The 56,438-nt window shown below is 63.9% G+C and carries 58 protein-coding genes (2 of these 58 cut by a window edge); 31 read left to right on the top strand and 27 right to left on the bottom strand.

Going from position 1 to position 56,438, the window contains the following annotated elements; all coding sequences use genetic code 11:
• The 3 genes in view from LB543_RS16090 to LB543_RS16080 are tightly spaced (at most 39 nt apart) and all read left to right on the top strand, a layout consistent with a single transcriptional unit that may run on beyond the window.
• Positions 1–662, top strand: the 3' portion of a protein-coding gene (locus tag LB543_RS16090; RefSeq protein ID WP_224614740.1) for a branched-chain amino acid ABC transporter permease. It extends 406 nt beyond the left edge of the window; only the last 662 of its 1,068 coding nucleotides appear in the window; its start codon lies off the left edge, out of view; it ends in the stop codon at positions 660–662.
• Positions 663–664: 2 nt separating this feature from the next.
• Positions 665–1,450 (top strand): coniferyl-alcohol dehydrogenase, encoded by a 786-nt coding sequence (locus tag LB543_RS16085; RefSeq protein ID WP_224614773.1) that lies wholly within the window; start codon positions 665–667, stop codon positions 1,448–1,450.
• Positions 1,451–1,489: 39 nt separating this feature from the next.
• Positions 1,490–2,935, top strand: coding sequence for an aldehyde dehydrogenase (locus LB543_RS16080; RefSeq protein WP_224614739.1), 1,446 nt, complete (start codon positions 1,490–1,492; stop codon positions 2,933–2,935).
• Positions 2,936–2,968: 33 nt separating this feature from the next.
• Here the strand turns inward: LB543_RS16080 and LB543_RS16075 are convergent, their stop codons facing one another.
• Entirely contained in the window at positions 2,969–3,898 is a 930-nt protein-coding gene (locus LB543_RS16075) for an aldose 1-epimerase (RefSeq protein WP_224614738.1), read from the bottom strand.
• Positions 3,899–3,959: 61 nt separating this feature from the next.
• Between LB543_RS16075 and LB543_RS16070 the strand changes: the two genes are divergently transcribed.
• From LB543_RS16070 to LB543_RS16035, 8 genes are all read left to right on the top strand, one after another.
• Entirely contained in the window at positions 3,960–4,736 is a 777-nt protein-coding gene (locus LB543_RS16070; RefSeq protein ID WP_224614737.1) for a FadR/GntR family transcriptional regulator, read from the top strand.
• An 11-nt stretch (positions 4,737–4,747) separates the two neighbouring features.
• Positions 4,748–6,475 (top strand): IlvD/Edd family dehydratase, encoded by a 1,728-nt coding sequence (locus tag LB543_RS16065; protein ID WP_224614736.1) that lies wholly within the window; start codon positions 4,748–4,750, stop codon positions 6,473–6,475.
• 11 nt (positions 6,476–6,486) lie between these two features.
• Entirely contained in the window at positions 6,487–7,266 is a 780-nt protein-coding gene (locus tag LB543_RS16060; RefSeq protein WP_224614735.1) for an SDR family NAD(P)-dependent oxidoreductase, read from the top strand.
• Between the two features lie 32 nt (positions 7,267–7,298).
• On the top strand, positions 7,299–8,297 hold the full coding sequence (araD1, locus tag LB543_RS16055; RefSeq protein ID WP_224614734.1) for an AraD1 family protein: 999 nt from the start codon (positions 7,299–7,301) through the stop codon (positions 8,295–8,297).
• Between the two features lie 53 nt (positions 8,298–8,350).
• On the top strand, positions 8,351–9,376 hold the full coding sequence (locus LB543_RS16050) for an ABC transporter substrate-binding protein (protein WP_224614733.1): 1,026 nt from the start codon (positions 8,351–8,353) through the stop codon (positions 9,374–9,376).
• 76 nt (positions 9,377–9,452) lie between these two features.
• Entirely contained in the window at positions 9,453–10,556 is a 1,104-nt protein-coding gene (locus tag LB543_RS16045; protein ID WP_224614732.1) for an ABC transporter ATP-binding protein, read from the top strand.
• Positions 10,553–11,425 (top strand): ABC transporter permease, encoded by an 873-nt coding sequence (locus LB543_RS16040; protein ID WP_224614731.1) that lies wholly within the window; start codon positions 10,553–10,555, stop codon positions 11,423–11,425. Before LB543_RS16045 ends, LB543_RS16040 begins: the two co-directional genes overlap by 4 nt.
• Positions 11,422–12,222, top strand: a complete 801-nt coding sequence (locus LB543_RS16035) for an ABC transporter permease (protein WP_140757744.1) — start codon at positions 11,422–11,424, stop codon at positions 12,220–12,222. Before LB543_RS16040 ends, LB543_RS16035 begins: the two co-directional genes overlap by 4 nt.
• A 2-nt stretch (positions 12,223–12,224) precedes the next feature.
• Here the strand turns inward: LB543_RS16035 and LB543_RS16030 are convergent, their stop codons facing one another.
• The 7 genes from LB543_RS16030 to LB543_RS16000 form a co-directional block, all read right to left on the bottom strand.
• Positions 12,225–13,619 (bottom strand): FAD-binding oxidoreductase, encoded by a 1,395-nt coding sequence (locus tag LB543_RS16030; protein ID WP_224614730.1) that lies wholly within the window; start codon positions 13,617–13,619, stop codon positions 12,225–12,227.
• A gap of 210 nt (positions 13,620–13,829) precedes the next feature.
• Positions 13,830–15,089 (bottom strand): ABC transporter substrate-binding protein, encoded by a 1,260-nt coding sequence (locus tag LB543_RS16025; protein WP_140757746.1) that lies wholly within the window; start codon positions 15,087–15,089, stop codon positions 13,830–13,832.
• A gap of 47 nt (positions 15,090–15,136) precedes the next feature.
• The gene (locus LB543_RS16020) at positions 15,137–15,568 is read right to left on the bottom strand and encodes a hypothetical protein (RefSeq protein ID WP_224614729.1); all 432 of its coding nucleotides are present in this window, start codon (positions 15,566–15,568) and stop codon (positions 15,137–15,139) included.
• Positions 15,565–16,620 carry an aldo/keto reductase gene (locus LB543_RS16015; RefSeq protein ID WP_224614728.1) on the bottom strand — a complete coding sequence of 352 codons (1,056 nt, stop codon included), beginning with the start codon at positions 16,618–16,620 and terminating at the stop codon, positions 15,565–15,567. The genes LB543_RS16020 and LB543_RS16015 overlap by 4 nt, the downstream gene beginning before the upstream one ends.
• Positions 16,617–16,970 (bottom strand): TIGR04076 family protein, encoded by a 354-nt coding sequence (locus LB543_RS16010; RefSeq protein ID WP_224589794.1) that lies wholly within the window; start codon positions 16,968–16,970, stop codon positions 16,617–16,619. Before LB543_RS16010 ends, LB543_RS16015 begins: the two co-directional genes overlap by 4 nt.
• Positions 16,963–17,454, bottom strand: a complete 492-nt coding sequence (locus LB543_RS16005; protein WP_224614727.1) for a DUF3830 family protein — start codon at positions 17,452–17,454, stop codon at positions 16,963–16,965. The genes LB543_RS16010 and LB543_RS16005 overlap by 8 nt, the downstream gene beginning before the upstream one ends.
• Entirely contained in the window at positions 17,451–18,185 is a 735-nt protein-coding gene (locus tag LB543_RS16000; RefSeq protein ID WP_140807955.1) for a GntR family transcriptional regulator, read from the bottom strand. The genes LB543_RS16005 and LB543_RS16000 overlap by 4 nt, the downstream gene beginning before the upstream one ends.
• 127 nt (positions 18,186–18,312) lie before the next feature.
• On the opposite strand from LB543_RS16000, the gene LB543_RS15995 reads away from it, so the two are divergent.
• From LB543_RS15995 to LB543_RS15975, 5 genes are read left to right on the top strand one after another with little or no spacing between them, the layout of a single operon-like run.
• Positions 18,313–19,113, top strand: coding sequence for an ABC transporter ATP-binding protein (locus LB543_RS15995; protein ID WP_224614726.1), 801 nt, complete (start codon positions 18,313–18,315; stop codon positions 19,111–19,113).
• Positions 19,110–19,877, top strand: a complete 768-nt coding sequence (locus tag LB543_RS15990) for an ABC transporter ATP-binding protein (protein ID WP_224614725.1) — start codon at positions 19,110–19,112, stop codon at positions 19,875–19,877. Before LB543_RS15995 ends, LB543_RS15990 begins: the two co-directional genes overlap by 4 nt.
• Positions 19,874–20,782 carry a branched-chain amino acid ABC transporter permease gene (locus LB543_RS15985; RefSeq protein WP_224614724.1) on the top strand — a complete coding sequence of 303 codons (909 nt, stop codon included), beginning with the start codon at positions 19,874–19,876 and terminating at the stop codon, positions 20,780–20,782. The genes LB543_RS15990 and LB543_RS15985 overlap by 4 nt, the downstream gene beginning before the upstream one ends.
• Entirely contained in the window at positions 20,779–21,762 is a 984-nt protein-coding gene (locus tag LB543_RS15980) for a branched-chain amino acid ABC transporter permease (RefSeq protein WP_224614723.1), read from the top strand. The genes LB543_RS15985 and LB543_RS15980 overlap by 4 nt, the downstream gene beginning before the upstream one ends.
• A complete protein-coding gene (locus LB543_RS15975) occupies positions 21,759–23,063 on the top strand; it encodes an NAD(P)/FAD-dependent oxidoreductase (RefSeq protein WP_224614722.1) in 1,305 nt (434 codons plus the stop codon). Before LB543_RS15980 ends, LB543_RS15975 begins: the two co-directional genes overlap by 4 nt.
• A gap of 16 nt (positions 23,064–23,079) precedes the next feature.
• On the opposite strand, the gene LB543_RS15970 is transcribed toward LB543_RS15975, so the two are convergent.
• From LB543_RS15970 to LB543_RS15955, 4 genes are read right to left on the bottom strand one after another with little or no spacing between them, the layout of a single operon-like run.
• Positions 23,080–23,736: a GntR family transcriptional regulator gene (locus LB543_RS15970; protein ID WP_224589802.1), complete on the bottom strand. Its 657-nt coding sequence runs from the start codon at positions 23,734–23,736 to the stop codon at positions 23,080–23,082.
• Between the two features lie 13 nt (positions 23,737–23,749).
• Complete coding sequence (locus LB543_RS15965; RefSeq protein WP_224614721.1) at positions 23,750–25,048, bottom strand: aspartate aminotransferase family protein; 1,299 nt, start codon at positions 25,046–25,048, stop codon at positions 23,750–23,752.
• Entirely contained in the window at positions 25,049–26,107 is a 1,059-nt protein-coding gene (locus tag LB543_RS15960) for a phosphotransferase (RefSeq protein ID WP_224614720.1), read from the bottom strand.
• Entirely contained in the window at positions 26,104–27,405 is a 1,302-nt protein-coding gene (locus LB543_RS15955; RefSeq protein WP_224614772.1) for an ArgE/DapE family deacylase, read from the bottom strand. Before LB543_RS15955 ends, LB543_RS15960 begins: the two co-directional genes overlap by 4 nt.
• Positions 27,406–27,583: 178 nt before the next feature.
• On the opposite strand from LB543_RS15955, the gene LB543_RS15950 reads away from it, so the two are divergent.
• On the top strand, positions 27,584–28,231 hold the full coding sequence (locus LB543_RS15950) for a GNAT family N-acetyltransferase (RefSeq protein ID WP_224614719.1): 648 nt from the start codon (positions 27,584–27,586) through the stop codon (positions 28,229–28,231).
• 70 nt (positions 28,232–28,301) lie between these two features.
• Here LB543_RS15950 and LB543_RS15945 read toward each other — a convergent pair whose 3' ends face one another.
• Both LB543_RS15945 and LB543_RS15940 read right to left on the bottom strand, forming a co-directional pair.
• Positions 28,302–29,948: an acetolactate synthase large subunit gene (locus LB543_RS15945; RefSeq protein WP_224614718.1), complete on the bottom strand. Its 1,647-nt coding sequence runs from the start codon at positions 29,946–29,948 to the stop codon at positions 28,302–28,304.
• A gap of 66 nt (positions 29,949–30,014) precedes the next feature.
• A complete protein-coding gene (locus LB543_RS15940; RefSeq protein ID WP_224614717.1) occupies positions 30,015–30,944 on the bottom strand; it encodes a LysR family transcriptional regulator in 930 nt (309 codons plus the stop codon).
• Between the two features lie 102 nt (positions 30,945–31,046).
• On the opposite strand from LB543_RS15940, the gene LB543_RS15935 reads away from it, so the two are divergent.
• From LB543_RS15935 to LB543_RS15910, 6 genes are all read left to right on the top strand, one after another.
• Positions 31,047–32,036, top strand: a complete 990-nt coding sequence (locus LB543_RS15935; protein WP_224614716.1) for a zinc-dependent alcohol dehydrogenase family protein — start codon at positions 31,047–31,049, stop codon at positions 32,034–32,036.
• A 182-nt stretch (positions 32,037–32,218) separates the two neighbouring features.
• Positions 32,219–32,518 (top strand): zf-TFIIB domain-containing protein, encoded by a 300-nt coding sequence (locus tag LB543_RS15930; RefSeq protein ID WP_181178436.1) that lies wholly within the window; start codon positions 32,219–32,221, stop codon positions 32,516–32,518.
• Positions 32,519–32,590: 72 nt separating this feature from the next.
• Entirely contained in the window at positions 32,591–33,583 is a 993-nt protein-coding gene (locus LB543_RS15925) for a Tim44 domain-containing protein (protein ID WP_224614715.1), read from the top strand.
• 360 nt (positions 33,584–33,943) lie between these two features.
• A complete protein-coding gene (locus LB543_RS15920; protein ID WP_224614714.1) occupies positions 33,944–34,495 on the top strand; it encodes a MaoC family dehydratase in 552 nt (183 codons plus the stop codon).
• Positions 34,496–34,497: 2 nt separating this feature from the next.
• Positions 34,498–35,658: a CaiB/BaiF CoA transferase family protein gene (locus LB543_RS15915; RefSeq protein ID WP_224614713.1), complete on the top strand. Its 1,161-nt coding sequence runs from the start codon at positions 34,498–34,500 to the stop codon at positions 35,656–35,658.
• A 32-nt stretch (positions 35,659–35,690) separates the two neighbouring features.
• Positions 35,691–36,818 carry an extracellular solute-binding protein gene (locus LB543_RS15910; protein ID WP_224614771.1) on the top strand — a complete coding sequence of 376 codons (1,128 nt, stop codon included), beginning with the start codon at positions 35,691–35,693 and terminating at the stop codon, positions 36,816–36,818.
• A gap of 18 nt (positions 36,819–36,836) precedes the next feature.
• Here LB543_RS15910 and LB543_RS15905 read toward each other — a convergent pair whose 3' ends face one another.
• Positions 36,837–37,676, bottom strand: coding sequence for an amidohydrolase family protein (locus tag LB543_RS15905; protein ID WP_224614712.1), 840 nt, complete (start codon positions 37,674–37,676; stop codon positions 36,837–36,839).
• 65 nt (positions 37,677–37,741) lie between these two features.
• Complete coding sequence (locus LB543_RS15900) at positions 37,742–38,527, bottom strand: IclR family transcriptional regulator (protein ID WP_224614711.1); 786 nt, start codon at positions 38,525–38,527, stop codon at positions 37,742–37,744.
• Between the two features lie 168 nt (positions 38,528–38,695).
• Here LB543_RS15900 and LB543_RS15895 point away from each other — a divergent pair, with 168 nt between their 5' ends.
• The 8 genes from LB543_RS15895 to LB543_RS15860 all read left to right on the top strand — a co-directional run bounded on the left by LB543_RS15895 (position 38,696) and on the right by LB543_RS15860 (position 46,012).
• Positions 38,696–40,015, top strand: a complete 1,320-nt coding sequence (locus LB543_RS15895; RefSeq protein WP_224614710.1) for an ABC transporter substrate-binding protein — start codon at positions 38,696–38,698, stop codon at positions 40,013–40,015.
• Between the two features lie 123 nt (positions 40,016–40,138).
• Positions 40,139–41,035, top strand: a complete 897-nt coding sequence (locus LB543_RS15890; RefSeq protein WP_140757771.1) for a carbohydrate ABC transporter permease — start codon at positions 40,139–40,141, stop codon at positions 41,033–41,035.
• Between the two features lie 32 nt (positions 41,036–41,067).
• Positions 41,068–41,934, top strand: coding sequence for a carbohydrate ABC transporter permease (locus LB543_RS15885; protein WP_140757772.1), 867 nt, complete (start codon positions 41,068–41,070; stop codon positions 41,932–41,934).
• A 4-nt stretch (positions 41,935–41,938) separates the two neighbouring features.
• Positions 41,939–43,036 carry an ABC transporter ATP-binding protein gene (locus tag LB543_RS15880; RefSeq protein ID WP_224614709.1) on the top strand — a complete coding sequence of 366 codons (1,098 nt, stop codon included), beginning with the start codon at positions 41,939–41,941 and terminating at the stop codon, positions 43,034–43,036.
• Positions 43,037–43,041: 5 nt separating this feature from the next.
• Positions 43,042–44,154 carry a mandelate racemase/muconate lactonizing enzyme family protein gene (locus LB543_RS15875; RefSeq protein WP_224614708.1) on the top strand — a complete coding sequence of 371 codons (1,113 nt, stop codon included), beginning with the start codon at positions 43,042–43,044 and terminating at the stop codon, positions 44,152–44,154.
• A 10-nt stretch (positions 44,155–44,164) separates the two neighbouring features.
• A complete protein-coding gene (locus LB543_RS15870) occupies positions 44,165–44,494 on the top strand; it encodes an L-rhamnose mutarotase (protein WP_140757815.1) in 330 nt (109 codons plus the stop codon).
• Positions 44,487–45,560, top strand: a complete 1,074-nt coding sequence (locus LB543_RS15865; protein WP_224614707.1) for a Gfo/Idh/MocA family protein — start codon at positions 44,487–44,489, stop codon at positions 45,558–45,560. Before LB543_RS15870 ends, LB543_RS15865 begins: the two co-directional genes overlap by 8 nt.
• A complete protein-coding gene (locus LB543_RS15860; protein ID WP_224614770.1) occupies positions 45,557–46,012 on the top strand; it encodes a MaoC/PaaZ C-terminal domain-containing protein in 456 nt (151 codons plus the stop codon). The genes LB543_RS15865 and LB543_RS15860 overlap by 4 nt, the downstream gene beginning before the upstream one ends.
• Before the next feature lie 174 nt (positions 46,013–46,186).
• Here the strand turns inward: LB543_RS15860 and LB543_RS15855 are convergent, their stop codons facing one another.
• The 11 genes from LB543_RS15855 to LB543_RS15805 form a co-directional block, all read right to left on the bottom strand.
• Complete coding sequence (locus LB543_RS15855) at positions 46,187–46,774, bottom strand: GntR family transcriptional regulator (RefSeq protein WP_411908763.1); 588 nt, start codon at positions 46,772–46,774, stop codon at positions 46,187–46,189.
• A 254-nt stretch (positions 46,775–47,028) separates the two neighbouring features.
• Positions 47,029–48,030: a N(2)-acetyl-L-2,4-diaminobutanoate deacetylase DoeB gene (doeB, locus tag LB543_RS15850; protein ID WP_140757777.1), complete on the bottom strand. Its 1,002-nt coding sequence runs from the start codon at positions 48,028–48,030 to the stop codon at positions 47,029–47,031.
• Positions 48,031–48,035: 5 nt separating this feature from the next.
• Positions 48,036–49,214 carry an ectoine hydrolase DoeA gene (gene doeA, locus LB543_RS15845; protein ID WP_224614706.1) on the bottom strand — a complete coding sequence of 393 codons (1,179 nt, stop codon included), beginning with the start codon at positions 49,212–49,214 and terminating at the stop codon, positions 48,036–48,038.
• Positions 49,215–49,350: 136 nt separating this feature from the next.
• The gene (gene eutC, locus LB543_RS15840) at positions 49,351–50,343 is read right to left on the bottom strand and encodes an ectoine utilization protein EutC (RefSeq protein WP_224614705.1); all 993 of its coding nucleotides are present in this window, start codon (positions 50,341–50,343) and stop codon (positions 49,351–49,353) included.
• Positions 50,340–51,332, bottom strand: coding sequence for a hydroxyectoine utilization dehydratase EutB (eutB, locus tag LB543_RS15835; RefSeq protein WP_140757780.1), 993 nt, complete (start codon positions 51,330–51,332; stop codon positions 50,340–50,342). The genes eutC and eutB overlap by 4 nt, the downstream gene beginning before the upstream one ends.
• 5 nt (positions 51,333–51,337) lie before the next feature.
• Positions 51,338–52,117: an ectoine utilization protein EutA gene (eutA, locus tag LB543_RS15830; protein ID WP_224614768.1), complete on the bottom strand. Its 780-nt coding sequence runs from the start codon at positions 52,115–52,117 to the stop codon at positions 51,338–51,340.
• A gap of 3 nt (positions 52,118–52,120) precedes the next feature.
• Positions 52,121–52,780: an ectoine/hydroxyectoine ABC transporter permease subunit EhuD gene (ehuD, locus tag LB543_RS15825; protein ID WP_224614704.1), complete on the bottom strand. Its 660-nt coding sequence runs from the start codon at positions 52,778–52,780 to the stop codon at positions 52,121–52,123.
• A gap of 34 nt (positions 52,781–52,814) precedes the next feature.
• Complete coding sequence (ehuC, locus tag LB543_RS15820; protein WP_140757782.1) at positions 52,815–53,474, bottom strand: ectoine/hydroxyectoine ABC transporter permease subunit EhuC; 660 nt, start codon at positions 53,472–53,474, stop codon at positions 52,815–52,817.
• A 166-nt stretch (positions 53,475–53,640) separates the two neighbouring features.
• Positions 53,641–54,492, bottom strand: coding sequence for an ectoine/hydroxyectoine ABC transporter substrate-binding protein EhuB (gene ehuB / locus LB543_RS15815; protein WP_140757783.1), 852 nt, complete (start codon positions 54,490–54,492; stop codon positions 53,641–53,643).
• Between the two features lie 69 nt (positions 54,493–54,561).
• Positions 54,562–55,353, bottom strand: a complete 792-nt coding sequence (ehuA, locus tag LB543_RS15810; RefSeq protein WP_027145205.1) for an ectoine/hydroxyectoine ABC transporter ATP-binding protein EhuA — start codon at positions 55,351–55,353, stop codon at positions 54,562–54,564.
• Between the two features lie 181 nt (positions 55,354–55,534).
• Positions 55,535–56,438 carry the 3' portion of a PLP-dependent aminotransferase family protein gene (locus LB543_RS15805; protein ID WP_224614703.1) on the bottom strand. Its footprint extends 482 nt past the window's final position, so 904 of the gene's 1,386 nt are visible here — the last part of the coding sequence; the start codon falls outside the window, past its right edge; its stop codon occupies positions 55,535–55,537.

Below are 56,438 nucleotides of genomic sequence, written 5' to 3'. Positions count from 1 at the left end.
ATCTGCTGGTCAATCTCGACCGGCTGGTGCAAGGCGAAACCGGCACGTCGCTGATCTCGCTCAATGTCTACGATGCCTCGATAAGGCGGGTGACGATCTACTGGCTGGCGCTGGCCTCGATGACGACGCTGCTCGCTGTCCTCTTCGGCCTGCTGCGCGGCAGCACCGGCGCCGCCATCCGCGCGATCCGCGATAACGAAGATGCCGCCGCCTCGGTTGGCGTGCGCGTCACCGGCACCAAGCGTCTGCTGTTCGTGCTTGCCGCCTTCGGCATCGGCATCGCCGGCGCGCTGTGGCTGGCGACGTCCATCACCTTCCAGCCGAAGACCTACTTCAATGTGCAATGGACCGCCTACATGATCTTCATGGTGCTGGTCGGCGGCATCGGCACTTTCGAAGGCGCCATTCTCGGCGCTGTGGTGTTCTTCCTCATCGAGACATGGTTCGGCGGCGCCGGCGTCTGGTACCTCGTCGGCCTCGGCGCCACTGCCGTGCTGTTCTCGCTGTTCCTGCCGCGCGGCCTTTGGGGGACGATCGAGGAGCGCTTCGGGCTGCGCCTGCTGCCGGTCGGCTACCGCGTCAAGCTTCCCGGAAATCCGGCCGCGCCAGCCGACGACGCGCCCGCGGCGCGGCAAACCACACCGCATCAGGAGAAGGCATGACCATGCTTTTCGGCAAGACCATCCTCATCACCGGCGTCGCCTCCGGCATCGGTGCGCGCACGGCGGAACTCGCCGGCCAGCTTGGTGCCGATGTGATCGGCGTCGATGTGCGTGAGCCGGCCGCACCGATAGGCAGTTTCGTCAAGGCCGACATCTCGTCGAAGGCGGGCGTCGATGAGCTCATCACGCGCCTGCCAAAACGCATCGACGCGCTCTGCAATGTCGCCGGCCTCTCCGGCAACACCGGCGCGGCATCGACGCTGGCCGTCAACTTCTTCGGTCTCAGGGCACTCTCGGAAGGGCTTGCGCCAAGACTTCGCGAAGGCGGCGCCATCGTCAACGTCGCTTCGATCGCCGGCTATGGCTGGCGCGCCAATCTCAACCGCGCCGCCTCGATGGTCGCCATCGAGGGTTTCCCCGATGTCGCCAAAGTGGTCGCCGACCACGCCGTGAAGAACGAGGAAGGCTATCCCGTTTCCAAGGAGCTGCTGCTCTTGTGGACCTTCCGCGCTGCGCATCAGGATCTGTTCAAGCGCCGAGGCATCCGAGTCAATGCGGTCAGCCCCGGCCCGGTCGAGACGCCGATCCTGAAACAATTCCGCACCGTGCTTGGCGACGCCCGCGTCGACAGCGACATCGCCCGGGTCGGACGTGCCGGCACATCGGGTGACATCGCGCCGGTCGTGCTGTTCCTGTGCTCGGATGGCGCACGCTGGGTCAACGGCGCCAATGTGCCGGTTGACGGTGGCCTCGAAGCATCGATCAATGCCGAAGTGCTCGGCTTCTAAAACCATCAAGGCGCTCGGGATGGAGCGAAGGAGACAGCCATGGATATCGGACTTCTGATCGACGGCGACAAAAGGGATGCGTCCGGTTCGGCCTCCTACGACCGCATCGACCCGTTCACCGGCAAACTGGCGACGCGTGCCGCCGCGGCGAGCGTGGCCGACGCCAATGCCGCGGTCGAAGCCGCGGCTGCCGCCTTCCCGGCATGGTCGAAGACCGGTCCCGGCGAACGCCGCGCCTTGCTGTCAAAGGCAGCCGACGTGATGGCCTCCAAGGTCGGCGAATTCACCAAGCTGATGATGGAAGAGACCGGCGCCACCGGACCCTGGGCTGGTTTCAACGTCATGCTGGCGGCCAACATGCTGCGCGAGGCCGCCGCCATGACGACGCAGATTTCAGGTGAGATCATCCCCTCCGACAAGCCGGGCACGCTCGCCATGGCGATCCGCCAGCCGGCCGGTGTGTGCCTCGGCATCGCGCCATGGAATGCGCCGGTCATCCTCGGCACGCGCGCCGTGGCCATGCCGATCGCCTGCGGCAACACCGTCGTGCTGAAGGCCTCCGAAATGTGCCCGGGCACGCACCGGCTGATCGGCCAGGTGCTGGTCGAAGCCGGCCTGCCCAAGGGCGTCATCAATGTCGTCACCAATGATCCCAGGGATGCCGCTGCAATCGTCGAGACGCTGGTCGCGCATTCCTCGGTCAAGCGTGTCAATTTCACCGGCTCGACCAAGGTCGGCCGGATCATCGCCGAGCTCGCCGGCCGGCATCTGAAACCGGCGCTGCTTGAACTCGGCGGCAAGGCGCCGCTCCTGGTGCTGGACGATGCCGACATCGACGCCGCGGTGAACGCGGCCACCTTCGGCGCCTTCATGCATCAGGGCCAGATCTGCATGTCGACAGAGCGGCTGGTCGTCGATGAAAAGATCGCCGATGAATTCGTCGCCAAGCTCGCCGCCCGTGCGTCCCAGCTCCCAGCCGGCGACCCGCGGGGTCATGTCGTGCTCGGCTCGCTGATCAGCAGCCAGGCGGCCGACAAGATGGAGGAACTCGTCGCCGATGCGGTGGCCAAAGGCGCGAAGCTCGTCGCCGGCGGCAAGCGCACGGGCACCGTGGTCGAGGCGACACTTCTCGATCACGTCACGCCGGCTATGCGTGTCTATGCCGAGGAATCGTTCGGACCGGTCAAGCCGGTGATCCGGGTGAAGGGCGAGGACGAGGCGGTGCTGGTCGCCAACGACACCGAATACGGCCTGTCGTCAGCGGTGTTCAGCCGCGACATCAAACGTGCCATGGCGGTCGCCGCCCGCATACAGGCAGGCATCTGCCATATCAACGGACCGACGGTCGGAGATGAAGCACAGATGCCGTTTGGCGGCGTCAAGGGCTCCGGCTATGGCCGTTTCGGCGGCAAGGCCTCTATCGCCGAATTCACCGATTTGCGCTGGGTGACGATCGAGGATCCGGGCCAGCACTATCCGTTCTGAACCAGCTTCGCTTCGGACGACTGGCAGCGAAGGTCAAATGACCAGCGACGGCGTGAAACGAACGCTGGCGGATTGCTTCTGGCCAGGCGCCAGTACGATGCCGCCGGCGTCGATCTCCTCGTCGCCCATCCGGTTGAAGGCATCGGTGATGTTGCTGACCGGCTCGGCGCAAAAGAACGGCTCGCCCGGCGGCGTGTAGAGGACGAGGAAATCGAGCGGCGCCTCGGCCTCGATGTCCAGCTGCCGTCCGTATTCGGGCCAAGAAATCCGGGCTTGGCGCGCCCATCCGGTGAAGACCGTGTCGAAGTCCACCTCCGACACGTCAAAGCCGATGGATGGATCGGCCCCAACGGGTGGCGGGACATGCCGGGTGGGCAGGATCTCCGTATCGGTTTCCCACATGCCTGATACCCGTGCCTGGACATGCGTCCACGGTGTCGACGGGAAATAGGGATGGAGGACGAAGCCAGCCGGCATCGGCGCGTCCGACAGGTTGCGCACCGCAATGGTCATGCAAAGCCTGCCTTCGGCCAGAGAGATCTCCTGCTCGGCTTCATAGCTCCACGGCCAGGAATCGGCGGCGTGGCGATAGCGCAGGACGATCGTGCTCGCTTCATGGCTCACGACCGTCCACGGACGACGCCAGCCATGGCCGTGCTCATGATGTGGATCGTCCGGCCCTGTCGGCAGTTGAATGGAACGCCCCGCGAATTCGAAGCGGCCATCCCTGATGCGGTTGGAATAGGGCACGAGCGGGAAGCAAGCCATGGCACCGGCATCGCGACGGCTGATCGCTGCTGGGCCGGCCGGGCGTAGCCAATCCACGGCCGAACCATCCCGCCACCATCGATACGAGGCCAGCGCTCCACCAGCGGCGGGCGCAATTTCGACCGTCGCGACGCCGTCACTGATCGAGACCAGCTCCGTGCGTTGCGCGGCAACGGCGGCGGAATTCTTTGCCATCGGCGCTCCCCAATCCCTTGACTCCAATTGCCACGGCTATAAGACATATCATATGAATAGTATGAAGAATAGAAAATCGTTCAGCACCGCGCGCACGTCACGGGTTGCCGTGGCGGTTTCCAGCGGTTCCACCGCGCTGCACGCGACCGTCGTCGAGCAGATCGGCCTGCGCATCGTGCAAGGTGACTTCGTGCCCGGCGAGGCCCTGCCCAATGCCGACGATTCCAGCGAGATGCTGGGGGTCAGCCGCACGGTGCTGCGCGAGGCGATCAAGGTGCTGGCCGGCAAGGGGCTGGTCGAATCGCGGCCGAAGACCGGCACACGGGTGCGTCCGCGCGCCGATTGGAATTTCCTCGATCCGGACGTGCTGTCATGGCGCTACGCCGGCGGTGTCAGCGCCGAGGATGTGCGGGCGCTGTTCGAATTGCGCCGGGCCATCGAACCGATGTCGGCGGCCCTTGCCGCCCAGCGCGCCACGCCGGCGCAGATCGCCGAGATCCATGCGGCACTGGCCGAAATGGAAGCAGTCAGCGATGACGGCGACCGCTTCGCCCAGCCCGATTTGGTGTTCCACCAGACCATCCTGCGCATGACCGGCAACGAGCTGATCGGTTCGCTGGCGGCACTGGTCGAAACCGCGTTGGTGATGAGCTTTCGCCTCTCCAACGACAATCCCGAGGGCCAGCGCCACTCCTTGCCGCTGCACCGGGAAGTCGCCGAGAAGATCGCCGCCGGTGATGCAGCGGGCGCGCAAAAGGCACTGCTGGTGCTCATCGACAATGCCGAGGACGACGTTCGCCGCAGCGTCGAGAACCGCAACAAACGCCGCAACGGCTGAGGCCAGCAATCGTGACAGAGACCAAACGCAAACTGCGGTCCGAAGCCTGGTTCGGCGGTGAAGGCAAGAACGCCTTCATGCACCGCAGCTGGATGAAGAACCAGGGCATTCCGGCAGATGCTTTCGACGGCCGCCCGGTGATCGGCATCTGCAACACCTGGTCGGAACTGACCCCGTGCAATGCGCATCTGCGGGCACTGGCAGACCACGTCAAGCGTGGCGTCTACGAAGCCGGCGGCCTGCCGCTGGAATTCCCCGTGATGTCACTTGGCGAAAGCAACATGCGCCCCACCGCCATGCTGTTCCGCAACCTGGCCAGCATGGATGTCGAGGAATCCATCCGCGGCAACCCGATCGACGGCGTCATCCTGCTGGTCGGCTGCGACAAGACCACGCCGGCGCTGCTGATGGGGGCTGCCTCCTGCAACTTGCCGACCATCGCCGTCTCCGGCGGACCCATGCTCAACGGCAAGTTCCGTGGACAGGATATCGGCTCGGGCACGCATGTCTGGAAATTCGCCGAGGAGGTCAAGGCCGGCCGCATGCCGATCGCCGACTTCCTCGCCGCCGAACAAGGCCAGAGCCGGTCGGCGGGCAGCTGCATGACGATGGGCACCGCTTCGACCATGGCCAGCATGGTGGAAGCGCTCGGCATCGGCATGCCGGACAATGCCGCGATCCCGGCGGTGGATTCGCGCCGGGGCGTGCTTGCCCAGCTGGCTGGACGGCAGATCGTCGATCTTGTCCGCCGCGACGTGACGATTTCGCAGATCCTGACCAAGCAAGCCTTCGAGAATGCCATCCGCGTCAATGGCGCGATCGGCGGCTCGACCAACGCGGTGCTGCATCTGATCGCCATCGCCAACCGGGTCGGTGTCGATCTCGGCCTCGATGACTGGGACCGCCTTGGCCGCGACGTACCAACCATTGTCGACCTGATGCCGTCGGGCCGGTTCCTGATGGAAGATTTCTACTATGCCGGGGGGCTAGCTGCGGTCATGGCGTCGCTTGATGAAGTGGGGCTTCTTCATCGCGACGCCATGACCGTCAGCGCCAAGACCATCGGTGAACTGATCGACGGCGCGCCCAACTACAACAGCGAGGTCATCAGGCCGCTGAGCGAGCCCTTGACCAAGGAAGGCGGCATTTCGATCCTGCGCGGCAATCTGGCGCCCAACGGCGCGGTCATCAAGCCGTCGGCGGCAACGCCCGAGCTGATGCAGCATCGCGGCAAGGCCGTCGTGTTCGAGAACATCGAGCATTACTACGCCCGCATCGACGATCCGGAGCTGGATATCGATGCTTCCTCGGTGATGGTGCTGAAGAACTGCGGGCCACGCGGTTATCCCGGGATGGCCGAGGTCGGCAACATGCCGCTGCCGGCCAAGCTGCTCAGAGAAGGCGTCTCCGACATGGTGCGCATTTCGGACGCGCGCATGAGCGGCACCGCCTACGGCACGGTGGTGCTGCATGTGGCGCCCGAGGCCGCGGCTGGCGGCACGCTCGCCCTGGTGCGTGACGGCGATCTCATCGAACTCGACGTCGCCGGCCGCCGGCTGGAGCTTTTGGTCTCGGACGAGGAACTGGCGATCCGCCGCCGCGACTGGAAGCCGCCGACGCCGCCGCAAGGCGGCTACCAGAGCCTCTATGTCGAGCGCGTGCTGCAGGCCGACAAGGGCTGCGACTTCGACTTTCTCGTCGGCCGGCGCGATGCCGGCATACCCCGGCATTCCCACTAGAGAGGCGCGCGATGACGGATCAGATCGGCAGCTACGCGACCTACCCCAGCCTCCAGGGCCGCAGCGTGTTCATAACCGGTGGCGGCAGCGGCATCGGCGAGAGCCTGGTGCGCCATTTCTGCACGCAAGGCAGCCGCGTCGCCTTCGTCGATCTGGCCGAAGAGCCTTCACGGCGCCTGGTCGATGCGATCGCGGCCGAAGGGCATCCCGCCCCGCTGTTCGTTCCCTGCGACCTGCGCAATGTCGAAGATCTGCAGGCGGCGACCGTGGAGGCGATGCGGCACAACGGTCCGATCCAGGTGCTGTGCAACAATGCCGGCAACGACGACCGCCATCAGACCAAGGACGTGACGGTGGCCTATTGGGACGACCGCATGGCGGTCAATCTGCGCCACCAGTTCTTCGCGGCCCAGGCGGTGCGCCCTCAGATGAGCGCGCATGGCGGCGGCTCGATCATCAATTTTGGTTCCATCACCTGGATGGTCGGCGATCCCGATTGTCCCGCCTATGTCACCGCGAAAGCCGCTGTCTATGGCATGACGCGGGCGCTGGCCCGCGAACTCGGCCCCGAGCGCATCCGCGTCAACTGCATGGTGCCTGGCTGGGTGATGACAGAGCGCCAGATGCGGCTGTGGCTGAACCCGGCTGGCGAACGCCAGATCGCGGAGCGGCAGTGCCTGCCCGACCGGCTGCAGCCATCCGACATAGCGCGCATGGCGCTGTTCCTGGCCGCCGACGACAGCCGCATGTGCACGAGCCAGCAGTTCATCGTCGATGCGGGCTGGGTGTGACCGATACAGCCTCAAGGGAAGAAGGGTATTTCATGCGTCTTGTTCAGTACACAACGCTCGATGGCGGCAGGCGGGTCGGTAGCGTTTCCGATGACGGCAATCGCCTGCATCCGCTCGACAAGACCGGCACCGTGCTGGAACTCGCCGAGGCGGCAATCGCGCAGGGCGTGTCCATCGCGGCGCTGGTCGAGAAGCGAACGGGTGCGGCCACTATCGACTATGGCGAACTGTTGCGCGATGGCCGCGTGCTTGCTCCCGTCGACCATCCGGAACCGGCGCGCTTCCTGGTCACCGGTACCGGCCTCACCCACACCGGAAGTGCCGCCGCCCGCGACAAGATGCATGTGCTGACCCATGGCGAGGACGCCGAGGAATCGGATTCGCTGAAGATCTTCCGCATGGGCCTGGAAGGCGGCAAGCCCGGTGCCGGCAAGATCGGAATCCAGCCCGAGTGGTTCTTCAAGGGTGTAGGCACCTGTGTCGTGCCACCCGGCGCCGATCTGCCCATGCCGGCCTTCGCACGCGCCGGCGCAGAAGAGGCCGAGATCGTCGGGCTTTACCTCAATGGGCCGGATGGTCGCCCCTATCGCATCGGCTACGCGCTGGGCAACGAATATTCCGACCATGTGACGGAGGCCGAGAACTACCTCTATCTCGCTCACTCGAAACTCCGTTCCTGCTCAATCGGACCCGAGATTTTGATCGGCGACCTGCCCGACGAAGTGCGCGGCCATTCCCGTATCCTGCGCGACGGCACTGTCATCTGGGAACAGGAATTCCTGTCCGGCGAGGCGCACATGTCGCACTCGATCGCCAATCTCGAACATTTCCATTTCCGCTATCCGATGCACCGCAGGGCGGGCGACCTGCACGCCTATTTCTTCGGCGCGGCTGTGATGAGCTACGCCTCCGGCGTCAAGACGGCTTCCGGCGACGAGTATGAAATCCAGGCACAGACATTCGGCAAGCCGCTGCGCAACCGGATGGTGTCGGTGCCGGACGAGGGACTGGTCGCCGTCATCCAGCTGTGATGGCAAAAGCCCCGGAAATTGCGGTCCACCAGAACGACAATGGGAGATTGAAAATGGGACTGAAGAAAGCGTTTTTGAGACTAGCGACGATCGGGCTCGGTATCGGCCTGATGACATCGGCGGCGCTCGCCGCGAGCCTGCGCGTGCTGGCCTGGGACGGTTACGCCGACCCGGACTGGGTGAAGGACTTCACCGCCGCCACCGGCATCGGCGTCGATGTCGTCTTCATCGGCAGCGATGACGAGATCTGGGCCAAGATCAAGGGCAGCGAAGGGCAGGACTTCGATGTCTTCGCGGTCAACACCGCCCAGCTGCAGCGCTACATCAAGGCCGATCTGGTATCGCCGATCGACATCACGAAGCTGCCGAACCAGAAGGATGTGCTGCCGCGCTTCCGCGATCTGTCCCAGGTCAGCGGCGACACCAAGGACGGCAAGGTCTACGGCATTCCGTTCTGCTTCGATTCCATCGGGCTGATCTACGACACCGACAAGGTCAAGCCGGCGCCGACCTCGATGTCGGTCCTGTGGGATCCGGCCTACAAGGGCAAGATCCTCGCCTACGACAATGGCGAGCACAATTTCTCGTTCACCGCGCTGACGCTCGGCTACAAGGACCCGTTCAACCTCAATGAGGAGCAGATGGCGGCGGTCAAGGCCAAGCTGGTCGAACTCAAGCGCAATGTGCTGAGCTTCTACACCACCGCCGACGAGGCCCAGCAAATCTACCAGAACAATGACATTGCGCTGATCTGGGCCAATTACGGCCAGCAGCAGGTCAAGGCGCTGCAGAAAATCGGCGCCCATGTCGCCTACGTCAACCCGAGCGAAGGCGCGCTTGCCTGGCTCGACAACTGGGTGATCTCCAAGGGCGTCCGCGACAATGCGGCGGCCGAGAAGTGGATCGACTTCATGCTGAGCAAGAAGATCGGCGGCGAGCTTTCCGAGCGCACCGGCTTCGGCAACACCGTGGTCGAGTCGGGCAGCGCCGGCGGCAACGACAAGCTGGTCTGGCTCAACAATGTCGAGGACCCGCTCAAGCGTTCGGACATGTGGAACGAGGTCAAGGCGACGCCCTGATCCCTTCCGCGCCTGACCTCGAAGGACCCGGCGGTCCGGACGTTCCGGACCGCCGAAGCGTATGCGAGAATATTCCATGAGCCAGAACACCGACCTCTTGACGCTGCGGTCCGTCTCGAAATCCTACGGCACGGTTCCCGTGCTGCACGACATCGACCTGTCGATCCGGGACGGTGAGTTCCTCACCGTTCTTGGACCGTCAGGCTCGGGCAAGACCACGGTCCTGCGGCTGATCGGCGGGCTGGAGCCGTTGAGCTCGGGCGAAATCCGGCTGGACGGCCAGGACATCAGCCGCATGCCGATCAACCGGCGGCCGTTCAACACCGTGTTCCAGGACTATGCGCTGTTCCCACATATGACCGTTTCCGGCAATGTCGGCTATGGGCTTTCGGTGCGCCATCTCAAGCGCAAGGAGATCGCGCGCCGTGTCGGAGAAGCCCTCGAACTTGTGCAGCTCGGGCGTTTCGCCGAGCGCTTCCCGGCGCAGCTTTCGGGCGGCCAGCGCCAGCGCGTCGCGCTCGCCCGGGCGCTGATCTGCCAGCCGCGCCTGATCCTGCTCGACGAGCCGCTCGCCGCGCTCGATCTGGAATTGCGCCGGCAGATGCAGGAGTTCCTGAAATCCATCCAGCGCGAGATCAAGACCACCTTCCTGTTCGTCACTCACGACCAGGAAGAAGCCATCGGCATGGCCGATCGGATCTGCGTCATGCAGGCCGGCCATATCCGCCAGCTCGGCACGCCGCACGAACTCTACTACAAGCCGAACTGCGAGTTCGTGGCGCGCTTCTTCGGCGAGAACAATCTGGTGGCCGGAAAGCTCGGTCCCGTGCAGGGCGAGCAACGGTCGATCGAGACCGCGCTTGGCCGCATGGTCTGCTCGATCGGCGACCAGCCGCATCTGAAGGAAGCCCCTGAGGGCGCCAGCGCCTTCGCGGCATTCCGTCCCGAGGCCTTGCACCTTGCGCCTGACACGGAGGGCGGCAATCGCTTTTCCGGCACCATCGCCGATCTGGCCTTTGCCGGTTCGTCGACAGTCGCCACTATCATGGCGGGGGCGGATAACGCCGCGCAGCGCCTCCGGTTGCGCATGCCGAGCCGGATCGACGGCAGCGCGCTCAAGTCAGGCGAGACGGTCTCGCTTTACTTTGCGCCGCATGAAGGCCATCTGGTGCTGGCATGAGCGCAGCCGGCTCGACACACTCTGCGGAAAGGCGCCTGTCGCCGCTGGTCACAATGCTGGCCTTTGCCCTGCCGGTGATCTTCGTCCTCGTGCCGCTGGCGATCTTCCTGGTCTACAGCTTCTTCAGCGTCGACCAGGGCACGATCGTCTATGCGCCGACGCTCGGCAACTATGTCAGATTCTTCACCGATCCGATCTTTCTGCCGGTGTTCTGGAACACCATCGTGCTGTGCGTGTCGGTGGCGGTCATCTGCATCCTGCTCGCCTATCCCGCCGCCTATTTCCTGACGACACTGAAAGGGCGGTGGCGCTATGCCCTGCTGATGCTGCTCCTGGTGCCACTGCTGATGAGCTACGTCATCAAGATCTATGCCATCCGCAGCATCCTCGGCCTCAACGGCTTCCTCAACAAGGCACTGGTGGCGCTCGGCATCCTGGATCAGCCGTCGACGCTTTTCGTCTTCAACATGAACGCCATCCTTTTGACGCTGAGCCTGCTTCTGATCCCGTTTGCCATCCTGCCGATCTTCCTGTCGCTGGAGCGGATCCCGCAGACCTTGCTGCGCGCCTCGGACGATCTTGGCGCCAGCAGCCTGCAGACGTTCCTGTGCATTACCTTGCCGCTCAGCCTGCCCGGCGTCGCCTCGGCGGCGAGCTTCGTCTTTGTGCTGGCGATCGGCGATTTCCTGACGCCGCAGATGGTCGGCGGGATCAGCGGCTTCACCTTCGGCCGCATCCTCTACAGCCAGTTCGGCACGGCCTATAACTGGCCGTTCGGCGCGGCGCTGTCGGTGGCGCTGGCGATGGTGGTGATCGCCGCCATTCTCGTCGGCGAACGGTTCGGGCGCAGCCGGGGGACATCGGTATGAGTGCGCTGCCCCGGCCGTCCACCATCTTCCTGGCCGCGATCACGGCGCTGGTCGCTGTATTGCTCTACAGCCCGCTGTTCGTGCCGATCGTCTCGTCGTTCTTCAGCATTGCGCATGGCGATGTCGACTGGTCGTCGCCCACCCTCTCGACCTATCGGGCGCTGGCCGGGAACCATGACATCCTGGCCGCCTTGCGTACGACGCTCATCGTTGGGCTCTGCACCGTCGTGCTCTCGGTGGTCAGCGGAACGCTGCTGGCGCTCTACTATCACGGCCGCCGCTCGGGACGTTCGATCCTGCAGTTCATCATCTTCCTGCCATTCCTGATGCCGCCGATCATCAGCGGCCTGGCGCTGCTGATCTTCTTCCGCGAGATCGGGCTCGAACGCTCGCTGCTGACGGTCGTCATCGGGCATACGGTGTTCGTGCTGGCGATCGTCTATCGCACCGTGCTGATGCGGCTGCAGTCGATGAGCCGCACGCTGGTCGAAGCATCCTACGATCTCGGCGCAACGGGCTGGCAGACCTTCTGGCGCATCATCCTGCCGAACCTGTCGAGCGCCATGGTCGGCGGCGCCATCCTGGCCTTCGCGCTGTCGTTCGACGAGACGATGATCACCATCCTCGTCACCGGCACGCAAAGCACGCTGCCAGTCAGGCTGTGGGCGATGATGCGGCTTGGCTTTTCGCCCGACATCAACGCGCTGGTGGCGCTGATCCTGATGTTCACCGTGCTGCTGTGCGTGCTCGCCGCCCGTTTTCTGATCCCGAGGCAAATGGCGACGGAACGGAATTGAGTTTAAGCCAATGGGCTGAGGTCGAAGACGCGACCTGGGTTGAGGATGTTGTTCGGATCGAGCGCGGCCTTCAGTCGCCGCATGGTGGCAATTTCGGCGTCGCTGCGCACCAGATGCAGCCAGTGCTTCTTGTCGAGGCCGATGCCGTGCTCGGCCGACACGCCGCCTCCGGCGGCCGCCACACCGCGATAGATGATGCCGTAGGCCGCCGCCGGATCCTCGGTCAGAACCTGATAGTGCAGGTTGCCGTCGCCGAGATGGCCGAAGACATAGATGCCGGCCCCGGGATCGACGGCATGAATGGCGGCGTCCGCTTCTTGCAGGAAAGTTGCCATACGAGCCAACGGGATGCTGATGTCGACGCTGATCAGACCTTTCATCGAAAACAGGACGCGGTTGGCGTCTTCGCGCACATCCCAGAGCGCGCGGAATTCGCGCGGCGATTGCGAGACGACCACATCGTCGGCGACGCCGTCCTCGACCGCCTGCATCAGAACCTCGGCGAAGCGCTCACCGTCGCTGTCGGGCTCGCTGCCCTGGATTTCGGCCAGCACATAGACGGGTGATCCAACCGGCAACGGCGCCGGCATGGCCATGCTGGCGACCATGGCATCATAGAGCGGCGCGAAGTTGACCTCATAGGCTGACAACAACGGGCCGAGCCTGTGCCGCAACAGCGCAAGCAAGGCTATCGCCGCATCGAGAGAAGGCAGCGCGCAGAAGGCGTTCACTTCGGAAGCAGGCTTCGGATGCAGTTTGAGCGCGGCGCGGGTGACGACGCCAAGTGTCCCTTCCGCGCCAATGAAGAGCTGGCCGAGGTCGTAGCCGGAATTGTCCTTTGGCAGGCCCTTGAGCGACGTCAGCACGCTGCCATCGGCGAGCACGGCCTCCAAGCCCAGCACCTGCGCCCGGTACATGCCGTAGCGCAGCACGCGGATGCCACCGGCATTGGTGGCGATGTTGCCGCCCACCGTGGCGGAACCCCGCGCGCCGATGTCGACGCCGAACATCAGCCCGGCGCCGTCGGCGGCCTCCTGCACCGCCTGTAGCGTGGCGCCGGCTTCGGCGACGATGGTGGCGGCCTGCCGATCCGGCGCGCCAAGGCCGGTCATGCGCTCCAGCGACAGCACGATCTCGCCCGGCTGGACGCGCGCGCCACCGGCCAGTCCGGTGCGTCCGCCCTGGATGACAACCGGCTGGCGAAGAGCGTCGCATGCGGCGAGTGCTGCCGCGACACCATCGGTGTCGCGCGGGCGCAGCACGGCTTCGGGAAGCGTGCCGAACTTGCCGTCGGGATCATCGCGGTAGCGCTGGTCGACGTCGGAGCCGGCGAGCACGCCGCCCACGCCCAGCCTGTCGCCAAGAGCGGACAGAAGTCGCGTCGTTTCAGGCGACATCCGGCTCAGGCGCCTGCGTGACAAGGCGCATCGTCAGCATCCAACAACCGGATGGCCCGATGAGTATTCTTGTCCAACACGCTCGCCATCCCTGAATTGCAGCCGGCCGATCCTATTCGTGATCGCATGCAGTGCAAGCGATATCGGCTGCCCATGCGATGCTGGCATCAATCGCGAGAGCCGAGATTGATGCCGGAAGGGCCGCGCAGTTTACTGAAGCTTGGCCTGCAGCGCGTTGACGTCGTCGGTGGTCATTTCACCATCGGTGGTCACCTTGCCGTCGACGATCTTCCACAGCCGGAACGGGCCGGTAATGTCGCCAAACTTGTCGAAGGCGACCGGACCGATGACGCCTTCATAGCGGATCGGCTTGCCATCCTTGATCAGGCCGAGCGCCTTGGCGAATTCTTCCTTGCCGGCATAGATCGGCGTGCCGGCCGGGTCGACCGCCTTGTACATGGCGTCCTTGATCTTGGCCGGATCCTCGGAGCCGGCAATCGCGATGGCGAGCCCGACAATGGCGCCGGCATCATAGGAGCGGTCGGCCGCCGGGTTCGACGGTTCGATGCCGGAGAACGCCTTGTAGTTCTTGGTGAAATACTCCGTCGATGCGGTCGGGCTGGTGCCGGACGACGTGCCATAGGCGTCCTTCAGATAATCGGCGCCGACCGACTCGATGAAATCAGGGCTGTTCATGCCGTCATTGAGCAGGAATTTCTGCACGCCGCCCTGCGAAATCCAGGTGCGGGCGATGGTCGCGCCGTCGACGGGCGTGCTGACTAGGTAAAGCCCATCCGGCTCGCCGGCCATCGCCGCGGTGACTTCCGAGGCATAGCTCGATTGCTTCTCGTTGTAGGGCGTGTCGGAGACGATGGTGCCGCCGAGCGCTTTGTAGGCACGCGAGAATTCGGCCACCATGTTGACGCCGAAGTCGTTGTTGACGTGGATGATCGCCAGCTTCTTGAAGCCCTTGTCGACGGCGTATTTGGCAGCGGCCACGCCCTGCAGCGCGTCCGAGGTGATGGTGCGGAAGAAGATGCCGTTGGTCTTGCCGTCGCGGCCGAGTGTCGTCAGCGTCGGCGAAGACGATGCCGGCGAGACCTGGACGATCTTGGCCGGCGCGGTGACAGAGGTCAGGATCGGAATCGACACCGAGGAAATGATGCCACCGATGATGACAGGCACTTTCTTGACCTGAACCAGCTGGGTGGCGGCGTCGACCGCGATGTTGCCCTGGCTCTGGCTGTCGCGCGTGTCGGTGACGAGATCGCAGCCGCGCACCCCGCCGGCTTCGTTGATGTCGCGGAACGCCATCTCGACCGACTTGGCGCCGGCCTGGCCGTATTCACCGGCCGGGCCGGTCAGTTCCATGACGAGGCCGACCGTGATCTTGCAGTCGGCGGCCTGGGCAGCACTGGCAATCGTGACGAGAGCAAGAGCGGTGGTGAGTTGGAGTATCGTCTTTCTCATTGTTGTTCCCCTTGAGTTACACGAACTGATTTGACGTCTGGAAAGTCTCAGTGTTCCGGCACCTGCAGCCAGGTTTCATGCAGATGCCGCCATTGGACGCCGTTGGGCGCCGATGAACTGGTGGTGAAAACCGCGCTCGACTGGCGACGGCTGTGCTTGCCCGCGCGCAGCTGCGCCTCGACATAGAGGACGACGATCGTATCGCCATCCTGCCATCCGGGCTTGATGTCCTCGATCGAGATAGCAAAGCCGTCGTCGCAGGTGGCCCGGCTGGAGCGGACATGGTCGATCACGGCATCGCGATCGAGGGTCTGGCCGCCTGGTGCGATCATGGTCAAGCCTTCGCCCATGACGGCTTCGAAGCGGCCGAAATCCAGGTGGTCAGCGCGTTCGGCAACAAACCAGTCGACGAAGAAGCGGTGCAGGTCGACGACCTCGGCGCTGGCCTGCGAAAACAGCTTGTCGCTCGTGGTTTTCATATCCGGCCCGCGTTGAGATTGTAGTGCATGATCGAGCCGTGGCGGCCGTGCCGGTCGCGCTCCAGCGTGTAGACGTCTCCCTCAAGGCGGTTGCCCCGCGCTACGGCGGCGGCAATCCGCGCACGGTCATCGGCGTCGAGTACGACATCCATGATTTTGGCGTTGGCCAGCGCATGCGCCTGGTTGCGGGCACCGACGATGACCGCCGCCACTCGCGGCTGCTCCAGCACCCAGGCGCTGGCGATGGTGGCGATGTCGACGGCGTGGCGGTCGCCGACCGCCTTCAATTCGCGAAGCAGTTGCTGGAACAGGTCCCAGCCGCCGAAATCGTCGATGATCAGCTTGTATTTGACCAGCGAGCGGTTTTCGAGCGGCATGGCGGGTTCGGCCACGCCGAGCCATTTATCGCTGAGGAAGCCGCCGGCCACCGAGCCGTAGCAGAGGAAGCTCACGTCGTTTTCCTCTGCAAGTGCGGCGAGACTGTGCGCCGGGCGCTGATCGAGCACCGAATATTGCAGTTGCTGGCTGACCAGCGTGATGCCGGCTGCCAGGATTTCGGCAAGCCGGGGCGTGTCGAAATTGGTGGTGCCGAGATTGCGCAGCTTGCCCTCGAGCCGAAGCTCGTCGAGCCAACCCATCGCCTCGACATAACGCGGCTGCGCATAGTCCCACCAGTGGAACTGCACGAGGTCGAGCCGCTCGGTCTTCAGCCTGAGCAGCGACTGGTCGACGATGCCCCTGATGTAGTCGCGGCTGATCGTAGCGAGCCGTTCAAGGTCGGGCACCAGTTTGGTGTGCACCTTCATTTTGGCCGCTGCATCGAGGCCGCGCTCATTGGCCAGCCGCAGGCGCGCGGCGCCGATCAGCTCCTCGACGCCCGTGTAGATATCGGCGCAGTCATAGGTCCAGATGCCGGCATCGAAGGTGGCGATCAGATCGGCCACCGCCTGGCTGCGATCGATGGCGCCATGGCCGCCGGCGAGTTGCCAGCCACCGCGTATGACGCGCGAGATGGTGTAGCCAGGACTGAGCTCGAAGGCCTTGGCGGTCATGTCAGGTCATTCTCCTTCGGCAGCGGCACGGCCGTGGTTTCGGCATGGCTGAACCGCCGCTTGCCGGTCCTGACGATCCTCAACCGGCTGGCGCAGTTGGGATCGGGGCAGGCGATCTCGGCGTCCGAGGTCATCCAGTCATTCGGGTGGCTCGGGCGCTGCTTTGCCGCCAGCAGCGGCAGCACGGCGGCAAGCGAATAGATCGAGAAGCCCTGCCCCGCCGGCATCGACAGCATCTCGCCCTTGAGCTCGAAATAATCGCCGGCCTTGGCGCCGCAATAGATCGGCTTGCCGTCGGGAATGACCGCCTCGACGCGGAGATCGAAGAGCTCGAAACTGTCGTCAGCCATTTGAGGTCTCCACCAGGCTGAAGGTGATGTCGCAGGCGCCGTTGCGGCGGATGATGCCGCAGGCAGCCGCGAATTGATCGCGCTCCTCGGGCTCCACCTGCGCCACAACGCTTCCGGCCAGCCAGCCGATCGGGAACAGCAGCCGCGCGCCCTGCCCGTAGAACAGGCCGATGTCGAAGATGGCATTGGGATTGCCGCCCCACATGCGCGGCGGCACGTAGGACAATACGATATCGCCCGGCTGCGGCGTCAGCGTCGCGTTCTCGGCCGGCAACGGTTGGGCATAGGCCTGCCCCTCGAGATCGACGGCGGGAACCGGACAGGAAATCTCAGGTCCCGTCCACATGGCGTGAATGGCGGGGACGACACGTGGCATGGCGAGATAGGCTGTGAGAAAGGCGCCGTTTTCCGGTGCCTTCCCTGGCAGCAACAGCGCCGTGACGGAAAGCTTCGAGCGCGACTCGCTGATCTTGATGGAGGTCATGTCTGGTCTCTCGCGGCGGCGGATTGCAGCTTGCTGCGCAGGAAGGTGAAGGGCCGGCTGATGTCGGCGGCAAGCGCTTCACGTGCCGCCCGCGCGTCCTGTGTGGCCAGCGCCTCGACGATGCGCCGGTGATACTGGGCGGTGTCGACCTCGCCGGCTTCCGAGAAGGCGTAGATGGCGACGCGGATGCAAGGACCTGATTGCAGCCACAGGCTCTCGATCATCGGGATCAGCACGGCCGAGCCGCAGGAGCGATAGATCTCGAAGTGAAAGCTCTGGTTGAGCGTCACTTCGCGATCGACATCCTTCTTGTGTTTCAGCGCCCGCATCTCGTCCCATTCACCGAGAATGGTTTCGATGGTGGCTATCTGGCGCGACCCCATGCGGGCGGCGGCCAGCGCGATCGCCTCGCCCTCGATCAGGATGCGGGCCCGCAAGAGATCGTCGAGGCGTTCCAGCGTGATTGGCGGCACCCGCACCGAACGGTTAGGCAGCGCCTCCAACGCCTTTTCCGTGATCAGCCGGCCAAGCGCCTCGCGCACCGGCATGGTCGAGGTGACCAGCGCGTCGGCCAGACCGCGGATGGTCAGCACCTGGCTCGGCTCGAACAGACCGCCGATCAGCGCGCGACGCAGCTCGGAATAGACGCGATCCTGCACCGTCTCACGGCCGACCGGCGCGAGCTGGGCCGCGATCGCCTCGTTGTTCTTTTCGATGGCAGCCTTTTGCATGGAATTCCGTTCTCGGCGGGTTTTCGGCTTGCGGAGGAAATTAAAGCCGAATAGCGTGATCAAAGCAAGTGTGATCACAAATCAAAAATCAGGAGGCGGCGATGATCGTCTTCGACCAGAGGGATTGATGAGCGAGGCAGCGGAAAGGCAGGGGAAGGAGACCCGTGCGCCGGTTCTGACGGCACGCAACGTCGTCAGGCGGTTCGGCGGCCTTGTCGCCGTCAACGATGTCTCGTTCGATGTCAAAGCGGGCGAAATCCTTGGCCTGATCGGGCCGAACGGCGCCGGCAAGACGACGATGTTCGACCTGCTCGCCGGCAGCATCCTGCCCACCAGTGGCGATATCCTTCTCAACGGCGTGCGAGTCTCCGGCGAAGCCGCTCATCTGCGTATCGGTCGAGGTCTCGGCCGCACCTTCCAGATCCCGCGCCCGCTGCCCAATCTGACGCTGATCGAAAACATCATGCTGGCGGCACAGGGCCAGGCCGGCGAAAGGCTGCTCGCCAACTTCGTCACGCCGTGGCGGGTGGCGGCACAGGAAAAAGCCGCCAGGACAAAGGCACTCGAACTGCTGGAACTCGTCACCCTCGCTCATCTGGCCCACGAGCCGGCGCGCGTGCTGTCTGGTGGCCAGCGCAAGCTGCTCGAACTTGCGCGCGTCATGATGGCCGACCCCGCGATCATCCTGCTCGACGAACCCGCGGCCGGCGTCAACGCGACGCTGCTCGAAGTCATCATCGACCGCATCCGCGACATCAATGCGCGTGGCATCACCTTCCTGCTGATCGAGCACAACATCGACATGGTGACACGGCTCTGCCACCGCGTCCTTGTCATGGCGAGCGGCCAGTTGCTCAGCGAAGGCACGGCGGAAGAAGTCGCCCGCGATCCACGCGTCATCGAGGCCTATCTCGGAGGCAGCGCGTGAGCCAGACCGTCCTCGATGTCCGCAATCTCGAAGCGGGTTATGAACCTGGCGTACCGATCGTGCGCGGCGCCTCGATCACGGTCAGAAAAGGTGAAATCGTCGTCGTCCTCGGCCCTAACGGCGCCGGCAAGTCGAGCTTCATCAAGGCGATCGCCGGCCTCGTGCCGATCACCGGCGGTTCAGTGTTCCTGGACGGCAAGGATATCACCGCCGCGCCGGCCCACACCATGGTGCGGCTTGGCCTCGCCTTCGTGCCGCAGACCGAGAACATCTTTCCGCTGATGTCGGTCGAGGACAATCTTAGGGTTGCCTGCGGCATCCTCGAGCGGCGCGACATCCCGGCCCGCATCGAGGAGATGTATGCCGCCTTCCCCGATCTCGTCCGCCAACGCCGCACCGCCGCCGGCAATCTTTCGGGCGGCCAGCGGCAGATGCTCGCGGTCGCGCGGGCGCTGATCATCCATCCCAAGGTGCTGGTGCTGGACGAACCGTCGGCCGGCCTGTCGCCAAAGTTCGTCTCGATGGTTTTCGAGATGCTGGCCGGCATCCGCAAGTCCGGAGTCACCATCCTTTTGGTCGAGCAGAACGCCAAGGCTGCACTTGCCATCGGCGACCGCGCCTATGTGCTGGTCGAGGGCAAGGACCGGCACGAGGGCATTGCCTCCGAACTGTGGAACGACCCGGTCGTGGCCGAACTCTATCTCGGCCAGCGCCCGCTCAGCGAGGAGAAAACGGGGCACGCAGGGAAGGGAGGCGCGGCATGAGCCTGCAATTTATCGTCGACGGATTGCTCACGGGCTCGATGATCGGCCTCGGCGCCATCGGCGTGACGCTTACCTATTCGATCCTGCGTTTCTCCAACTTCGCCCATGGCGACTTCATGGCCTGGGGCACCTATGCGACGCTGACCATGGTCAGTGCCATCGGCGCGATATTCGGCAAGGTGACGCCGATCGGGCCGCTGTCCTTCGGCTGGCCGCTCCTTGTTGCCTTGGTCGTCGGCATGGCATTCACCGCTTTGCTGGCGCTGCTGCTCGACAAGGTGTTGTTCTCGCGGCTGCGCTCGCAAGGCCAGGCGATCATCGTCGTAATGGCGAGTTTCGGCGCCTCGATGGCGCTACGCAGCCTGCTCGAATTCACCTTCACCTCGCGGCCGACCTATTTCAGCCGGGCGATCCAGATCGCCATGCCGGTCGGCTTCGGCATCCGCATCACGCCCGACCAGATCGCCCTGTTGCTGCTGACCTCTATACTCGTGCTCGGCGTGCATCTGTTGATGACACGCACTCAAGTCGGCCGCTCGATGCAGGCCTTGAGCCAGAACGCGGCACTGGCCCGCATCGTCGGCATCGACGTCGCCAGCGTGGTGCGGGTGACCTGGATCATCGGCGGCGCGCTCGCCTGCGTGGCTGGCGTGATGATCGGCATCCTGGTGCAGATCCGCCCGTTCATGGGCTTCGACATGCTGCTGCCCATGTTCGCCGCCGCCATTTTGGGCGGCATCGGCAGCATCCCGGGGGCGGTGCTCGGCGGCCTGATCATCGGTCTCGCCGAAGCCGGCGCGGTGCAACTGATTGGCGCCGAGTGGCGTGCCGCCGTCTCCTTCATCATCCTCATGGCGGTACTGTTCGTGCGGCCGATCGGCCTTTTCGGAGTTCGGGAAAGATGATCGATCTCATCGGCTACGGCGCGTTCTTCCTGACCACGGCGCTCATTTTCTCGCTGGTCACGCTCGGGCTCAACCTGCAATGGGGCCTGACCGGCCTGTTCAATGTCGGCCTCGCCGGTTTTGTTGCCATCGGCGCCTACACCTCGGCACTGCTGACGACACCGGACGACCCCGCGCGGCTTGGCGGCTTCGGCCTGCCCATCCTCGCCGGCTGGGCGGGCGCCATGGTCGTTGGCGGTATTGCCGCGGCACTTACCGGCATGGCGACGCTGCGTCTTAGATCCGACTATCTGGCGATCACCACCTTCGGCGTGGCCGTCGTCGTACAACTGGTCGCGCTCAACGCACAGAAGCTGACCGGCGGACCATTCGGCATCGGCTTCATCCCGCGTCCCTTTGGCGGCCTTGCGGAGACGCCGCTGCTGTTCAACCTGTCGAACCTTGCCATTGTTTGCGCTGTGACGCTGATTGCCTATCTCGCCTTGGAACACCTGTCGCGAAGCCCGTGGGGCCGCGTGCTGAAGGCGCTGCGTGAGGACGAGCGGGCGGCGATTTCACTCGGCAAGAGCGCACGCTTCTACCGTGTCCAGGCGTTTGCCGTCGGCGGCGCCATCATGGCGCTGGCCGGCGCGCTGCAGGCGCATTTCACCGGCTTCATCGCTCCGGACAATTACCTACCGATCCTCACCTTTCAGGTCTGGGTGATGCTGATCGTCGGGGGCTCGGGCAGCAATCTCGGCGCCGTCATCGGCAGCATACTGGTCTGGGCGATCTGGGCAGGGTCGGGCACGCTGACCAGCGTGCTGTTTGCGCCCGAGCAGCAGGCGCGCGCCGCCTCGCTGCAGATCGTCGCCATCGGTGTCATGCTTTGCGTCATCCTTCTGGTCAGGCCGAACGGGTTGTTCGGTGACAGGCCGCGGCGGCCGCGCTTTGGCAAGCGCAGGCGGATCGCTACGGACAAAAGCAGTTCCGGCTCATGAATGCCCCGATCCGGCAGGGTGCGAATGGCACTTCGCTCTGGCACGCGGTCAGCCGCGATCGCCGGGAACGGCCGACGCTGCAAGGCAGGCTCGATGTCGATCTGGCCATCGTCGGCGGTGGATTTTCCGGTCTGTCGACCGCGCTGCACGCCGCGGAAAAAGGCATTTCGGTCGCCGTTCTCGAAGCCGAAATCATCGCCTGGGGCGCGACCGGCAGGAACGCGGGTTTCGTCGTGCCGAACTTCGCCAAGATGGACCCCGATAGCATCCTCGCGCATCTCGGCCCCGAACGCGGCGAAAGGCTGATCGATTTCGCCGCCGGCAGTGCCGACCTCGTCTTCGGCCTGATCCGGCGACACGGCATCGACTGCGACGCGGTGCAGACCGGATGGATCCAGCCGGCGCACTCGCCCGCCGCGCTGGAGAAGGTCAAATCACGCGCGGGACAGTGGGCGCGGCGTGGCCGGCCTGTCGTCACCCTGGATCGACGAGAGGTCGAAGCGTTGACCGGCGCGCGCGGCTATGTCGGTGGCTGGATGGATCGTTCCGGCGGCGTGCTCAATCCGGTCGCCTACGCACGCGGACTGGCCGATGCGGCGGAAAAGGCCGGCGCGCAAATTTTCGAGCGGACACGTGTCACGTCGGTCGATCGCATAGCCGATGGCTGGGCGCTGAAAACGCCATCGGGCTCGGTGCGCGCGGCCAGGGTGCTGATCGCCACCAACGCCTATGGCGGGTCGCTCAATCCTTTGCTGCAGCGGACTTATTTTCCGCTCAAGGTTTTCCAGATCGCGACCGCGCCGCTACCGCTCGAAATCCGCACGCGTTTGCTGCCTGGCGGACAAGGCGTCGGCGATACCAGGCGCAATCTCTTCACCTTTCGCTTCGACGCCGATAACCGGTTGATCAGCGGCGGCATGCATATTCTCGGCGCCGGCGCCGATACGCGCGTGCCGCAAACAATCTGGCGGCGGCTTGCCAGCCACCTCGACCTGCCTGATTTGCCGCCGCTTGCCTACAGCTGGTCGGGGATGGCGGCGGTCGAACCGGATTTCCTGCCGCACCTCCTGGACCTCGGCCCGGGCCTGATCGCCGCTCGCGCCTGCAATGGACGCGGCATCGCCATGACCACGGCGATGGGCAAGGTGCTGGCCGACTGGGCCGCTGGAGCCGAAGCACGCGATTTGCCGCTGCCCTTTGCACCGCCAGCGCCAATCCCATTCCATGCCCTGTTGCGGCACGCACCCAACATGCTGCTCGGCTGGAGCATTCTGCGTGACCGGATGGACCACGCGGCATAGACCCACCGCCGTGCGATCAGCGCGCCGTGCGAAGATTCTCGGAGAGAATAGCGGCCGCCGCGGCGATGTCCTGCTCGAGGGAAGCTCGAACGGCTGGACCGTTGCGTTGTTCCAGCGCGGCGACGATCCTTCGGTGCGCGTCATTGGACTGCGGAATATAGCGATCAGCCCGCATCAGGAGCTTGAGATAGGGTCCAACCCGACCCCAGAGATCGCGGATCATGTTCAAGAGGATCGGCGCGCCGGCATGCTCATAGATAGCGAAATGGAAGGCCTCGTTCAGGGAGAGATAGGTCGTGGCGTCTTGCGCCTCGATGGCCCGCTGCATCCCGGTGAGCGCGACCTGTATGTCCACCAGCGCGCGCTCACTCATCCGCGTGGCGGCCATCTCGCCCGCCAGCCCCTCGACGGCGATGCGGATGCGGGTCAGTTCCTCGAAAGCGGGATCGGACAGCAAGGGCACGATGATCGAGCGGTTGTTCTGCATTTCCAGAAGCCGCTCGGCGACCAGCCTTTGCAATGCCTCTCGGATCGGGGTGGTCGAAATGCCGAAGGTTTCGGCGAGCTTGCGGATGACCAGGGTCTGGCCCGGACTGAACCCGCCTGAAATCAATTCCTGTTTGAGCGCGCCATAGGCGCGGTCATTGAGGGTTTGATGCTCGAGCTTCAGCATGCGCCTGCTCGGCTCACCATTTCGACAGTGCGCGGTCGAGCGTCTCGGCCAGTTGCTCGGCATTGTCCCTGGCAAAGGGCAGCGGTGGCCTGATCTTCAGCACATTGCCGCGCGGACCGCAGGACGAAATCAGCACGCCGTCGTCGCGCATGGCTTCGACGACGGATGAAGTCTTGGCAGCGGCGGTGGCCCCATCCTCCGCCGTCAGCTCGACGCCGAAATAGAGGCCACTGTGCCTGACATCGGCGACCATGCTGTGCCGGCTTTTCAAGGCATCCAGCAGTTCTCCGGTATAGGCGCCGACCGTCCGCGCGTTCTCGATCAGCCCCTCGCCCTCAATCACCTCGAGCACGGCGATGCCGACGGCGGCCGCCACCGGATTGCCGCCGAAGGTGTTGAAGTAGCCGGTGTTCGAACCGAACGAACTCACCAGTTGCGACCGCACAATCACCGCACCCATCGGATGCCCATCGCCGATCGGCTTGCCCATGGTGACGATATCAGGCTCGAGGCCGTAATTGGCGAAGCCCCACATGCCCTGGCCGAGCCGGCCGAAACCGGACTGGACCTCGTCGGCGATGACGATGCCACCCGCTTTCCTGACATGATCGGCCGCCTCGCGCATGACAGAAGCATCGGGGAAAAAGATGCCGTCACTGGAAAAGGCGGAATCGAGAAGCAGCGCCGCCGGACGGATGTTTTGCGCGCACATATCCTCGATGGCGGCGGCGACATTTCTGCCGAAATCATGCGCGGCGCGGCCGCCGTCGCGGAACGTGTCCGGCGCTGCTACGGTGCGATGCTGCGCGGGTACGCCCTTGGCCCCGACCGCCGCCGGCGACAGCTGCGCCGTCGCGATGGTGGCGCCGTGATAGGCGAAATCGGTGATGATCACGCCGGTGTTGCCGCTGCAGTGCTGGGCGATGCGGATGGCGAGGTCGTTGGCCTCGCTGCCGGTGCAGGTGAACATGGCGTGGCCGAGATGGGGCGGAAGCATGCCGAGAAGCTTTTCCGCGTAGTCGAGGATGATCTCGCTGAGATAGCGCGTGTGCGTGTTGAGCGTGGCGGCCTGCCCCGACAATGCCTCGACGACGCGCGGATGGCAGTGTCCGACCGAAGCGACGTTGTTATAGGCATCGAGGAATTTTCGACCTTGTGCATCGTAGAGCCAGACACCGCTGCCGCGCACCAGATGGATCGGGTTGCGGTAGAAGGCGCGATAGGTCGGCCCGAGCAACCTGGCGCGGCGTTCGAGCAGCGCGCGCTCGGCATCGGCAGAGGCATTTGCGGGCGAGGACTGGGACACGGGCATCTACTCCGGCTTGGAATGGTCGAGAAAATAGCGGCGGGTTTCAGCGGCCGAGAGACCGTCCAGCCGTTCGAGCGAGGCCCAGACCTCGGTGATGAGGCGCAGGACATAGTCGCGCTTGGCCGGAAACCGCTCGGCCTGCCAGCTGGCGATGTTGGCAATGAGCGCAAGCCGGGCACGAATGAGGTGGAAGAGAATGCCAAGCTCTTCGATCTCGAGCGGCTGCACCGACTGATAGCCGGCGACGAAGCGAGCCGCAGGCGCCAGCGGATGACCTTCGGCCGGCCAGCGATAGACGGCACCGATGGCGAGATCGCAGATCAGCGGCGAGTGGATCATGTCGCCGAAATCGAGGATGCCGCTGACCATTTCCGGCCGCGAGGCATCCATCACCACATTGTAGGAATTCATGTCGTTGTGGACGATCTGGGCGCGCAGCCCGGGGATGACCGGCGCCGCATGTTCCTCGAAAGCATCGATGACACGCTCGACCATGGCGCGACAGCCGGCGTCAGCGATATGCGCCAGCATGGGCCGTGTCTTGGCGACCTTGCGGATGTCCCAAAGCAGGTCGCTGCCGGCGGCCGGGTGGAAGAAGCCGCGCAGTGCCCGGCCAAGCCGGGCGAGGAAGATGCCGAGATTGCGATCCTGCGCCGCCGACGTGGGCGAGCGCGAAAGCAGCTGGCCGGGCAGATAGGTAACCAGCCTGACGATGCGCGGCGCCGATCCGCCGACGCTGACCGTAAACTGCGCTTCGCCTTCGAGGCTCTTGCGCACCGAGGGAACAGGCAAGGCCGGATCGACCGTCAGGATGTGGTCGAGCGCCTTGTTCTGGAAATCGGTGAAGCCGGCCTCTTCCGCCGGATGCGAGACCTTCAGTACGAAGTCGCCCTCGCCTCCTGTCTTGATATGGAAGTTGTGATCGCGTTCGCCCGGCAGCGCGCGCGCGCTGCCGGTGAGCCCGTAGTGCAGGCGCAACAGGGCAAGCGCCTCGGCGATCGAAACGTCAGGTGCATCCTCGGCAAGCGTGTCGCCGAAGGCATCCGACACGGCCGCGTTCATGGCCCGACCTCGGGATCGATGGGTTCGAGACCGCACCAGTCGGCGATGAAGAGCGCGATGGTCTGGGTGACCTTGCGCACGGAGTCGAGATCGACGGCCTCGTCATAGCCATGCGGCATGCGGCAGATCGGGCCGTAGACGATCGCCGGCGTGTCGGCATAGAGGCCGAAGAAGCGGGCATCGGTGGTGGCCGAGGTGACATGTTCCGTCAGCGGCTCGCCCCATACGGCGGTATGGCTGCGCCGCAGTACGGCTTCCATCTCGTCGGCGCCTTCCAGCACGTAGCCCTCGGCCATGAAGCCGTTATAGGTCATTCTGGGCGGGCGATTGGCGAGAAACGGATCGGCGCGCGCCGCATCGGCGATGCAGGCCTCGAGTTCGGCCCTGGCATCCTCCAGCTTCTGGCCGGGATAGGTCGCGACCCGCATCTCGAAGACACAGCGCGCCGGTACGCTCGATGTCCATTCGCCGCCTTCGATCTTGCCGAGGTTGAAACGGATCGGGTGCGGATGATCGCAGAAATGCGGATCATCGATCTTGCGCGCGTTCAAGACGATTTCGAGCTGCTTCAGCGCCTGGATGATGAGGAAGGCCTTCTCGATGGCATTGGCGCCGGCGGAAAAGGCGCCCGACGCGTGCTGCGGGTCGCCGTCGACCTCGACCCTGAACCAGATCGGCCCGACTTGTGCCCGCATCAGCCTTGGTTCCAGCGGCTCGGGAATGAAGGCGGCATCGGCGCGGTAGCCACGCTGCAGGCAAGCGAGCGCGCCGTTGCCGGTGCACTCCTCCTCTACGACCGACTGCAGGAACACTTTCGCCGCTGGCTGATAGCCGAGGCCGCGCAATGCGGCCAGCGCATAGAGGCAGGCCGACAGGCCGGCCTTCATGTCGCCGGCGCCTCGGCCATGCATCCAGCCGTCCTCGATCGCCGGATCGTAGGGGTTTCGCACCCAGCGGTCGAGCGGCCCCGTCGGCACCACGTCGATATGGCCGTTGAGGATCAGCGAGCGGCCGGTGGCGTTTTTCGGCGTATGAGTGGCGACGACGTTGAAGGCGTCATCGTAGGATACCGCGACGGGTGAAAATCCGGGCAGGTCGCGGATAGCATCGACATCGACACGCCACATATCGACCGCATAGCCATTGGCTTCATAAGCAGCCGCCATGAAGGATTGCGCGGCATGTTCCTCGCCGCGTTGTGAGGGAAAGCGCACGAGATCGGCCAGGAAGGCGAGCTGGCGGTCGAAGCCTTCGTCGACTGCCCGCAAAATGGCCTCATCCGCAATTCGCTCAGGCACGATATTCCGCTTTCCCATGAATGATGTATCATATCTCATATGCCATTTCCCGAAAAGGCAACAACACAGGCGGGTCAAAATGATGGCCCACCCCTGGAGCCTCTTGGCAGGCGGTCGCAGAGTTGGCATCAGCTTCTTGACATGCCGGCAAGGCTGCGCGGCGGAAGATCGAGGACAGATGCAAGTCACCGAAGGCACATTGCCGGACGAAATCACCGATCTCGCGTCCGGCTACCGACGTGTGCCGGCCGGCAAGATCGTCAATGCGGTGACGTGGATGGAGGCGCGCGCGCCGGTGCAGGGTCTCGCCCAACCCCTGGCCATGACGCGCGTCACCGAGCCCCACCCCGCCGTCTACCGCGCGGTCTTCCTCGAGATCGGCGCTCCCTGGCTCTGGGACCGCGCCGCCGAAATGTCAGACTCCGACATCGCGGCGCATTTCTGCGACCCACGCCAGCATCTCTATTACGGCCACGATGAGAGCGGCGGCCATGTCGGCATGGTCGAATTCTCGGTCGCCGCCAGCAACGAGATCGAGATCACCTATTTCGGCCTGTTCCCTTCCTTGACCGGCCGAGGCTTCGGCAAACGGCTGATGGCTGGCGCGCTCGATCAGGCATGGTGCCTGGAGCCCAGCCGCATCTGGCTGCACACCAGCAGCTTCGATCATCACAGCGTCATCGGTTTCTACGGAGCTTGCGGCTTTGAACCCTTCGCCGCCGGGTTCGAAATCACCGATGATCCGCGGATCAAGGGGACCCTGCCGCGCGGTGCGGCCCCGCAAATCCCGTTGATCGAGACCGAATGGGTGCCCGGCGCCAGATGAGACCGTCGTCGCAACCCGCGAGGACGCGCGCGACACCGCACTGGCCGCGCAGCCGTCATATCGGCAACCGTCAGCTCGCCTGCGGCGCCGGCAGCCGTTCGCGCAGTTCGTCGACAAGCACCCTGGTGTTCTCGGAATAGTCGATCGGCACGACGACGAGATGCACGCCGCCGCCGGTGAAGGCCTGTTCCAGCGCCGGCCGCAATTCGGCGATCGCGCTGACCCTGGTCCCTTTGGCGCCGTAGGCCTCGGCGTATTTGACGAAATCGGGATTGCCGAAGGTCATGCCGAAATCGGGAAATTCATCGACCGCCTGCTTCCAGCGGATCATGCCATAGGCATGGTCTTCCAGCAGCAGGACGACGAGGTTGAGCTTGAGCCTGACAGCCGTCTCCAGCTCCTGGCTGTTCATCATGAAGCCGCCATCGCCGCAAATGGCCATGACACGGCGCTGGGGATAGAGCAGCGCCGCCATCATCGCCGATGGCAGCCCAGCGCCCATGGTGGCCAGCGCGTTGTCGAGCAGCAGCGTGTTTGCCATGCGTGTGCGGTAGTTGCGCGCGAACCAGATCTTGTACATGCCGTTGTCCAGCGCGAGGATGCCGTCGGCCGGCATCACGGCGCGCACGTCGTGCACGATGCGCTGCGGCGTGAAGCGGTCTTCGGTGGCGCGCGCGGCGATGCGGCTCAAAATGCCTTCGCGCAGCGGCAGCAGGGCCTGCGCGTTGGGGATCTTGCCTTCGACGCGATCGGCCAGCAGCGCCAGCGACGGACCGAGGTCGCCGACGATTTCCGCTTGCGGGAAATAGACCTGCTCGACATCGGCCGTCTGGTAGCCGACATGGATGACCTTCGGCCCCTTCGCGCCCATGATGAAGGGCGGTTTCTCGACCGTATCGTGGCCGATGGTGATGATCAGATCGGCCTGCTCGATGGCCTCGTGGACATAGTCGCGTTCCGAAAGGGCCGCCGTTCCCATGTAGAGTTCGGTGCCGCCGGGCACCGTGCCCTTGCCCATCTGCGTGGTGAAATAGGGTATCTGCGTGCGCAGGACGAACTGGGCGACGTCGGGGGTCACGCGCGGCCGCGACGCCGCCGCGCCGAACATCAGCAGCGGACGCTTGGCCTCCGTGATCATGCGGGCGGCGCGATCGAGCGCGCCAGCGCTGGCCAGGGGCAGTTCGACCGGATGCGTCGGCACCAAGGCAATCGGTTCGCACTCCGCCGCCGCGATATCTTCCGGCAGTTCCAGATGCACGGGCCCGGGGCGTTCTTCCTGTGCGACGCGGAAGGCTTCTCGCACCAAGGACGGAATCATCTTCGGCGAGACGATCTGGCGCGACAGCTTGGTCAGCGGCTTCATCGCCGCGACGATGTCGACGATCTGGAAGCGAGCCTGCCTGGACGACAGGATGCCCTTCTGTCCGGTGATCATGATCATCGGCATCGCGCCGAGCAGCGCATAGGCCGAGCCGGTCGTCAGATTGAGCGCACCGGGGCCGAGCGTGGTGATGCACACACCCGGCTTGCCGGTGAGCCTGCCATAGGTGGCGGCCATGAAGGCGGCCGCCTGCTCGTGGCGGGTCAGGATCAGCTGGATCGACGAGCGGCGGATGGATTCGACGATGTCGAGATTTTCCTCGCCCGGAATACCGAAAATCCGATCGACCCCTTCATTCTCGAGGGCCGCCACGAACAGATCCGAACCTTTGGTCATGAACCGTCTCTCCTGCAATGCGCGCATTCCGTCAGCCACCTTCATATGGCACCGGAATGCGACACCTCAAAGAGGCAGTTCGCCTGCCAGCGACCAGGCCATCATTTTCGGCAAGGCGGCCGCCAATGCGTCGACGGCCAGCCGGACCTTGAGCGGCAGATGCGGCGTCCGCAGCCATAGTGCATGACAGTCGTAGGGATAGCGCGGCTGGTCCGGCAACAGCTCGACCAGCGCGCCGGCCTGGATTCGTTCGCGAACCAGCCAATGAGGCAGCCATGCGAGGCCCATACCGCCGGCGGCGGCATCGGCGATGGCATCGAGATCGTCGAGCCGAAGCCGGCCGGTTGGGACGAACTCGGCCGCAGCTTGTTCCTCGCGCGGGAACAGCCAGGGCTGAACGATCATGCCGAGCCGGCGGTAGACAATCGCCTGATGATCGGCGAGGTCCTCGATCCGCCGTGGTTCGCCATGAATTTCCAGATAGGAAGGCGCGGCACAGAGGACCATGTGCTGGCGTGCAACGCGGCGCGCGATCACGCCGGCCTTGTCGTCCAGATCACCGGTCCGGATGGCGAGGTCGTAGCCGTCCTCGGCAAGATCGGCGAAGCGGTCGCTCAGCGACAGGTCGAGCTCCAGCGTCGGATACCGCCGCGCCAGTTGCAGCAACACGGGGGTCACGCAGTGGCGGCCGAAATGCGCCGGCATGGTGACGCGCAAATTTCCCCGCGGTTCCGAGAGCTGATCGGCGGCAAGCGCATCGGCGGCCTCGGCCTCGGCCAGCACCAACCGACACCGCTCATAATAGGCGCGTCCGAAATCGGTCAGGCTCTGGCGGCGCGTGGTCCGGTTGATGAGACGCACGCCAAGCCTGTCCTCGAGAAACCGGACATGCTTGCCGACCATCGGTCCGGATAGATCGAGCACGGTGGCCGCCGCCGCGAACGAGCCGAGATCAACGGCCCTGACGAACACGGCCATGCTTTCAAGCCTATCCATTTTCGAAACTCTTGGTTTCTACTGTACAATCTAAACAGCCATTTATCGCCAAAAGGCTTCGCCTCATAGCTCATTCGGTTCAGATAATTTGGAGTGAGCAAAATGACCCGTATCGTCCGCTTCCACCAGCATGGTGGTCCCGAGGTCCTGCGCATCGAGGAGGTCGATCTTCCTCCGCCGGGCCATGGTGAGGTTCAAATCCGCGTCAAGGCATTCGGCCTTAACCGCGCCGAGGCGCTGCTGCGCGCGGGCAACTATATCGAGACACCCACCCTGCCCTCCGGGCTCGGGCTGGAAGCGGCAGGCGTCATCGAGACAATCGGCGAAGGCGTGACCGGGCTGACCCCCGGCGACGCCGTCAGTGTCATCCCGCCGCAATCGATGGTTCGCTGGCCGGCTTACGGCGAGCTTGTCACCTTTCCCGCCAGGCTTATCGTCAAACACCCGGCGTCCCTCGACTGGCAAACTGCGGCGGCGATCTGGATGCCGTACCTCACCGCCTATGGTGCGTTGGTCGAGATCGCCAAGCTGGGTGGACAAGACTTCGTCGTCATCACCGCCGCCTCCAGCAGCGTCGGCCTTGCGGCGATCCAGATCGCCAACAGCGTTGGCGCGACAACGATCGCGGTGACGCGGGCGTCGGCGAAGAGGCAAGCACTGCTCGACGCCGGTGCAACGCATGTGGTGGTCCTCGAGGAAGAGTATCTTGTGAGAAGACTGAGCCAGATTGCCGGGCCGCAAGGCATACGCGTCGTGTTCGATCCGATCGGTGGGCCGATCTTCGAGCCGTTGACGGCGGCCATGTCGAAAGGCGGCATTCTCATCGAATATGGCGGCCTCAGCAGCGACCCGACGCCGTTTCCGTTGGCTGCCGTGTTGGGCAAGACACTGACGTTGCGCGGCTATCTCGTCCACGAGATCACCGGCAATCCGGAGAAGTTGGAGGCTGCCAAGGCGTTCATCCTCGAAGGCCTCGAGGACGACACGCTCACGCCGATCGTCGACAGGACGTTTCCATTCGACCAGATCGTCGAGGCGCATCGCTATCTCGAATCGAACGAGCAGTTCGGCAAGATCGTCGTGACGGTTTGAGCAGCAATCATTCTCACGGGCAATATTGCCCCTTGAAGGCGCCGTGCCGCATGCCTAACTCCCGTGTGCGGGCCGGGCCCCTCTGACTGTCGCTTTTGGCGACCGTGATGTCGGACCGCTTCAACGGGCCCGTTTCCATCCTTTCGGTCAAGCGGGCTCATTTCCTTTCTGGTTAGGAGCCCCTGATGACATCTCTCCTTGGTATGGTTTGCCCCTCCTGCCGCGTCGCGCTCGTGATGAGCGAACGCCAGGGGATCGAGATCGACTACTGTCCGCAGTGCCGTGGTGTCTGGCTCGATCGAGGCGAACTCGACAAGATCATCGAGCGTTCCAGCAGGGATGCGTCGCCCGCGCCACAAGCGCAGCCGGCAGCGTTCTCGCAGCCGCGCGATGGCCGGGACCGCGATGACGACTATTCCCGCTCGCATGGCCAACGCTATCCGAAGCGGAAGAAATCATTCTTCGAAGAGCTGTTCGATTGACCGCATGAGGCCCGCCACCCGGCCAACGTTTTTGCTGAAATTTCCGAAACCACATCGATAAAGGTCACCCCGATGACTTCCCGCACAAGCCGAATTGCCGCCCTCCTCGCCGGACTGTTCCTCGCATTCTCCATGGTCGCGATCGATCATGCCGAGGCGCGGCGCGGCGGCAGTTTCGGCAGTCGTGGTACACGCACCTTCCAGTCGGCGCCGCCGACCAGGACCGCGCCGGCGCCGACCGCGCCGGTCGAGCGTTCGATGACGCCCAACACCGGCGTGAACAATGCGGCCCGGCAGCCGCAGGCCGGCCCGCAGAGGCCCGGCTTCATGAGCGGCTTCGGCGGAACGATGATGCGCGGCCTGCTGCTCGGCGGCCTGATCGGCCTGCTCGTGGGCCATGGTTTCGGCGGCCTCGCGGGCATGTTCGGCTTCCTGCTGCAGGCGCTGCTCATCGGTGGCGCGATCATGCTGGCCATCAGGTTCTTCCGGTCGCAATCCGCGCGAGGTCCCGCGCCCGCGCTCGCCGGCGTGGGCAATGCCCAGGCTTCACGGTTCGAGAACCGCGCAACGGCAAAGCAGGAGACAGGAACCGCGGGCTCCTTCACAATTCCCGGTTTTGGCGGCGGTTCGGGCGGAGGCCATGAGACCACCCGCTCCGAAGAGATAACGCTGGCCCAGGCCGACCTCGACGCCTTCCAACAGCTGTTGACCGAGGTCCAGGAAGCATTCGGCCGCGAGGACCATGCCGCCCTGCGCCGGTCGGTGACGCCCGAGATGGTGTCCTATCTGTCGGAAGAACTGGCCGACAATGCCCAGAAAGGTCTCAGGAACGAAGTGTCCGATGTCACCCTGCTGCAGGCCGACATCGCGGAAAGCTGGCGCGAGGATGACCGCGACTACGCGACGGCCGCGTTGCGCTACGAGTCTCGCGACGTGATGCGCGAACGGGCGAGCGGCAAGGTCGTCGAGGGCGACCAAGACCATCCCACCGAGACGATCGAGTTGTGGACATTCACGCGTCAGAACGGCTCGAACTGGAAGCTCTCGGCGATACAAGAGGCTTGAGCGTCGCGAGTTTACCTGCTGACGGCCAACTCACGATCTGGACGCACATCGGCGTGCCGATCCCGATGGCGGAGACCGACACCGCGGGCGTCCTGAAAATAAGGCGCCTCCCGGTTCAGTCTGCCGACAAACACGAGACACGCATTCCCGACACCGCGCATGATTTCCTCCTGCCCTGCGCGCGCTTCCGCGCGCAAAAACCGGTCAAAATTTCGCCCGTCCTTGCTTGCAACGCAATCCCATATGTGAAAATAGTATTTACAAAAGAAGATTGGCGGGAGGAGACATCGTGCAATCAGGCGCTTCGATGCGTGCTCGAAGGGTTGCCCGGGCGCTCTCGCGAGACCGGTGGATTGAGCCATGAACGATTTCGCACCGACCGTCGGCGTTGCCTCGACGCATCCCAGGAACATGCCTGCGGATCATGCCGCCCTGCCGGTATGGAACGCCGAGAACTGGTTCTACGAGGACTGGCCGGTCGGCCACAAGATCCGCTCCTTGCGACGCACCATGGCGGAAGGCGACAGCCACCTCTTCAACACGCTGGTGCTCGATATCCATCCTTACGTGCAGGACCAGATGTTTGCCGAGAGCGAAGGCATTTTCGGCAAGAGGCTGATCGCCGGCGCGTTCGTTTTTTCGGCTGGGCTGGGACTTGTCGCCACCAACTGCATCAACGCCTTTTCCTATGGCTATGACAAGCTGCGCTTTATAAAGCCTGTCTTCATTGGCGACACGATCTATTCGATCCGTTCCAACCTCGACAAAAAGCCTCGCTACAAGGAGATGGGACTGATCCGCGCCAGCTACGAGGTATTCAAGGGCGAAGGCGAGATGGTTCTCTATTGCGAACACCTGCAAACGGTGAAGTACCGCAACGCTGCCGATTTCATCGGCAAGACGGAGAAATAGAAATGCCGGTAGCAGCCGAATTGCCGCTTGCCGGCCTCGTCGTCATTGACATGAGCCAGTTCCTGTCCGGGCCCTATTGTTCGCTGAGACTGCTCGATCTCGGCGCCCGCGTCATCAAGATCGAGCGTCCGGATGGAGGCGACCTGTCGCGTCAGCTCTATCTCAGCGACACCGAGATCGGCGGCGATTCCACCATCTTCCACGCCATTAACCGGGCCAAGGAAAGCCTCGCCATCGACTTGAAGAACGAGGCCGATCTCAAGGCATTGCGCGGCCTTCTGGTCAAGGCCGATGTGCTGATCCAGAATTTCCGGCCGGGTGTCATCGAGCGGCTTGGCCTCGACTACGAAGCCGTCCGCCAGATCAATCCGCGCCTGGTCTATGCCTCGATCAGCGGCTATGGCGAGGAAGGCCCGTGGGTCAAGCGTCCCGGCCAGGACCTGCTGGCGCAGTCGCGCTCCGGCGTGATGTGGCTGAACGGCGACGAAGACCAGGGGCCGGTGCCGTTCGGGCTCGCCATCGGCGACATGCTGGCGGGTGCGGCCTGCGCGCAAGGCATCCTGGCGGCACTGGTGCGGCGCGGCATCACCGGCCAGGGTAGCCATATCGAGACCAGCCTTCTGGAAGCGCTGGTCGACTTCCAGTTCGAGGTGCTGACCACGCATCTCAATGACGGCCGCCGCTTGCCGCGACGCTCGAGTTTCCGCAGCGCGCATGCCTATCTCTCGGCGCCTTACGGCGTCTATCCGGCCAAGGACGGCTATCTCGCCATCGCCATGACGCCGATCCCAAAGCTCGCCGACCTTTTGTCGCTCGATGAACTGGCGCCCTACCGCGACAAGCCGGCATCGTGGTTCACCGCGCGCGACGACATCAAGGCGATCATCGCCCAGAGGATTGCAACGAAAACCATCGACGAATGGCTTGCCATTCTCGAGCCCGCTGACATCTGGTGCGCGAAGGTGTTGAACTGGCCCGAGATGCTGGCAAGCGAAGGTTTTCAGTCGCTCGACATGCTGCAGACGGTGACGCGTGAGGACGATGTCTCGATCCTCACCACCAGTTCGCCACTCCGGGTCGATGGGATCAGAGCCAAGGTCGACCGCGCGGCGCCGCGCATCGGCGAGCACAGTGCGAAAATCCGCGCGGAGTTTGGCTTGTGACCACGCGCTTCCTTAAGCCCACACTCAGGGGCATGACCTGGAGCCATCCGCGCGGCTACGATCCGATGGTCGCGTGTTCATCTCTGTGGGAGCAGAAAACCGGCGTTGTCGTCGAATGGGACAAGCGTTCGCTGCAGGATTTCGAATCCTTCCCGGTCGAGGAGTTGGCGCGGGCCTATGACCTTATAATCATCGATCATCCGCATGTCGGCCAGGTCACGGCAGAGCGCTGTCTCGAGCCTCTCGACGTCGCCAGCCGCGAGGCGGAGCGCGCCGCGCTTGCCTCGGGCAGCGTCGGCCAGTCCTATCCGAGCTACGCCTGGCACGGCCGGCAATGGGCGTTTCCGATCGACGCGGCGGCGCAAGTGCAGGCCTGGCGGCCGGACGCGCTCGATGCGCCGGCGGCGACGTGGGGCGAGGTGCTCGATCTCGCCCGGCAGGGCCGCGTGCTGCTGCCGCTGCGGCCACCCCACTCGCTGATGACCTTCTATACGCTGGCCGGCAATCTCGGGCATCCCTGCGAGACCGATCCGTCGGGCGATCTCATCGATGTCGATATGGGCTGCGAAGTCTTCGAGACGATGCGTGAGATCGCGACGCTGGTCGACCTCACCTGCTTCGACATGGACCCGATCGCCATTTCGGAGCGCATGGCCGAGGCCGGTTGCCGCATTGTCTGCGCGCCGCTGATCTATGGCTATGTCTCGTATGCGGCGTCGGGTTTTCGCGTGAACAGGCTGGCCTTTGCCGACATCCCGATCATTGGTTCCAATGGCCCGATCGGCTCGGCGCTCGGCGGCACAGGCATTGCGGTCTCGGCCTTTTCCAAGGCGAAAGACGCGGCGATCGATTTCGCCTATTGGGTCGCCAGCGGCGATGTCCAGCGCGGCAGCTACGCCGCCGCCGGCGGCCAGCCGGGCCATGCCGCTGCCTGGGAAGACCAGATGGTCAATGAAGCGACCGGCAACTTCTATCGGGACACGCGCGCGACGCTTGAGGGGGCTTGGGTGCGGCCACGCCATGACGGCTACATGGCATTCCAGCAGGCGGCGTCCGACCGCATCAATTACGGCCTGACGTCAGGCCACCCGGCCGGCCAGGTCGTCGCCGATCTCATAAGCCTGTTCCGGGCCAGTATCCAGGCGACCAACATCACCTGAGGGACCTGGCCTGGGTCGTTATTTCAACCGCCATAGCTTGCGGGCATTGCCCGACAGCAGGCTGTCGCGCTCCGAAATGCTGCAGCCCGAAAGCAGCGCATGTGTCGCCGCCACCCAGGTCGAGAGACCGCCACCAAGCGTGCAGACCGGCCAATCGCTGCCCCAGACGACACGGTCCCAGCCGAATGAATTGATGGTGTGTTCGACGTAAGGCCGCAGCGTCTCGACGGTCCAACTGCCGGGGTCTGCATAGGCGACCACGCCGGAAATCTTGGCCATCACGTTCGGACGCCGCGCGATCTCGCTCATATGTTCGCGCCACGGGTGCTCGGCCCCGCCCTTGATATCGGGGACACCGCAATGGTCGAGCACGAACTGGACATCGGGCGCCAGATCGGCGAGCGCAATCGCCCTCGGGATCTGGTGCGGCAGCACGACGAGATCGAAGGTCAGGCCAGTGCCGCCAAGCCGTTTGATGTTCTCGCGGAACAATGCGCCTTCCGAAAGATCGTCCGGCACGACGTGGAGGACACGGCGAAAGCCCTTGACGAAGGGATTTGCCCGCTGGCGTTCAAGATAGGCCGGGAAATCCGCCTCTTCGGGACGGCAAGATGCAATCGCCCCGGTGAGCATGCTGCCCGCTTGCCGCGCCAGGCTCTCGACACGTGCGGTCTCCGCCTCGATGTCGGCCGGGTCGACATCGACCTCCATATGCAGCACACGTCCGACGCCGACACACTGGGCCTCCACCGCATATTCCTCGTAGGAGAAATCGCGGTTCAGCGCCGGCACTCCGGCAAGCCAGGGATAGCGCAGCGCCGAGCGATCGATGAGGTGCAGATGGGTGTCGATGATCATGGCGAGGCTCCTCCGGTGGCTTTATTAGATCATCTCACGGGGGAATTCTTCATTCAAATAAGAATTCACGACGATGAACCGACAGCCGACCCGGCCAAGTGCGACAGCTTTTCACAGGTTGCCAACAGCAACTCGATGGTTCGGGTGATATCGGGCGCGGACGGCGCGTTGACCACGGTGATGTAGGGGATCGACAGAGCCGCGATGGCCTTGCCGTCGGAACCACGCACCGGGGCGGAAAGGTTGAAGACGCCCGCGGTCTGCATGGAAGCCATCATCTCGTAGCCGCGGTCGCGGATCTGGTCGAGACGGGCGAAGAACTCGGCCGGCTGCGCGGTCTTGTCGGTGCTGCGGACGTGCTCCGAAATCATCATCTGCCGCTCTTCCGGTGAGCGGAAAGCGAGCAGGACATGGCCTGAACCGGTGTCGAACAGGCTGATATGCGAACCGACCCGGATCGAAATCCCCCAATAGTTCGGCGCCTCCTGCTGGCCGATCACGACAGCAGAACCGCGATCAAAAACAACGAGTTGATTGGCCTGCTGCGAAGTCTCGGCCAGCTCGCGCATCAGCGGCGTGGCATAGGAAACCAACCTGCGCACCGGCGCGTGCAGCTGCGCCAGGCCGAACAGCTTGAGCGTCAGCGAATAACGGTCGCCGTCCAGCCGCGTGACATAGCCGCGCCGCACCAGCCGGTCGAGCATGCGATAGAATTCGTTAGGGCTCCGGTCGAGTTTCTTGGCGATTTCCGCCTGCGTCAGGCCGCCGTCGACGCCGGCCAGCAATTCGAGGATGTCGAGCCCCTTGTCGAGCGCCGGCGCGCGATAGCGCTCGTCTTCGCTGTCGTCCATGGGGCATCCCTCCAGTGAATTCAGCTCTTCATATACGCAGGAACGCGACCGACGGAAACAAATTTCGCCTTGACGTGTCCATGAATGTTTTGTTTGTATATGAATGTAGCACTTCTTGTCATCAGACGAGTTGCGGTCGCCACCGAGGCGCACCTAGGGAGGATATCAATGAACAGACTGCTTTCCGGCGTGTCCGCCGGTGCATTGGCGCTCGCATTTGGTGCGGGTGCTGCCCTTGCCGGCGACCTGCCCGGCAAGTTCGAAGGCGTGACCGTCGACGTTAAATTGATCGGCGGCCAGCAATATGAAAAGCTCTACGAGCGCATCCCGGAATGGGAGAAGGCGACCGGCGCCAAGGTCAACATCCTGACCAAGAAGAACGGCTTCGACATCGACAAGGAACTCAAGTCCGACATCGCCTCGGGCAGCACCAACTGGTGCGTCGGCTGGAATCATTCGTCGTTCGCGCCGCAGTACACCGGCCTCTACACCGATCTCAGCAAGTTATTGCCGAAGTCGGAGATCGACGCCTTCGTGCCGTCGACGATCAAGGCTGCAACCATCGACGGCAAGCTGGAGATGCTGCCGCGCGCGCAGTTCGACGTTTCGGCGCTCTACTACCAGAAGAGCCTGTACGAGAACGCCGACAACAAGACCAAGTTCAAGGCCAAATACGGCTATGATCTGGTGCCGCCGGACACCTGGAAGGAAGTCACCGACCAGGCCGAGTTCTTCGCCAACCCGCCGAATTTCTACGGCACGCAATTCGCCGGCAAGGAAGAGGCGATCAACGGCCGCTTCTATGAAATGGTCGTCGCCGAGGGCGGCGAATATCTCGACAAGGACGGCAAGCCGGTCTTCAATTCCGAGGCCGGCATCCGGGCGCTCGACTGGTTCGTCAACCTCTACAAGGCCAAGGCCGTCCCGGCCGGAACCACCAACTACCTCTGGGACGATCTCGGCCAGGGCTTTGCCTCGGGCACCATCGCCATCAATTTGGACTGGCCGGGCTGGGCCGGCTTCTTCAACGATCCGAAGTCGTCGAAGGTGGCTGGCAATGTCGGCGTCAAGGTCGCGCCGAAAGGCTCCGCTGGAGTACGCACCGGCTGGTCGGGTTTCCATGGCTTCTCGGTGACCGAGAACTGCCCGAACAAAGAGGCAGCCGCATCGCTCGTCTGGTGGCTGACCAACGAGGACAGCCAGAAGCTCGAGGCCGCCGCCGGCCCGCTGCCAACCCGCACCGCGGTCTGGGACTGGGACCTGCAGCAGGCGGCGAGCGATCCTTACAAGAAAGAGGTTCTTTCGGCTTTCCAGGAAGAAGCCAAGCACGCCTTTGCCGTGCCGCAGACGCCTGAGTGGATCGAGATCTCGAACGCCGTCTATCCCGAGTTGCAGGCCGCGATCCTCGGCGACAAGACCTCCAAGCAGGCACTGGATGAAGCCGTCGCCAAGGCGACGCAGATCCTGCAGGACGCCGGCAAGCTCTAGGCGTTGTTCCCAAGACCGCCTCCCCCATTGTGAATGGGGGAGGCGATCGCGTCTTTCCTGTGCTGTCCATTCAGCCGGTCGGGCCTCGGCCCAAAATTGCATCACAGATACCAAAGGACGCCGATGAAGGGCTTCAAGCCATCCGCACCATTCCTGCTGCTGCTTCCGGCCATCATCGTGCTGGCGGCGGTCGTCGTGGTGCCGTTGCTGCTGTCGCTCTATTCCAGCTTCACGCCTTTCCGGCTGACCAAGCCCGAGACATTCTTCGTCTTCATCGGCTTGCGGAACTATCTTTCGATCCTGGCCAACACCGATTTCTGGTGGGCGTTCGGGCGCACCGTTCTTTTGCTGACGATCGCGCTCAATCTCGAAATGCTGCTTGGCCTCGGGCTTGCCATGCTGGTCGAGAAGGCGACACGCGGCCAGCGCATCCTGCGTACGCTGATGATGTTTCCGATGATGTTCTCGCCGATCCTGGTCGGCTTCCAGTTCAAGTTCATGTTCAACGACAATATCGGCCTGGTCAACAATGCGCTGCAATCACTTGGCATCACCAGCGACGCCATACCGTGGCTGATCGAAGGCCATCTCGCCTTCATCGCCATCTCGATTGCCGAGATCTGGTCGTCGACGGCGATCTTCGCCATCCTGATCCTCGCAGGGCTGCTCGCCATGCCCAAGGAGCCGATCGAGGCGGCGCGTGTCGATGGCTGCACGCCGTGGCAGACATTCCGCTATGTCACATGGCCCTTCGTCATGCCTTTCGCCTACATCGCCATGACCATCCGCTCGCTCGACGTGGCCCGCGCCTATGACATCGTCAAGATCATGACCGACGGCGGACCGGCCGGCCGCACCGAACTCTTGTGGACGCTGGTGGCGCGCACCGCCTATAGCGACGGGCGCATGGGCATGGCCAACGCCATGGCCTATTTCTCGATCCTGCTGTCGATCGCCTTCACCGTCTATTTCTTCAACAAGCTCGCCGCGGCGCGCACGCAGATCGGTGCCGAGTGGTGAAGGGCGGAGTGGTGAAGGGCGGAGTGGTGAAGATGGACGAGAATTCTTCCGCCCGCCTCAAGCGCCGGCTGCTTGATATCGTCTATCGCATCGGCCTGTTCCTGGCGATGCTGACGATCTGCCTGCCCGGTCTGTGGATCGTGCTGTCGTCGCTTCGACCGACGGTCGAGATCATGGCCAAGCCGCCGGTGTGGATCCCGCAGGATATTTCGTTCGACGCCTATGTCGCGATGTTCTCAGGCATCGGCAAGGGCGGCATTCCCGTCATCGAATATTTCCGCAACTCGCTGATCATTTCGGTGACCTCGACGGTGATAGCGGTCGCCATCGGCATGGCCGGCGGCTATGCCTTCGCGCGCTATCGTTTTCGCGGCAAATCCAGCGTCTTCCTCGGCCTGATGCTGACGCGCACGGTGCCGGGCATCGCGCTGTCGCTGCCACTGTTCTTCCTCTATGTGCGGCTCGGCATCATCGACACGCATTTCGGGCTGATCCTCGCCTATGTCGCGCTCAATGTGCCGTTCACGATTTGGCTGATCGACGGCTTCTTCCGCCAGGTGCCGAAGGACCTCGCGGAGGCAGCACAGATCGACGGCTGCACGCGCTGGCAGGCCTTCTGGCAGGTCGAGTTCCCGCTCGCCGGGCCTGGCATCGCGTCGGCGGCGATCTTCGCCTTCCTGACCTGCTGGAACGAGTTCGCGCTGGCCTCCCAACTGACCCGCTCTGTCAGCGCCAAGACGCTGCCGGTCGGCCTGCTCGACTACACGGCCGAGTTCACCATCGACTGGCGCGGCATGTGCGCGCTGGCCGTGGTGATGATCATCCCGGCGCTCACCCTCACCTACATCGTCCAGAAGCACCTCGTCGGCGGCCTGACCTCCGGCGCGGTGAAAGGCTGATCTCATGGCAACGGTTTCCCTCAAAAAGCTGACCAAGCGCTACGGCAATATCCAGATCGTGCATGGCATCGACCTCGATATCACGGACCGCGAATTCATCGCGCTGGTCGGCCCGTCAGGCTGCGGCAAGTCGACGACGTTGCGCATGATCGCCGGACTGGAAGGGATCAGCGCCGGTTCGATCGAGATCGGCGGGCGCGTCGTCAACGACCTGCCGCCGCGCTCGCGCAACATCTCCATGGTATTCCAGTCCTACGCGCTTTATCCGCACATGACGGTGCGCGAGAATCTCGGCTTCTCCCTCAAGATCGCGGGTGCCGCCAAGGACGATATGGACCGTCGCGTCGCCGAAGCTTCAGCCATCCTCGGGCTCGATGCGCTGCTCGACCGCCGCCCGTCGCAACTCTCCGGTGGCCAGCGCCAGCGTGTCGCCATGGGCCGTGCCATCGTGCGTGACCCCGATGTCTTCCTGTTCGACGAGCCGCTTTCCAATCTCGACGCCAAGCTTCGTACGCAGATGCGCACCGAGATCAAGAAGCTGCACGCCAAGGTGCAGTCGACGGTGATCTACGTCACCCACGACCAGGTCGAGGCGATGACGCTTGCCGACCGCATCGTCATCATGCGCGATGGCTATATCGAGCAGGTCGGCACGCCCGACGAGGTGTTCCGCCGACCGGCGACACGCTTCGTCGCCGGCTTCATCGGTTCGCCGCCGATGAACCTGAACGAGGCGACGATCGACGACGGCCAGCTGGTTTTCGCCAGTGGTGCCAAGCTGCCCCTGCCCGGCCAGTTCAAGGCCAATGTCGCCGCCGGCGACAAGGTCGTGTTCGGGCTGCGGCCCGACGATATCTATCCGACCGGCCACGGCATCAGTTCCGGCGCGGCCGCCGACGTGCATCAGATCGAACTGCCTATCACGGTCACCGAGCCGCTCGGCAACGAGACGCTGGTGTTCGTCGAGTTCAACGGCAGCGACTGGGTTTCGCGCATGCTGAATCCGAGACCGTTGCGGTCTGGCGAACGCGTGACGATGAGCCTCGACCTGTCGCAGGCGCATCTGTTTGCCACCGAGACCGGGAAGACATTGCGGAGCTGACCGACATGGCAAGAATCGAAAAGATCGAACTGCGGATGGTCGACCTTGTGCCCAAGGTCAAGCGCACCGACGCGATCCAGAGTTTCGTCAGCCAGGAAACGCCAATTGTGACCATCACCGATTCCGACGGCGCGGTCGGCACCGGTTACAGCTACACGATCGGCACCGGCGGTTCGTCGGTGATGCGGCTGTTGTCCGATCACCTGGCGCCCCGCCTGATCGGCCGCGATTCTGATATGATCGAGGCGATCTGGCACGATCTCGAATTCGCCACCCACGCCACCACGATCGGTGCGATCACGGCCATCGCCATCGCAGCAATCGACACGGCGCTCTGGGACCTCAGGGCAAAGAAACTGAACCTGCCGCTGTGGAAGCTCGCCGGCGGCGCCAAGGACCGCTGCCCGCTCTACACCACCGAAGGCGGCTGGCTGCACATCGAGACGCGGGCGCTGGTCGATGATGCGTTGGCCGCCAAGGCGAAGGGATTTCGCGGCTCGAAGGTGAAGATCGGCAGACCGCACGGATCCGAGGATCTCGCGCGCCTGTCGGCGGTGCGCAAGGCGGTCGGCGACGGCTACGAGATCATGACCGACGCCAACCAGGGATTCTCCGTCGACGAGGCGATCCGGCGCGCGGCGAGGTTGCGCGAGCTCGACCTCGCCTGGATCGAGGAGCCGCTGCCGGCCGACGACCTAGACGGGCATATCAGGTTGTCGAACTCGACGCCGACGCCGATTGCCATCGGCGAGTCGCTCTATTCCGTGCGCCACTTCCGCGAATATATGCAGAAAGGCGCTTGCTCGATCGTGCAGGTCGATGTCGGCCGCATCGGCGGCATCACGCCCTGGCTCAAGATCGCCCATGCGGCGGAGGCCTTCGACATTCCGGTCTGCCCGCATTTCCTGATGGAATTGCACGTCAGCCTGACCTGCGCTGTTCAGAACGGCAGGTATGTCGAGTACATTCCGCAACTCGACCAGTTGACCGGCAGGCATATGCGCATCGAGGATGGGCAGGCGCTGGCGCCCGACGAGCCCGGTATCGGCATCGATTGGGACTGGGACGCGATCAAGGCCATGAGCATCGCCGAATTCACCACGGCGATCACGAAATAGGGGAACTGATATGCAGCGGATGGGAATGGTTCTGGGGCTGAAGCCGGAGAAGGTCGAGGAGTATGTCCGCCTTCATGCCGCCGTCTGGCCCGACGTGCTGACCATGATCTCGGCCTGCAACATCAAGAACTATTCGATCTACCTGAAGCGGCCGGAGAATCTGCTCTTTTCGTATTTCGAATATCACGGCACCGACTACGCGGCCGACATGGCCAAGATGGCGGCCGACCCGAAGACGCAGGAATGGTGGGCTGTCTGCATACCCTGTCAGGAGCCCTTGCCGACCCGCAAGGATGGCGAGTGGTGGGCTTCGATGGACGAGGTCTTCCATCATGACTAGGGGTTTCGACCCTGCCTCGCTCGTCCAGTCCTGGCCAAAACCCTCGAAAACCCGGCCGATCGTCACCTTCGGCGCCGGCTCGATCGTCGACGACGCGCATTTTCCGGCCTACCGGAAGGCGGGATTTCCGATCGCGGGTCTCTATGATCCGGATCAGGCCAAGGCGCAGGCCCTGGCCGACAAATGGGGCGTGACGGCGTTCCGCTCGGCGGAAGAAGCCGCTGGGGTCAAGGATGCGATCTTCGATCTGGCAACGCCACCGGGGCGGCATGCCGAGATCCTGAAGGCTCTGCCCGACGGAGCGGTCGCACTGATCCAGAAGCCGATGGGCAACTATCTCGGCGAGGCAACCGAAATCCTCGAGATTTGCCGCGCCAAGAATCTCAAGGCGGCCGTGAATTTCCAGTTGCGCTTCGCGCCGATGATGCTGGCGCTGAAGGACGCAATCGCCAAGGGCTGGCTCGGCGAGGTCGTCGACTTCGACGCTTGGCTGGCGCTGGCGACGCCGTGGCAGTTGTGGGAATTCCTGCTCAAGGCGCCGCGCGTCGAGATCGCCATGCATTCGATCCACTATCTCGACCTGATCCGGCAACTGCTCGGCGATCCCAAGGGGGTGCACGCCAAGACGCTTGGCCATCCCAACCACAAGGTGGCGCAGACGCGCACCAGCGCCATCCTCGACTATGGCGACACGGTGCGCTGCGCGCTGTCGATCAACCACGACCACAAGTTCGGGCGCCGGCATCAGGCCTGCGAATTCCGCATCTGCGGCACCGAGGGTGCCGCCTACCTCAAGCTCGGTCTCAATCTCGACTATCCCACAGGCGAGCCCGATATTCTGGAGATCTATCCGAAAGGCGGATCCGACTGGATCGCAGTGCCTTTGGCCGGCGAATGGTTCCCCGACGCCTTCGTCGGGCGCATGGCCAATGTCCAGCGCTTTGCCGCAGGCGAAGACGATGAGCTGATCAGCCCGGTCGAGGACGCCTGGAACACCATGGCGCTGGTGGAAGCCGCCTATCGTTCGAGTGCGGCGCCAGCGACGCCGATCGCGGAAAGGCCCTGATGGAACAGATCCAGTATTTCGAGGACTACGAGATCGGCTCGACCCGGCTGACCAGCGGCCGGACGATCACCGAGACCGACTTCATCGTCCATGCCGGCCACACCGGCGATTTCTTCCCGCACCACATGGACGCCGAGTTCATGAAGACGACGGCGTTCGGCCAGCGCATCGCGCATGGCACGCTGGTGTTCTCGGTCGGGATCGGGCTGACGGCGACCGTGATCAATCCTGTCGCCTTTTCCTATGGCTACGACCGGCTGCGCTTCATCAAGCCGGTGTTCATCGGCGACACGATCCGCACGCGCACCACCATCGCGGCCAAGGAGGACGACCCCAAGCGACCGGCTTCAGGACGGGTGATCGAACGCTGCGAGGTGATCAACCAGCGCGATGAAGTGGTGCTGGCGGCCGACCATATCTACATCGTCGAGCGCAAGCCGGCGCAGGACTGAAACGCAGCGTAATCGCGCACCGGTGGCGCGCGCGGTGATGCGCTCCAGTCCGAGCAGCAGCGAACCGGTCCGCAGGCAACCGCGCGCCAAGGTATTGATCGCGGGCGGCCCGCCCTCAGTGCCGAGCCCAGAGCAATTCCAGGAAAAGCGTGCGGTTTTCCGTCCGGAATTGCTCTAGGAATTTCGCGACAGCCCGCCGCCCGCTATCGCATTGACGAGTGTGTCGCTGCCTTCACGCAGATGCTGTCTCAGAACGCTCACGGCCTTCTTGCCGTCGCGCTGACGGCAAGCGGCCAGCAGATGGCGATGCTCCGTCTGCGAGTGGGTGCGATAGTCGAGGTTCGACAGCAGGATACGGACGTAGCGGTCGGCCGCGTTTTGATGCGCGTCGATCAGGTCAAGCAAACGACGGTTGCCGCAGGCATTGTAGAGCGAGAGATGAAAGACCCTGTTCAGGGCGCCCCAGCGGCCGACATTGCGCTCCGCGTCGATCTGATCGAGCACCTGCTCGGCTTCTTCAAGCTTGGCTCCGGGCAGGACCGGAACGGACAGCCGGAGCGCCTCGCATTCCAGCAATTCGCGGACCGCGTAGATTTCGGTGATCTCGGCGCCGTCCATCCCCGCGACATGCGCCCCCTTCGTGGGATGAATGGAAACAATGCCTTCTGCCTCCAATTGGCGAAGCGCGTCCCGGATGGGCATGCGGCTGAAGCCGAACTGCTCGGCCAGTTCATCCTGACGCAGCGTGGCGCCGGCCTTCAACGATCCGCTGGCTATGGCCTCGCGCAAAACGTTGGCGACCTGTTCGGCCACCGTCCGCGGCCTCTCGATCAGGCCTTCCATAAATCCGCGCAATCGATGCTCCCGTGCCACGCGATGGCCAGCCTGGTGGAAAACCTGCGGGGATATAAGATCCCCGTGTACGAGAGCGGTTTGGTTTCCAGCGGAGGAGTGACACCGGGGCTATGGATGGCTGGGTCCGCCCGGCATGGTCCGGGCGGAGAAAATCACGTCGGTCAATCGACCTGCACGGCGACCACCGCGGCGCAGTCGCCGGCCTTGACTAGGCCAGGGAAATGCCGCGCTGTCAGCATGCCCGACATTTTCGCCCGGATTTCCTGCGGCGCAACGCCGGTGCGGCCGGTGGAATGGATGCGGGCGAGCACCGCGCCTTCTTCGACGGGCTCGCCGAGATCGACCATGGTTTCGATCATGCCGTCGTCCTCGGCGAAGCAGAAGCAATCTCCCGACGGCATGTCCAGCCACTGGGTTTTGCCCGCCTCGACCGCCCCGGCTACGATGCCGGCATGACGCAGCACGTTGAGGATGCCGCGCCGGGCGATCCGCACCGTCTCGGCTCGCGATGTGCCGCCGCCGCCGAGCTCGGTGGTGACGAAGACCTTGCCCATCTCTTCGGCCGCCGTGTCATACATGCCGATCGCATCGATCTCGGTCATGCGCATCGAGAACGGCGCCGAGAATGCCGCCACCGCGGCAAAGGCTTTCTGCTCCAGCGCCTTGTCGGACAGAGTGTGGGCGGCGCAGAACGGCACGAAATCCAGCGTTTTGCCGCCGGAATGGAAGTCGAAGACGATGTCGGCGCGGGGCAGCAACTCGCGTTGGAAGTAATCGGCGATCTTCTGCGTCACCGTGCCGTCCGGCCGGCCGGGAAAGCTGCGGTTCATGTTACCCTTGTCGATCGGCGAGGTGCGCGTGCCGGCCCGAAAAGCCGGATAGTTCATCGCCGGCACGATGATCACCGTGCCGCCGACCTGGCTGGGATCGAGCGTGCGGGCGAGTTCGTAGAGCGCCAGCGGCCCTTCATACTCGTCGCCATGATTGCCGCCGGTCAGCAGCGCTGCCGGCCCCTTGCCGTTGCGGATGACGCAGATCGGGATCATCACCGAGCCCCAGGCCGAGTCGTCGCGGCTATAGGGGAGGCGCAGGAAACCATGCTGGACGCCGTCGCGATCGAAATCGACGGTCGGTGCGATCGGCGACGGGCGAAGACTGGACATCGGGCTCAATTCTTCACCACCAGCTTGCGCGGCACATTGGCCAGGCACTCCACACCGGTTTCGGTGATCAGGATGGACTCGGTAATCTCCAGTCCCATCGTCTCCAGCCACAAACCGGTCATGAAATGGAACGTCATGCCGGGCTTGAGCTCGGTGCGATCGCCGGGGCGCAGGCTCATCGTGCGTTCGCCCCAGTCCGGCGGATAGGAAATACCGATCGAATAGCCGGTGCGGTTGTCCTTAACGATACCGTATTTCTTCAGCACGGCGAAAAAGGCATTGGCGATGTCCTCGCAGGCATTACCCGGCTTTGCGGCGGCAAGGCCTGCTTCCATGCCTTCCAGCGTCGCTTTCTCGGCATCGAGGAATTCCTGCGTCGGCTTGCCGAGGAAGACGGTGCGCGACAGCGGGCAATGGTACCTGTTGTAGCAGCCGGCGATCTCGAAGAACGTGCCCTCGCCCCGCTTCATCGGCTTGTCGTCCCAGGTCAGATGTGGCGCCGAGGCGTCCGCGCCTGACGGCAGCAGCGGAACGATCGCGGGATAATCGCCGCCGATGCCGTCGACGCCGCGCGTGCCGGCATCATAGATCTCAGCGACCAGATCGCATTTGCGCATGCCGACTTCGATCTTGTCGAAGATGCGCTGGTGCATCGCCTCGACGATGCGGGCGGCCTTGCGCATATAGTCGATCTCGGTCGGGCTCTTCACCGCGCGCTGCCAGTTGACCAGCGCGGTGGCATCGACGAAGCGTGCGTTGGGCAGATGCTTCTGCAAAGAGGCGAAGGCGGCGGCGGAGAACCAGTAATTGTCCATCTCGACGCCGATGGTGAGCTTGCCCCAGCCGCGGTCGGTCAGCACGCTGGACAGGAAATCCATCGGATGGCGCTCGGTCGATTGCACATAATGGTCGGCGTAGCCGACGATGTTGTCGTGAGCGAGATAGGCGGTGCGCTTGGCGCCGTTGGCGTCCTGGCCACGGCCGTACCAGACCGGCTCGCCCGACGGCGGCACGATGACCGCCTGATGGACGTAAAACGACCAACCATCATAGCCGGTCAGCCAGGCCATGTTGGAGGGATCGCTGATAACGAGGAGATCGACGCCCTTCGCCTCCATGGCTTTCCGCGTCTTGGCGAGGCGTTCCGCATATTCGCTTCGCGAGAATCTCAGGTTCGGTTGCATTTTGTTGGTCCTCGTTTGTTAGGGCTGGAGCTGTTTCAACTCCGTTGAATCGGGCTCCAGGCAGTTCTTTTTGTCGAGCATGATCTGCAGGGAAAACCGGTTGCCATTGTTCCGGATCATGCTCCTGCGGCCGGCATCAGCTTTCAAAAATCGTTCCGGCTTTCGCGGCCAGCGCGCGGTCGCGGGCGAGCGTGGCGATCGCCGTATCCTGCACGCCGGTGCCGGTAAGATCGGCGATGGTGATGTCGCTGGTCGAGCGCCGGCCGTGCTTCGCGCCGGCGATGATCTGGCCGAGCTCGGTCACATCCGTCTCGGCCGGCATCACGCCCGCCGCGATGGCATGGTGCAGTTCGCCCAGGCGCCGCGTCTGCTTCGCGCTGTCGGCGACATAAAGATCGGCCATGCGCAGGATCGCCGGCGCGATCTCGTTCTTGTGCTCGGCGTCGGACCCCATGGCGGTGATGTGCTGGCCGGCCGAGACAAACCCTGCCTTGATCAGTGGTTCGGTCGACGGCGTGGTGGTGACGATGATGTCGGCGCCGGCAACAGCGTTGGCCGCTTCGGGTTCGGCGCGCACGTCGATGCCGAGCTTTTCGCGCAAGGCGGCCGCGGCAGTCTCCGCCTTGGCGGCATCGCGCGCCCAGATTCGCGCCTGCGTGATCGGCCGCACCAGCATCAGGGCTTCCAGCTGCAGCCCTGCCTGGACGCCGGCACCGAAGATCGCGGCGACGGATGAGTCCGGTCGCGACAAGTGTTTGGCCGCTACGGCTCCGGCGGCAGCGGTGCGAACGTCGGTCAGATAGCCGTTGTCGAGCAGCAAGGCCTCGACCAACCCTGTCTCCGATGACAGCAGCACCATCATGCCGTTCACGCTGGGCAGGCCGAGCTTGGGATTGTCAAAGAAGCCGGGGCTGATCTTGATGGCGAACCCGTCGATACCAGGCACATAGGCGGTCTTCACATCAACCTCGCCGCGATGCTGCGGAATATCGAGCCGCAGGATCGGCGGCATCGCCACCGGCAGCGTGGCAAGCGCGCGGAAGGCATTTTCGACACAGGCGACGGCATCGAGATCGAGCGTCACGATTGTGCGCAGTTCAGCTTCGGTGAGGATTGTCATTCTGCTCATGCGGCGCGCTCCGAAATCGATGGTATCTCCCCGCAGACGACCTTCCTGTGCAGTTCCATGTCGATGTTGCGGCCGGAAAGCAGAACCACCACCGGCCCCTGCACCTTGACCTTGCCGGCGAGCAGCGCGGCGATGCCTACCGCACCTGCTCCTTCGACGATCTCGCGTTCCTGTTCATAGGCATGGCGAATGCCGGCGGCGATTTCGTCCTCACTGAGCAGGATGACATCGTCGAGCAGGTCGCGGCACATGGCGAAGGTCAGCCGGTTGTCGAGGCCGATGCCGCCGCCGAGCGAATCCGCCAGCGTCGGCAGTTCCTCGGCCAAGACAGGGCGGCCCGCATCGAGGCTGGCCTTCATCGCGGCGCCACGTGCCATCGACACGCCGATTATTTTTGTGCCGGAGTTAATGCCTTTGATTGCGGCAGCAACACCGGAGGCCAGTCCGCCACCGGAGAGCTGCACCAGGACGAGAGCGGCATCCGGGACCTGCTCCATCACCTCCAGTCCGAGCGTGCCCTGGCCGGCAATGATGGCCGGATGGTCGAAGGGCGGCAGCATGACAAGCCCCTCCTCCGCCACCAGCCGCTCGACCTCCTGCTGGGCGTCGTCCTGGCTGTTGCCGACAATACGGATTTCCGCGCCGAGGCGGCGGATTTCGTCCAGCTTATTCTTGGGCACCAGTCGAGACATGCAGATCACCGCACGCATGCCCTCCAGCTTGGCCGCGTGGGCGAGCGCGCGGCCATGATTGCCGGTCGATGCCGCAACGACGCCGCGCGCCTTCTCCTCGGCATCAAGCGAAGCGACGGCGTTCGAAGCGCCGCGCAGCTTGAAGCTGCCGGTGGTCTGGCGGTGCTCAAGCTTGAGATGAACCGGGACGTCCAGCCGTTCGGAGAGATTCGCCGAAAGCACGACCGATGTGCGCTCGATCTTGCCGGCAATTCGCTCGCGGGCGGCACGGATATCGCCAAGGGTTACTGTCGCCATGATCGTCAGTCGCGCGACAAGGGCAGCGTCATCAGACGGCCGAATTCGGGATGGGCTGTCTCATCATTGCAAAGGCGCAGACAATTCCAGGCCGTCGCCTGGTTGCTGGTCACCACCGGGCGGCCGGTCGCCTGCTCCATGCCGGAGACCGCGAGCGCGCCGCGCAGTGCTGTGCACGACACGAAAAGCGCATCGGCCTGCGGATGCATTGCCTGGCGTGCGAGATCGACAAGCGTCGCCGGGGCGATGCGCGCCATCTCACGGTCGTCCTCGAAGCCGAGACAAGTGAAGCTTAGGATTTCGAAGCCACGTTCGGCGAAATAGGTCGCCATCGGCCTGGAGGTTTCGGCCGTATAGGGCGTGAGGATGCTGATCCTGCGCACGCCAAACGCATTCAGCCCGCTCACGCCGGCCATTGTTGGTGTCACGACGGGCACGCCTGGCTTGGCGGCCTTGATCGCAGCCTCGACCTCTCCATCGCCAATCACAACCGAGGCCGACGTGCAGGAATAGCAGATGGCGTCGAGCGGCTCATCGGGCAGGATCAAGGCCGCGCCCGCCGTTAGCGCCGGCTGCATCTTGCGCAGATTCTCAGGCGTCGTCGGATTGGCGTAGGGAATGCGGGCGACGTAGACGCCGATCCGTTCGCTCGCCACCATGCGGCGAAAATCCGGCTCGGTCGTATGGTCGGTGGCCAGGATGATCAGGCCGACACGCCGCCTCAGCGGGCGGTCATCGAGCGCTGGCCGGTTGGGTGCCACTTTGATCTCGGGCAAGGGCTTCATCATTTATCTTTCAATCTTGCCGTAGCGGCGTTCCAGCCAGCGCAACAGTACGACCGAAATCAGGCTGATGGCGAGGAAGAAGGCACCGACCAGCGTGATCGGCTCGAGGTAGCGATAATAGGTGTTGGCGACGCTTTTTGCCTGGTTCATCAATTCAAGCACCGTGATCGCCGAGAGCAGCGGCGTCTCCTTGAACATGGCGATGAAGTAGTTGGCCAATGCCGGGATTATCGGCGGAATGGCCTGCGGGATGATGATGTGCGTCCAGGTCTGCCGGGCGCTGAGATTGCAGGCCTTGGCGGCTTCCCATTGGCCACGCGGTACATTGTCGATGCCGGCACGGTAAACTACCGCCGTATAGGTGCCGTAGTGCAGGCCGAGCCCGATGACGCCGGCGACCAGCGGCGGCAGCAGGATGCCGATGTCGGGGAGCACATAGAAGATGAAATAGAGCTGCACCAGGAGCGGTGTGCCGCGGATGAATTCGGCCACCCAGCCAACGGTGCGCGACACCGCCTTGTTGGGCGAGCGGCGCGCCAGCGCGATCCCCAACCCGACGATCGCCGCCAGCACCGAGCCGAGCAGCGTCGCCAGGATGGTGATCTTTACCCCCTGGATCAGCGTCGGCAGGATCTGCCGGACAAAATCCCAATCCCAATCCATCAGCGGGCCCAATTCATCGGGAATGCTTTGGCCATCAGACTCGTACTCCGTCGAGGCCGCGCGCCATGCGGCGTTCCAGCGAGCGCACACCCCACGAGATGAGCAGCGCCAGGATGAAATAGATGACGAGGATGGTGGTGAACGGCACCATGGTGTTGCCGGTCTGGGAGCGCACCACCTGTGCCTGGAAAGTGAGGTCGGCGAGCGAGATCAGCGAGACCACGGATGTCGCCTTGAGCAGCTCGATGGCATTGTTGCCGAAGGTCGGCAGCATCACCAGAAACGCCTGTGGCAGGATGACGTGGCGCATCCCTTGCCAGCGGCCCAGATTGAGCGCGATGCAGGCCTCATGCTGTTCGCGGCCGATCGATTGCACGGCGCCGCGCACCACCTCGGCGGCATAGGCTCCGACATTCAAGCCCAGCGCCAATACGCCGGCCTGCAGCGGAGTCAGTTCGAGACCCAGCAAGGGCAACACGAAATAGGCGAAGAACAGCTGCACGAAGATCGATGTGCCGCGGAAGAATTCGATGTAGGCCGTCGCCAAGGCCCGCAGCGCGAAGAAGCGCGACAGGCGCCCCAAGCCGGCCAGAAAGGCCATGATCAGGGCCAGCACCGATCCCATCAGCGTCAGCTCGATGGTGACAAGCGCGCCCTGCAATATCAGGCCGAAATAGCCGGACCACTGGGTCATTGAGTTTCCAACGTTTGTAGTACTAGGCATCTTCTCCCCGTTTACGGGGAGAAGATGCCGGCAGGCAGATGAGGGGCAGAGCTAGCCCGGCAAACCGGGCGCCGCCCCTCATCCGGCCCTTCGGGCCACCTTCTCCCCGTGAACGGGGAGAAGGCAAAAAGAACGGCTACTTCGCCGCGCAGAGTTTTTCGCGCGTGGTGGACATCGCCGCCGCCGCCGAGAAGCCATAGGGCTCGATGATCTTGGCGAACTCACCCGACTTCTTCATCTTGGCCAGTTCGACATCATAGGCATCGCGCAGAGCCTCGTCGCCTTTCTTGAAGGCAGCGCCGTCGCAATAGACCGGCGCGCCCTGCACCGGGGCGATGACTTCGAGGTTCGGATCGGCGGCCTTCTTCATCAGATCATTGATCGACAGCACGGGCAGCGAATAGGCATCGATGCGGCCGTCCTGCACCATCTTCAGGCCGCTTTGGCCATCCGGTACGACGATGACACGTTCGCGTGGCACGCCGGCGTTGAGCGCCAGCTTCTCCTCGGTGCCGCCGCCGGGCGCGCCGATGGTGGCGGACGTGTCCTTGGCGACATCCTCGTAGCTCTTGAAGCCCTTCGGATTGCCTTTCTTTACCAGCATCGCCTCGGCGTCGCAGAGCACCGGTTCCGAATAGGCGACCGCCGCGCAGCGCTCCGGCTTCATGAACAGGCCGGCGGTGACGACGTCGAAGCGGCCAGCCTGCAGGCCGGGGATCATCGCGCCATACTCAGAGATCGAGGCGACGATATCGGCCACTCCGAGTCGCTTGAAGATTTCGCGCGCCACGTCAGGCGCGGCACCAGACACCTTGCCGTCGGCGGCGACCGCCGTATAGGGCGGCTCGTTGGCGATGGCGACGCGTGCGAACCCTTGCGCCTTGAGTTGTTCGAGCTTCTTGTCCGCGGCCGAGCCGATGCTCGACGTCGCAAGCACCGCCGTAATTGCAAGGCCCGCGACGCCGGCCAGAATGCCAAGTTTCTTCATGTTCCCAACTCCTTGTTCTTGTTTTGGTTTGCGTGACTTCAGGACGGCTTAGCCGCCTTTGACATGCGGTCAGACACGGTGTCCGGCCGCGATGATCTTCTTCAGGAACCCTTGCGTGCGTTCCTGTTTGGGATTGCGGAAAATCTCGTCAGGCTTGCCTTCCTCGACTATTCGGCCGCGATCGAAGAACAGCACCCGGTCGGCGAAGTCGTGGGCGAAACCCATCTCGTGCGTGACCAGCAGCATGGTCATGTCGGTCTCCGCGCAGAGCCGCCACAAGACGTTGAGCACTTCCTCGACCAGTTCCGGGTCGAGCGCCGATGTCACCTCGTCGAACAGCATGATCTTTGGCTGCAAGGCGAGCGCGCGGGCGATCGCCACGCGCTGCTTCTGGCCGCCGGACAATTGGGCCGGCATCGCCTTCGCCTTGTCGGCCATGCCGACCATCTCGAGCAGTTCCATGGCCCGCTTCTCGGCAGCGGCGCGCGGCGTGCCCTTGGTCAGCATCGGCGCCAGCGTCACATTGTCGATGACGCTCTTGTGGGGAAACAGGTTGAATAGCTGGAAGACCATGCCGGTCTTCTGGCGCATCCGCGCCAGATGGCGCTCATCGGCCGGCAGCAGCTGACCGTTGCGCTCCATATGGTAAAGCTGCTCGCCGTCGATCTGGATATGACCGCCGTCGATGCGCTCCAGCGTCATCAGGATGCGCAGGATCGTCGTCTTGCCTGAGCCGGAGGGGCCGATCAGCGCCAGCTTCTCGCGCGGCATGACCTGCATCGAGAGGCCGTCCAGAACCTTGAAGCTGCCAAAGCTCTTCGAGATGCTGTCGACCTTGATGATGGGTGCGGATGCGGACAAATGAATTTCCCGTGCTGGAGAAGCCTGGTGCCCTTAACGATGCGGAACGTGCCAAATCATGTCAATTGGGAAAATAATATCATGACAATTATTCTGATTGCGCACATTTTCCAGTCAATCACAGCCGGCTTTTTGGGCATGCCCTCGCCCCGGAACCACCTGACACTTTTGGACGCCATGCTCAGATTGCGAGCAGCAAATGCTCCGGATCGCCAAGCAAGAGCTTGGTGACAACGCCGAGACCGGCGCGCAGTTCCCCCTCGGTGGTCGAACCCAGCGAGATGCGCACCGCCGGATGCCAGGGCGCATCCGAAATGCGGAAGGAGGTGCCCGGCGCAATGGCCACACCCTGCAGCCGGGCCTGGGCGACAAAGCTCTCCTCGGAACGGTCGGCCGGCAGTGGCAGCCAGATATGCAATCCGTCGCGATGGGCACGGTAGTCGACGCCGGCCAGCACCTCTGCCGCGATGTCCTGCCGCCGCCGCAGCGCCACGCGTTGCCAGCCCACCAGTTCCATCGCGGTGCCGTCGGCCACCCATTTGGTGGCGATCTCCGCAACCATTGGTGTCGCCATCCAGTTCGAGACGAGATGCCGGTTGGCAACGGCCGCGACATAACGATCGGGCGCCGCGAGATAACCTATGCGCAGGCCGGGCACGGTGATCTTGGTGAAGGAGGTGACGTAAAGCGTCCGCTCCGGCGCGAAAGCGGCGACCGGCGGCGGTCGATCCTCGACCAGCGGGCCCAGCACATCGTTCTCGATAATGGCGATGTCGTGCTTGCGCGCCACCGCCGCGATCTGCTCACGGCGCGCCGCATCCATGAGCGTTGCCGTGGGATTTATGACGGAAGGCTGGACGAACACGGCGCGGATGTCGGAAAGCCGGCAGGCCTCGTCCAGCGCTTCCGGAATCAAGCCGTTTTCGTCGATCGGTAGGCCTTCGAGATTGAAGCCGAGATAGCGGGCGAGCGGCACCAGCGTATGGTGGCCGATCGCTTCGGTGGCAACGGCGGAGCCCGGCGGCGCCACGCTCATCAGCGCCACCGTCATGCCGGCGGTGGCGCCGTTGGTGAGGCTGATATTC

It is taken from the genome of Mesorhizobium sp. ESP7-2, assembly GCF_020164715.1.
Lineage (GTDB): Bacteria > Pseudomonadota > Alphaproteobacteria > Rhizobiales > Rhizobiaceae > Mesorhizobium.
Note: the sequence above shows the minus strand (reverse complement) of the source record. Positions and strands in the feature narration are given on the sequence as shown.

Coding starts and splice junctions, on each gene's coding strand:
- LB543_RS16085 (WP_224614773.1), top strand. CDS start 665: ATGCTTTTCGGCAAGACCATCCTCATCACCGGCGTCGCCTCCGGCATC.
- LB543_RS16080 (WP_224614739.1), top strand. CDS start 1,490: ATGGATATCGGACTTCTGATCGACGGCGACAAAAGGGATGCGTCCGGT.
- LB543_RS16075 (WP_224614738.1), bottom strand. CDS start 3,898: ATGGCAAAGAATTCCGCCGCCGTTGCCGCGCAACGCACGGAGCTGGTC.
- LB543_RS16070 (WP_224614737.1), top strand. CDS start 3,960: ATGAAGAATAGAAAATCGTTCAGCACCGCGCGCACGTCACGGGTTGCC.
- LB543_RS16060 (WP_224614735.1), top strand. CDS start 6,487: ATGACGGATCAGATCGGCAGCTACGCGACCTACCCCAGCCTCCAGGGC.
- araD1 (WP_224614734.1), top strand. CDS start 7,299: ATGCGTCTTGTTCAGTACACAACGCTCGATGGCGGCAGGCGGGTCGGT.
- LB543_RS16050 (WP_224614733.1), top strand. CDS start 8,351: ATGGGACTGAAGAAAGCGTTTTTGAGACTAGCGACGATCGGGCTCGGT.
- LB543_RS16045 (WP_224614732.1), top strand. CDS start 9,453: ATGAGCCAGAACACCGACCTCTTGACGCTGCGGTCCGTCTCGAAATCC.
- LB543_RS16040 (WP_224614731.1), top strand. CDS start 10,553: ATGAGCGCAGCCGGCTCGACACACTCTGCGGAAAGGCGCCTGTCGCCG.
- LB543_RS16035 (WP_140757744.1), top strand. CDS start 11,422: ATGAGTGCGCTGCCCCGGCCGTCCACCATCTTCCTGGCCGCGATCACG.
- LB543_RS16030 (WP_224614730.1), bottom strand. CDS start 13,619: ATGTCGCCTGAAACGACGCGACTTCTGTCCGCTCTTGGCGACAGGCTG.
- LB543_RS16025 (WP_140757746.1), bottom strand. CDS start 15,089: ATGAGAAAGACGATACTCCAACTCACCACCGCTCTTGCTCTCGTCACG.
- LB543_RS16020 (WP_224614729.1), bottom strand. CDS start 15,568: ATGAAAACCACGAGCGACAAGCTGTTTTCGCAGGCCAGCGCCGAGGTC.
- LB543_RS16015 (WP_224614728.1), bottom strand. CDS start 16,620: ATGACCGCCAAGGCCTTCGAGCTCAGTCCTGGCTACACCATCTCGCGC.
- LB543_RS16010 (WP_224589794.1), bottom strand. CDS start 16,970: ATGGCTGACGACAGTTTCGAGCTCTTCGATCTCCGCGTCGAGGCGGTC.
- LB543_RS16005 (WP_224614727.1), bottom strand. CDS start 17,454: ATGACCTCCATCAAGATCAGCGAGTCGCGCTCGAAGCTTTCCGTCACG.
- LB543_RS16000 (WP_140807955.1), bottom strand. CDS start 18,185: ATGCAAAAGGCTGCCATCGAAAAGAACAACGAGGCGATCGCGGCCCAG.
- LB543_RS15995 (WP_224614726.1), top strand. CDS start 18,313: ATGAGCGAGGCAGCGGAAAGGCAGGGGAAGGAGACCCGTGCGCCGGTT.
- LB543_RS15985 (WP_224614724.1), top strand. CDS start 19,874: ATGAGCCTGCAATTTATCGTCGACGGATTGCTCACGGGCTCGATGATC.
- LB543_RS15980 (WP_224614723.1), top strand. CDS start 20,779: ATGATCGATCTCATCGGCTACGGCGCGTTCTTCCTGACCACGGCGCTC.
- LB543_RS15975 (WP_224614722.1), top strand. CDS start 21,759: ATGAATGCCCCGATCCGGCAGGGTGCGAATGGCACTTCGCTCTGGCAC.
- LB543_RS15970 (WP_224589802.1), bottom strand. CDS start 23,736: ATGCTGAAGCTCGAGCATCAAACCCTCAATGACCGCGCCTATGGCGCG.
- LB543_RS15965 (WP_224614721.1), bottom strand. CDS start 25,048: ATGCCCGTGTCCCAGTCCTCGCCCGCAAATGCCTCTGCCGATGCCGAG.
- LB543_RS15960 (WP_224614720.1), bottom strand. CDS start 26,107: ATGAACGCGGCCGTGTCGGATGCCTTCGGCGACACGCTTGCCGAGGAT.
- LB543_RS15950 (WP_224614719.1), top strand. CDS start 27,584: ATGCAAGTCACCGAAGGCACATTGCCGGACGAAATCACCGATCTCGCG.
- LB543_RS15945 (WP_224614718.1), bottom strand. CDS start 29,948: ATGACCAAAGGTTCGGATCTGTTCGTGGCGGCCCTCGAGAATGAAGGG.
- LB543_RS15940 (WP_224614717.1), bottom strand. CDS start 30,944: ATGGATAGGCTTGAAAGCATGGCCGTGTTCGTCAGGGCCGTTGATCTC.
- LB543_RS15935 (WP_224614716.1), top strand. CDS start 31,047: ATGACCCGTATCGTCCGCTTCCACCAGCATGGTGGTCCCGAGGTCCTG.
- LB543_RS15925 (WP_224614715.1), top strand. CDS start 32,591: ATGACTTCCCGCACAAGCCGAATTGCCGCCCTCCTCGCCGGACTGTTC.
- LB543_RS15920 (WP_224614714.1), top strand. CDS start 33,944: ATGAACGATTTCGCACCGACCGTCGGCGTTGCCTCGACGCATCCCAGG.
- LB543_RS15915 (WP_224614713.1), top strand. CDS start 34,498: ATGCCGGTAGCAGCCGAATTGCCGCTTGCCGGCCTCGTCGTCATTGAC.
- LB543_RS15910 (WP_224614771.1), top strand. CDS start 35,691: ATGACCTGGAGCCATCCGCGCGGCTACGATCCGATGGTCGCGTGTTCA.
- LB543_RS15905 (WP_224614712.1), bottom strand. CDS start 37,676: ATGATCATCGACACCCATCTGCACCTCATCGATCGCTCGGCGCTGCGC.
- LB543_RS15900 (WP_224614711.1), bottom strand. CDS start 38,527: ATGGACGACAGCGAAGACGAGCGCTATCGCGCGCCGGCGCTCGACAAG.
- LB543_RS15895 (WP_224614710.1), top strand. CDS start 38,696: ATGAACAGACTGCTTTCCGGCGTGTCCGCCGGTGCATTGGCGCTCGCA.
- LB543_RS15890 (WP_140757771.1), top strand. CDS start 40,139: ATGAAGGGCTTCAAGCCATCCGCACCATTCCTGCTGCTGCTTCCGGCC.
- LB543_RS15885 (WP_140757772.1), top strand. CDS start 41,068: ATGGACGAGAATTCTTCCGCCCGCCTCAAGCGCCGGCTGCTTGATATC.
- LB543_RS15880 (WP_224614709.1), top strand. CDS start 41,939: ATGGCAACGGTTTCCCTCAAAAAGCTGACCAAGCGCTACGGCAATATC.
- LB543_RS15875 (WP_224614708.1), top strand. CDS start 43,042: ATGGCAAGAATCGAAAAGATCGAACTGCGGATGGTCGACCTTGTGCCC.
- LB543_RS15870 (WP_140757815.1), top strand. CDS start 44,165: ATGCAGCGGATGGGAATGGTTCTGGGGCTGAAGCCGGAGAAGGTCGAG.
- LB543_RS15865 (WP_224614707.1), top strand. CDS start 44,487: ATGACTAGGGGTTTCGACCCTGCCTCGCTCGTCCAGTCCTGGCCAAAA.
- doeB (WP_140757777.1), bottom strand. CDS start 48,030: ATGTCCAGTCTTCGCCCGTCGCCGATCGCACCGACCGTCGATTTCGAT.
- doeA (WP_224614706.1), bottom strand. CDS start 49,214: ATGCAACCGAACCTGAGATTCTCGCGAAGCGAATATGCGGAACGCCTC.
- eutC (WP_224614705.1), bottom strand. CDS start 50,343: ATGAGCAGAATGACAATCCTCACCGAAGCTGAACTGCGCACAATCGTG.
- eutB (WP_140757780.1), bottom strand. CDS start 51,332: ATGGCGACAGTAACCCTTGGCGATATCCGTGCCGCCCGCGAGCGAATT.
- eutA (WP_224614768.1), bottom strand. CDS start 52,117: ATGAAGCCCTTGCCCGAGATCAAAGTGGCACCCAACCGGCCAGCGCTC.
- ehuD (WP_224614704.1), bottom strand. CDS start 52,780: ATGGATTGGGATTGGGATTTTGTCCGGCAGATCCTGCCGACGCTGATC.
- ehuC (WP_140757782.1), bottom strand. CDS start 53,474: ATGACCCAGTGGTCCGGCTATTTCGGCCTGATATTGCAGGGCGCGCTT.
- ehuB (WP_140757783.1), bottom strand. CDS start 54,492: ATGAAGAAACTTGGCATTCTGGCCGGCGTCGCGGGCCTTGCAATTACG.